The organism is Thermococcus piezophilus (assembly GCF_001647085.1).
In the GTDB taxonomy this organism is placed as follows: domain Archaea; phylum Methanobacteriota_B; class Thermococci; order Thermococcales; family Thermococcaceae; genus Thermococcus; species Thermococcus piezophilus.
The window spans coordinates 826,183-881,982 of sequence record NZ_CP015520.1 but is presented as its reverse complement, the minus strand read 5'-3'; the positions used below and the strand labels follow the sequence as shown (position 1 = coordinate 881,982).

57 protein-coding genes, 2 tRNA genes and 8 pseudogenes (2 of these 67 cut by a window edge) are annotated in these 55,800 nt (G+C 50.6%); 36 read left to right on the top strand and 31 right to left on the bottom strand.

Going from position 1 to position 55,800, the window contains the following annotated elements; translation table 11 throughout:
* Positions 1–223 carry the 5' portion of a hypothetical protein gene (locus A7C91_RS04765; RefSeq protein WP_068665370.1) on the bottom strand. The gene continues 131 nt to the left of window position 1, outside the view, so 223 of the gene's 354 nt are visible here — the first part of the coding sequence; its start codon is at positions 221–223; its stop codon lies beyond the left edge, outside the window.
* Between the two features lie 17 nt (positions 224–240).
* Positions 241–462 carry a hypothetical protein gene (locus A7C91_RS04760; RefSeq protein ID WP_068665368.1) on the bottom strand — a complete coding sequence of 74 codons (222 nt, stop codon included), beginning with the start codon at positions 460–462 and terminating at the stop codon, positions 241–243.
* A 229-nt stretch (positions 463–691) separates the two neighbouring features.
* On the opposite strand from A7C91_RS04760, the gene A7C91_RS04755 reads away from it, so the two are divergent.
* The 8 genes from A7C91_RS04755 (at position 692) to A7C91_RS04720 (ending at position 8,067) form a co-directional block, all read left to right on the top strand.
* On the top strand, positions 692–1,954 hold the full coding sequence (locus tag A7C91_RS04755; RefSeq protein WP_068665366.1) for a phytoene desaturase family protein: 1,263 nt from the start codon (positions 692–694) through the stop codon (positions 1,952–1,954).
* Positions 1,955–2,073: 119 nt separating this feature from the next.
* On the top strand, positions 2,074–3,021 hold the full coding sequence (arcC, locus tag A7C91_RS04750; RefSeq protein ID WP_068665364.1) for a carbamate kinase: 948 nt from the start codon (positions 2,074–2,076) through the stop codon (positions 3,019–3,021).
* Between the two features lie 48 nt (positions 3,022–3,069).
* Complete coding sequence (locus A7C91_RS04745; protein ID WP_068665362.1) at positions 3,070–3,912, top strand: SDH family Clp fold serine proteinase; 843 nt, start codon at positions 3,070–3,072, stop codon at positions 3,910–3,912.
* A gap of 145 nt (positions 3,913–4,057) precedes the next feature.
* The gene (locus A7C91_RS04740) at positions 4,058–4,960 is read left to right on the top strand and encodes a coiled-coil protein (RefSeq protein WP_068665359.1); all 903 of its coding nucleotides are present in this window, start codon (positions 4,058–4,060) and stop codon (positions 4,958–4,960) included.
* A gap of 9 nt (positions 4,961–4,969) precedes the next feature.
* A complete protein-coding gene (arcS, locus tag A7C91_RS04735; protein ID WP_068665358.1) occupies positions 4,970–6,676 on the top strand; it encodes an archaeosine synthase subunit alpha in 1,707 nt (568 codons plus the stop codon).
* Between the two features lie 91 nt (positions 6,677–6,767).
* A complete protein-coding gene (locus tag A7C91_RS04730; RefSeq protein ID WP_199920115.1) occupies positions 6,768–7,322 on the top strand; it encodes a hypothetical protein in 555 nt (184 codons plus the stop codon).
* Between the two features lie 125 nt (positions 7,323–7,447).
* The gene (locus tag A7C91_RS04725) at positions 7,448–7,759 is read left to right on the top strand and encodes a hypothetical protein (RefSeq protein ID WP_068665356.1); all 312 of its coding nucleotides are present in this window, start codon (positions 7,448–7,450) and stop codon (positions 7,757–7,759) included.
* Positions 7,760–7,770: 11 nt separating this feature from the next.
* Complete coding sequence (locus tag A7C91_RS04720) at positions 7,771–8,067, top strand: DUF2103 domain-containing protein (RefSeq protein ID WP_068665355.1); 297 nt, start codon at positions 7,771–7,773, stop codon at positions 8,065–8,067.
* On the opposite strand, the gene A7C91_RS04715 is transcribed toward A7C91_RS04720, so the two are convergent.
* The 8 genes from A7C91_RS04715 to A7C91_RS04685 all read right to left on the bottom strand — a co-directional run bounded on the left by A7C91_RS04715 (position 8,064) and on the right by A7C91_RS04685 (position 13,770).
* On the bottom strand, positions 8,064–8,726 hold the full coding sequence (locus tag A7C91_RS04715; RefSeq protein WP_068665354.1) for an ABC transporter ATP-binding protein: 663 nt from the start codon (positions 8,724–8,726) through the stop codon (positions 8,064–8,066). The two genes, A7C91_RS04720 and A7C91_RS04715, sit on opposite strands and share 4 nt — an antisense overlap.
* Positions 8,723–9,160: a hypothetical protein gene (locus tag A7C91_RS04710; RefSeq protein WP_068665353.1), complete on the bottom strand. Its 438-nt coding sequence runs from the start codon at positions 9,158–9,160 to the stop codon at positions 8,723–8,725. The genes A7C91_RS04715 and A7C91_RS04710 overlap by 4 nt, the downstream gene beginning before the upstream one ends.
* Positions 9,157–9,927 carry a hypothetical protein gene (locus tag A7C91_RS04705; protein ID WP_068665352.1) on the bottom strand — a complete coding sequence of 257 codons (771 nt, stop codon included), beginning with the start codon at positions 9,925–9,927 and terminating at the stop codon, positions 9,157–9,159. Before A7C91_RS04705 ends, A7C91_RS04710 begins: the two co-directional genes overlap by 4 nt.
* A 4-nt stretch (positions 9,928–9,931) precedes the next feature.
* Positions 9,932–11,338, bottom strand: coding sequence for a PEGA domain-containing protein (locus A7C91_RS04700; RefSeq protein WP_234394474.1), 1,407 nt, complete (start codon positions 11,336–11,338; stop codon positions 9,932–9,934).
* A 5-nt stretch (positions 11,339–11,343) separates the two neighbouring features.
* Complete coding sequence (locus tag A7C91_RS11690; RefSeq protein ID WP_234394473.1) at positions 11,344–11,508, bottom strand: cytochrome c family protein; 165 nt, start codon at positions 11,506–11,508, stop codon at positions 11,344–11,346.
* On the bottom strand, positions 11,505–12,548 hold the full coding sequence (locus A7C91_RS04695; protein ID WP_068665351.1) for a hypothetical protein: 1,044 nt from the start codon (positions 12,546–12,548) through the stop codon (positions 11,505–11,507). The genes A7C91_RS11690 and A7C91_RS04695 overlap by 4 nt, the downstream gene beginning before the upstream one ends.
* Before the next feature lie 33 nt (positions 12,549–12,581).
* Entirely contained in the window at positions 12,582–12,770 is a 189-nt protein-coding gene (locus A7C91_RS11685; RefSeq protein ID WP_234394472.1) for a hypothetical protein, read from the bottom strand.
* Between the two features lie 370 nt (positions 12,771–13,140).
* Positions 13,141–13,770 carry a hypothetical protein gene (locus A7C91_RS04685; protein ID WP_068665347.1) on the bottom strand — a complete coding sequence of 210 codons (630 nt, stop codon included), beginning with the start codon at positions 13,768–13,770 and terminating at the stop codon, positions 13,141–13,143.
* A 99-nt stretch (positions 13,771–13,869) separates the two neighbouring features.
* Between A7C91_RS04685 and A7C91_RS04680 the strand changes: the two genes are divergently transcribed.
* Positions 13,870–14,475, top strand: coding sequence for a class I SAM-dependent methyltransferase (locus tag A7C91_RS04680; RefSeq protein WP_068665345.1), 606 nt, complete (start codon positions 13,870–13,872; stop codon positions 14,473–14,475).
* Between the two features lie 40 nt (positions 14,476–14,515).
* Positions 14,516–14,593, top strand: a tRNA-Gly gene (locus A7C91_RS04675).
* Positions 14,594–14,760: 167 nt separating this feature from the next.
* Here A7C91_RS04675 and lrpA read toward each other — a convergent pair.
* The gene (gene lrpA, locus A7C91_RS04670) at positions 14,761–15,186 is read right to left on the bottom strand and encodes an HTH-type transcriptional regulator LrpA (RefSeq protein WP_068665343.1); all 426 of its coding nucleotides are present in this window, start codon (positions 15,184–15,186) and stop codon (positions 14,761–14,763) included.
* Between the two features lie 69 nt (positions 15,187–15,255).
* Positions 15,256–16,509: a 23S rRNA (uracil(1939)-C(5))-methyltransferase RlmD gene (gene rlmD, locus A7C91_RS04665; protein ID WP_068665341.1), complete on the bottom strand. Its 1,254-nt coding sequence runs from the start codon at positions 16,507–16,509 to the stop codon at positions 15,256–15,258.
* Between the two features lie 107 nt (positions 16,510–16,616).
* Here rlmD and A7C91_RS04660 point away from each other — a divergent pair, with 107 nt between their 5' ends.
* A complete protein-coding gene (locus tag A7C91_RS04660) occupies positions 16,617–16,832 on the top strand; it encodes a helix-turn-helix domain-containing protein (protein ID WP_068665339.1) in 216 nt (71 codons plus the stop codon).
* 59 nt (positions 16,833–16,891) lie between these two features.
* Positions 16,892–17,122: a nucleotide-binding protein gene (locus tag A7C91_RS12330; protein WP_324609519.1), complete on the top strand. Its 231-nt coding sequence runs from the start codon at positions 16,892–16,894 to the stop codon at positions 17,120–17,122.
* Between the two features lie 316 nt (positions 17,123–17,438).
* On the opposite strand, the gene A7C91_RS12325 is transcribed toward A7C91_RS12330, so the two are convergent.
* Positions 17,439–17,573 carry a hypothetical protein gene (locus tag A7C91_RS12325; protein WP_324609518.1) on the bottom strand — a complete coding sequence of 45 codons (135 nt, stop codon included), beginning with the start codon at positions 17,571–17,573 and terminating at the stop codon, positions 17,439–17,441.
* Between the two features lie 104 nt (positions 17,574–17,677).
* Positions 17,678–18,235, bottom strand: coding sequence for an orotate phosphoribosyltransferase (gene pyrE / locus A7C91_RS04655; protein ID WP_068665336.1), 558 nt, complete (start codon positions 18,233–18,235; stop codon positions 17,678–17,680).
* Between the two features lie 142 nt (positions 18,236–18,377).
* Here pyrE and A7C91_RS04650 point away from each other — a divergent pair, with 142 nt between their 5' ends.
* Entirely contained in the window at positions 18,378–19,082 is a 705-nt protein-coding gene (locus A7C91_RS04650) for a hypothetical protein (RefSeq protein WP_068665334.1), read from the top strand.
* Here A7C91_RS04650 and A7C91_RS04645 read toward each other — a convergent pair.
* The 5 genes from A7C91_RS04645 to A7C91_RS04625 form a co-directional block, all read right to left on the bottom strand.
* Entirely contained in the window at positions 19,066–20,748 is a 1,683-nt protein-coding gene (locus A7C91_RS04645; protein ID WP_068667398.1) for an ATP-dependent DNA ligase, read from the bottom strand. The genes A7C91_RS04650 and A7C91_RS04645 overlap by 17 nt on opposite strands.
* A 49-nt stretch (positions 20,749–20,797) precedes the next feature.
* The gene (locus tag A7C91_RS04640) at positions 20,798–21,700 is read right to left on the bottom strand and encodes a pantoate kinase (protein WP_068665332.1); all 903 of its coding nucleotides are present in this window, start codon (positions 21,698–21,700) and stop codon (positions 20,798–20,800) included.
* A 74-nt stretch (positions 21,701–21,774) separates the two neighbouring features.
* Positions 21,775–23,433: a Na+/H+ antiporter NhaC family protein gene (locus A7C91_RS04635; RefSeq protein WP_068665330.1), complete on the bottom strand. Its 1,659-nt coding sequence runs from the start codon at positions 23,431–23,433 to the stop codon at positions 21,775–21,777.
* Between the two features lie 309 nt (positions 23,434–23,742).
* Positions 23,743–24,330, bottom strand: a complete 588-nt coding sequence (udg, locus tag A7C91_RS04630) for a type-4 uracil-DNA glycosylase (RefSeq protein WP_068665328.1) — start codon at positions 24,328–24,330, stop codon at positions 23,743–23,745.
* 9 nt (positions 24,331–24,339) lie between these two features.
* Positions 24,340–24,699: a hypothetical protein gene (locus tag A7C91_RS04625; protein WP_068665326.1), complete on the bottom strand. Its 360-nt coding sequence runs from the start codon at positions 24,697–24,699 to the stop codon at positions 24,340–24,342.
* 216 nt (positions 24,700–24,915) lie between these two features.
* Between A7C91_RS04625 and tes the strand changes: the two genes are divergently transcribed.
* Together tes and A7C91_RS04615 are read left to right on the top strand one after the other, a co-directional pair.
* Positions 24,916–26,691: a tetraether lipid synthase Tes gene (gene tes / locus A7C91_RS04620; RefSeq protein ID WP_068665324.1), complete on the top strand. Its 1,776-nt coding sequence runs from the start codon at positions 24,916–24,918 to the stop codon at positions 26,689–26,691.
* A gap of 10 nt (positions 26,692–26,701) precedes the next feature.
* Positions 26,702–27,001, top strand: coding sequence for a DUF3213 domain-containing protein (locus tag A7C91_RS04615; protein WP_068665322.1), 300 nt, complete (start codon positions 26,702–26,704; stop codon positions 26,999–27,001).
* Positions 27,002–27,365: 364 nt separating this feature from the next.
* Here the strand turns inward: A7C91_RS04615 and A7C91_RS04610 are convergent.
* Positions 27,366–28,345 (bottom strand): annotated as a pseudogene (locus A7C91_RS04610) (DUF2139 domain-containing protein).
* Positions 28,346–28,686: 341 nt separating this feature from the next.
* On the opposite strand from A7C91_RS04610, the pseudogene A7C91_RS11110 reads away from it, so the two are divergent.
* Positions 28,687–28,776, top strand: a pseudogene (locus A7C91_RS11110) (IS6 family transposase); the annotation flags it as partial.
* A 45-nt stretch (positions 28,777–28,821) separates the two neighbouring features.
* Here the strand turns inward: A7C91_RS11110 and A7C91_RS11680 are convergent.
* Positions 28,822–28,968: pseudogene (locus A7C91_RS11680) on the bottom strand (EVE domain-containing protein); the annotation flags it as partial.
* Between the two features lie 375 nt (positions 28,969–29,343).
* Here A7C91_RS11680 and A7C91_RS04605 point away from each other — a divergent pair.
* The 3 genes from A7C91_RS04605 to A7C91_RS04595 all read left to right on the top strand — a co-directional run bounded on the left by A7C91_RS04605 (position 29,344) and on the right by A7C91_RS04595 (position 31,495).
* Entirely contained in the window at positions 29,344–29,793 is a 450-nt protein-coding gene (locus A7C91_RS04605) for a plasmid mobilization protein (RefSeq protein WP_068665320.1), read from the top strand.
* A 100-nt stretch (positions 29,794–29,893) separates the two neighbouring features.
* Entirely contained in the window at positions 29,894–30,844 is a 951-nt protein-coding gene (locus A7C91_RS04600; RefSeq protein WP_068665318.1) for a DNA adenine methylase, read from the top strand.
* Positions 30,845–30,871: 27 nt separating this feature from the next.
* A complete protein-coding gene (locus A7C91_RS04595) occupies positions 30,872–31,495 on the top strand; it encodes a hypothetical protein (RefSeq protein ID WP_199920114.1) in 624 nt (207 codons plus the stop codon).
* Here A7C91_RS04595 and A7C91_RS04590 read toward each other — a convergent pair.
* Complete coding sequence (locus A7C91_RS04590) at positions 31,492–32,448, bottom strand: DNA methyltransferase (protein ID WP_068665313.1); 957 nt, start codon at positions 32,446–32,448, stop codon at positions 31,492–31,494. The genes A7C91_RS04595 and A7C91_RS04590 overlap by 4 nt on opposite strands.
* Positions 32,449–32,546: 98 nt before the next feature.
* Here A7C91_RS04590 and cobO point away from each other — a divergent pair, with 98 nt between their 5' ends.
* Together cobO and A7C91_RS04580 are read left to right on the top strand one after the other, a co-directional pair.
* Positions 32,547–33,074 (top strand): cob(I)yrinic acid a,c-diamide adenosyltransferase, encoded by a 528-nt coding sequence (cobO, locus tag A7C91_RS04585; RefSeq protein WP_068665311.1) that lies wholly within the window; start codon positions 32,547–32,549, stop codon positions 33,072–33,074.
* A 107-nt stretch (positions 33,075–33,181) separates the two neighbouring features.
* Positions 33,182–33,433 (top strand): stationary phase-response protein, encoded by a 252-nt coding sequence (locus A7C91_RS04580; protein ID WP_012572490.1) that lies wholly within the window; start codon positions 33,182–33,184, stop codon positions 33,431–33,433.
* Positions 33,434–33,483: 50 nt separating this feature from the next.
* On the opposite strand, the gene A7C91_RS04575 is transcribed toward A7C91_RS04580, so the two are convergent.
* Complete coding sequence (locus A7C91_RS04575; protein ID WP_068665309.1) at positions 33,484–34,044, bottom strand: aldolase; 561 nt, start codon at positions 34,042–34,044, stop codon at positions 33,484–33,486.
* A complete protein-coding gene (locus tag A7C91_RS04570) occupies positions 34,041–34,622 on the bottom strand; it encodes a hypothetical protein (RefSeq protein WP_068665307.1) in 582 nt (193 codons plus the stop codon). Before A7C91_RS04570 ends, A7C91_RS04575 begins: the two co-directional genes overlap by 4 nt.
* Before the next feature lie 70 nt (positions 34,623–34,692).
* Here A7C91_RS04570 and A7C91_RS04565 point away from each other — a divergent pair.
* Positions 34,693–34,770 (top strand) — tRNA-Tyr (locus tag A7C91_RS04565).
* A gap of 132 nt (positions 34,771–34,902) precedes the next feature.
* Positions 34,903–35,346 (top strand): transcriptional factor EnfR, encoded by a 444-nt coding sequence (gene enfR, locus A7C91_RS04560; RefSeq protein ID WP_068665305.1) that lies wholly within the window; start codon positions 34,903–34,905, stop codon positions 35,344–35,346.
* A gap of 33 nt (positions 35,347–35,379) precedes the next feature.
* On the opposite strand, the pseudogene A7C91_RS04555 reads toward enfR, so the two are convergent.
* The 3 genes and pseudogenes from A7C91_RS04555 to A7C91_RS10755 all read right to left on the bottom strand — a co-directional run.
* Positions 35,380–35,981: pseudogene (locus A7C91_RS04555) on the bottom strand (LrgB family protein); the annotation flags it as partial.
* Positions 35,978–36,379 (bottom strand): CidA/LrgA family protein, encoded by a 402-nt coding sequence (locus tag A7C91_RS04550; RefSeq protein WP_068665303.1) that lies wholly within the window; start codon positions 36,377–36,379, stop codon positions 35,978–35,980. The gene A7C91_RS04550 and the pseudogene A7C91_RS04555, both read right to left, overlap by 4 nt.
* Positions 36,376–36,968, bottom strand: a pseudogene (locus A7C91_RS10755) (helix-turn-helix domain-containing protein). Before A7C91_RS10755 ends, A7C91_RS04550 begins: the two are co-directional and overlap by 4 nt.
* Positions 36,969–37,495: 527 nt before the next feature.
* On the opposite strand from A7C91_RS10755, the gene cas2 reads away from it, so the two are divergent.
* A complete protein-coding gene (gene cas2, locus A7C91_RS04545) occupies positions 37,496–37,753 on the top strand; it encodes a CRISPR-associated endonuclease Cas2 (protein ID WP_068665301.1) in 258 nt (85 codons plus the stop codon).
* Positions 37,754–37,782: 29 nt separating this feature from the next.
* Here cas2 and A7C91_RS11675 read toward each other — a convergent pair whose 3' ends face one another.
* The 3 genes and pseudogenes from A7C91_RS11675 to cas1b all read right to left on the bottom strand — a co-directional run bounded on the left by A7C91_RS11675 (position 37,783) and on the right by cas1b (position 39,679).
* Positions 37,783–38,157 (bottom strand): helix-turn-helix domain-containing protein, encoded by a 375-nt coding sequence (locus A7C91_RS11675; protein ID WP_234394471.1) that lies wholly within the window; start codon positions 38,155–38,157, stop codon positions 37,783–37,785.
* A complete protein-coding gene (locus A7C91_RS11670; RefSeq protein WP_234394470.1) occupies positions 38,154–38,471 on the bottom strand; it encodes a hypothetical protein in 318 nt (105 codons plus the stop codon). Before A7C91_RS11670 ends, A7C91_RS11675 begins: the two co-directional genes overlap by 4 nt.
* Before the next feature lie 162 nt (positions 38,472–38,633).
* Positions 38,634–39,679: pseudogene (gene cas1b, locus A7C91_RS04535) on the bottom strand (type I-B CRISPR-associated endonuclease Cas1b).
* A gap of 166 nt (positions 39,680–39,845) precedes the next feature.
* Between cas1b and A7C91_RS11105 the strand changes: the two are divergent.
* The 3 genes from A7C91_RS11105 to A7C91_RS04520 all read left to right on the top strand — a co-directional run bounded on the left by A7C91_RS11105 (position 39,846) and on the right by A7C91_RS04520 (position 42,501).
* Entirely contained in the window at positions 39,846–40,439 is a 594-nt protein-coding gene (locus tag A7C91_RS11105) for a type 2 periplasmic-binding domain-containing protein (protein ID WP_199920113.1), read from the top strand.
* 66 nt (positions 40,440–40,505) lie between these two features.
* Positions 40,506–40,991 carry a hypothetical protein gene (locus A7C91_RS04525; RefSeq protein ID WP_199920112.1) on the top strand — a complete coding sequence of 162 codons (486 nt, stop codon included), beginning with the start codon at positions 40,506–40,508 and terminating at the stop codon, positions 40,989–40,991.
* A gap of 13 nt (positions 40,992–41,004) precedes the next feature.
* Positions 41,005–42,501: a hypothetical protein gene (locus tag A7C91_RS04520; RefSeq protein WP_199920111.1), complete on the top strand. Its 1,497-nt coding sequence runs from the start codon at positions 41,005–41,007 to the stop codon at positions 42,499–42,501.
* Positions 42,502–42,526: 25 nt separating this feature from the next.
* Here A7C91_RS04520 and tgtA read toward each other — a convergent pair.
* Positions 42,527–44,259 (bottom strand): annotated as a pseudogene (gene tgtA / locus A7C91_RS04515) (tRNA guanosine(15) transglycosylase TgtA).
* Positions 44,260–44,743: 484 nt separating this feature from the next.
* On the opposite strand from tgtA, the gene pstS reads away from it, so the two are divergent.
* The 9 genes and pseudogenes from pstS to A7C91_RS04475 all read left to right on the top strand — a co-directional run.
* Positions 44,744–45,874 (top strand): phosphate ABC transporter substrate-binding protein PstS, encoded by a 1,131-nt coding sequence (gene pstS, locus A7C91_RS04510; RefSeq protein ID WP_068665292.1) that lies wholly within the window; start codon positions 44,744–44,746, stop codon positions 45,872–45,874.
* Positions 45,875–45,906: 32 nt separating this feature from the next.
* Positions 45,907–46,827, top strand: coding sequence for a phosphate ABC transporter permease subunit PstC (gene pstC, locus A7C91_RS04505; protein WP_068665290.1), 921 nt, complete (start codon positions 45,907–45,909; stop codon positions 46,825–46,827).
* Entirely contained in the window at positions 46,814–47,644 is an 831-nt protein-coding gene (gene pstA, locus A7C91_RS04500; RefSeq protein ID WP_068665288.1) for a phosphate ABC transporter permease PstA, read from the top strand. Before pstC ends, pstA begins: the two co-directional genes overlap by 14 nt.
* The gene (locus A7C91_RS04495) at positions 47,641–48,405 is read left to right on the top strand and encodes a phosphate ABC transporter ATP-binding protein (RefSeq protein WP_068665286.1); all 765 of its coding nucleotides are present in this window, start codon (positions 47,641–47,643) and stop codon (positions 48,403–48,405) included. The genes pstA and A7C91_RS04495 overlap by 4 nt, the downstream gene beginning before the upstream one ends.
* A 12-nt stretch (positions 48,406–48,417) precedes the next feature.
* A complete protein-coding gene (locus A7C91_RS04490; RefSeq protein ID WP_068667397.1) occupies positions 48,418–49,008 on the top strand; it encodes a phosphate signaling complex PhoU family protein in 591 nt (196 codons plus the stop codon).
* A gap of 40 nt (positions 49,009–49,048) precedes the next feature.
* Positions 49,049–49,147: pseudogene (locus tag A7C91_RS12515) on the top strand (IS6 family transposase); the annotation flags it as partial.
* 67 nt (positions 49,148–49,214) lie between these two features.
* Positions 49,215–52,289 carry a DUF1156 domain-containing protein gene (locus A7C91_RS04485; protein WP_068665284.1) on the top strand — a complete coding sequence of 1,025 codons (3,075 nt, stop codon included), beginning with the start codon at positions 49,215–49,217 and terminating at the stop codon, positions 52,287–52,289.
* Positions 52,286–55,672: an ATP-binding protein gene (locus A7C91_RS04480; RefSeq protein WP_068665282.1), complete on the top strand. Its 3,387-nt coding sequence runs from the start codon at positions 52,286–52,288 to the stop codon at positions 55,670–55,672. Before A7C91_RS04485 ends, A7C91_RS04480 begins: the two co-directional genes overlap by 4 nt.
* Positions 55,666–55,800, top strand: the start of a protein-coding gene (locus A7C91_RS04475; protein WP_234394469.1) for a hypothetical protein. Its footprint extends 402 nt past the window's final position; the window shows 135 of its 537 coding nt (coding positions 1–135); the start codon lies at positions 55,666–55,668; its stop codon lies off the right edge, out of view. Before A7C91_RS04480 ends, A7C91_RS04475 begins: the two co-directional genes overlap by 7 nt.

The window sequence follows — 55,800 nt, the reverse complement described above, 5'->3', positions numbered from 1 at the left end:
TATGGGCATAGTGATACACGCTAAAGTCTACAGTTTCCACTGGATCGTAATAGTCTATTCTAAATCTAGCAGAGAGTGCTGCACCTATCGATAGTTTTATTTTCTTGTTATCGTTTAGTTTAAGAGTTGTAACCCTGTAATTATAGTCAGAGTTAGTTATGACATTTCCATAGTTACTCTCTGTTGTCACGTCATCCCATTTGTTCAAAACGCGCTTTACCATCAGTTGATTGACTTTTTCTAATATATCACCCTACCCACTTCCGAAGTTTGCCCTATAATTATCATTCCGTTGCTCATCTTTCTCAGTGGAACATTCACTCCATCAACCGTAATTTTCTCGTTGGTACTAATCTTTTCTGAAGCCTCTGGCGCCGGATACTGCTCTGCGTATACTGCCCTTCCTAAGGTTCCAACCATCAGCAGTCCAATTAGGACTGCTAGCAATGGCTTCCGTCGCAAGTTGCTCACCTCCTATAAGTTTTTGCATTACTATCTAGACAACTTGTCTTTATAAATTTTTTCTTTTACTATAAGTAATTTATCTTTATTTTTTTGAGTATAAATTTTTTTAGAGTTAAGTTTTACGATTAGAATGAACGAAAAGAAAGCAGAGTAAAGGAGTTGCATAGTCATGCAATAGCTAAACCCTTATATTCTCCCTCTCCCTCAGCTTTTCAGGTGGGATAGAATGAGGGCAGTGGTTGTAGGCTCTGGAATCGGAGGACTGCTAACCGCATCATTCCTGGCTAAAAACGGCTACGAAGTTACTGTTCTCGAAAAAGCACCCTACATCGGGGGAAGATGCACAAACTTAAACTACAAAGGCTTCGGTCTCTCAACCGGAGCGTTCCACATGATACCCCACGGCAAGGATGGGCCTTTGGCTTACCTCCTCAAGCTCCTCGGTGCAGATGTTCAAATCGTGAACTCCAATCCCAAGGGCATGATTTTCTATGAAGGAAAGACCTTTCACTACCGTGAGGGCTGGAAGTATCTGAGCTTCATGGAAAAGGCCCGGGCTTTGAAGCTCATGGCCGACATAAAGCGCGGAAAGCTGCCCCAGGGAGAAGAAGCCGAGATGAGCGGCCGCGAGTGGATACGCGAGAGGATAGGCGACAATGAGTTCGTTGACCCCTTCATCAAAAGCTTCCTCGGCTGGGCCGACAGCGTTCTGGACGTTCCAGCGATAGAGCTTGCCAGGGAGATAAAGGCCGCTTTGAGATGGGACGGGCCTGGTTTAGTCAAGGGCGGCTGTAAGTCAATGCCTGAGGCCCTCTCCGTGATAATCCGCATGAACGGCGGAAGGATACTCACAAAGAAGAAGGCGGTCGAGGTTGACGTTGAAGGAAAGAAGGTAATCACCGCCGACAACGAAGAGCTTACCTACGACGTGCTCATCTCCAACGTCGGGGTAAAGGAGACGGTAAGCCTCATCGGCAGAGATGCCTTCGATAGGGACTACCTCAAGCGTGTCGATGAATTAAAGCCCAGCGAGGGAATAAAGTACAACGTCGCTTTGAAGGGAGAGACCAGGATTGGAAACACTGTCGTCTTTACCCTCGACACAGAGAAGATAAACGGCTACAACGAGCCGAGCTCGATAAGCCCTGAGCTCGCTAAAGAGGGATACACCCTGATAATGCTCCACCACGCTCTGCAGAGCAGAAACGTCAAGGCCGAGCAGAAGAAGGGCATCGAGGACATCTACCGAATCTTCCCCGACCTTGATAATGAGGGGGAGATTCTGCTGATTCAGACCTATCTCGACAGAAACCCCGTGAACAGGGTCGCGAGCGGCCAGCTCGTCGAGGATTTCCCGATAAGAGATGTTTACGTCGTCGGCGACGCCTACAAGCTCTCTGGCGGAATAGAGGTCGAAGGAATAGCCCTTGGTGTCATGAGGACGCTTGAGAAGCTCGGCCTTGGAAGCTTCTCCGAGTGGTATCTGTGAGCTTTCTTTCATTTTGTAAACCTTTTCTGGAAAGTTCCGAAGCTTTTTCTAATGCACAAGGCTGAAGACTAAGGAACGCTTTTATTCCTTGAGACAAAGTTATGAATGGAGGTGAGGGTATGAGGAGAGTTGTAATAGCCCTTGGCGGGAATGCTATCCTTCAGCGCGGCCAGAAGGGTACTTATGAGGAGCAGATGACGAACGTCATGAAGACCGCAAAGCAAATCGTTGATATAATCCTCGATGGCGATTATGAAGTTGTAATCACCCACGGAAACGGCCCCCAGGTTGGAGCGCTCCTCCTTCACATGGACGCCGGTCAAAGCGTTCACGGAATTCCCGCCCAGCCCATGGACGTTGCCGGAGCGATGACCCAGGGACAAATAGGATACATGATCCAGCAGGCGATAAGAAACGAGCTGAAGAGGAGGGGCGTTGAGAGGCCCGTCGCGACTATAGTGACACAGACTCTCGTTGACAAGAACGATCCGGCTTTCCAGAACCCGAGCAAGCCTGTTGGCCCGTTTTATGATGAAGAAACTGCGAAAAGGCTCGCCAAAGAGAAGGGTTGGGTGGTCGTTGAGGACGCCGGCAGGGGCTGGAGGCGCGTTGTGCCGAGTCCGGATCCAATAGGTCACGTCGAGACCCCTGTGATTCAGAATCTAGTGGCGAAGGGATTCATAGTCATAGCCAGCGGCGGCGGTGGCGTTCCCGTTATCGAGGAGGATGGAGTTCTCAAGGGAGTTGAGGCCGTCATAGACAAAGACCTTGCCGGAGAGAAGCTCGCAGAAGAGGTAAACGCCGACATCTTCATGATTCTAACCGACGTGAACGGAGCCGCTATAAACTACGGCAAACCCGACGAGAGGTGGCTTGGAAAAGTTACCGTCGAAGAGCTCAGGCGCTACTATGAGGAGGGCCACTTCAAGAAGGGCAGCATGGGGCCAAAGGTTCTCGCCGCTATACGCTTCGTCGAGTGGGGCGGCGAGAGGGCCATTATAGCCGCGCTGGATAAGGCTGTGGAAGCGCTCGAAGGCAATACCGGAACTCAGGTCATAAAGGGCTGAACCAAAGCCTATAAATATCCTCATTCTCCTTCTTCATTTGGTGAGAACATGAACGACACTACTACTGGGCTCTTCGGTTCACTCCTGTGGTGGCTGTTCTTCCTCTACCTGCTCCTCTGGCCCCAGATGCAATACAGAGGCTTACAGATGGCACGGGCGAGGATACTGCAGAGACTCTCAAAGAAGAGAGGTTCAACGGTTATAACGCTGATACACCGCCAGGAAAGCGTCGGCCTCTTCGGCATACCATTCTACAAGTTCATCAGCATCGAGGACAGCGAGGAAATACTCAGAGCCATAAGGATGGCCCCTAAGGACAAGCCTATAGATCTAATAATCCACACGCCCGGCGGCCTAGTGCTGGCGGCAACCCAGATAGCAAGAGCGCTTAAGGACCACCCTGCCGAGACGAGGGTTATAGTGCCCCACTACGCGATGAGCGGCGGAACACTGATAGCGCTAGCAGCTGACAAGATAATAATGGATCCGCACGCGGTTCTTGGACCGGTTGACCCGCAGCTTGGCCAATACCCAGGACCGAGCATAGTGAGGGCCGTCGAGAAGAAGGGCGTCGACAAGGTCGACGACCAGACATTAATCCTGGCGGACGTCGCCGAGAAGGCCATAAAACAGGTACGAGACCTCGTTTACGATCTTCTGAAGGACAGGTATGGAGAAGAGAAGGCCAGGGAGCTGGCGCAGATACTTACGGAGGGACGCTGGACGCACGACTATCCGATAACCTACGAAACCGCCAAGGAGCTGGGCCTCCACGTCGAGACTAACGTTCCTGAGGAAGTCTATGCTCTTATGGAGCTCTACAAGCAGCCAATGAAACAGAGAGGCACGGTTGAGTTCATGCCATACACCTCAAAGGGAGAAAACCCTTGAAGGCCTAATTTTCGTTTACTTTCATTTATTTCTAAACCAGCTCAAAATTTTCAGCCAAAAAGTTTTTAATTACTCTCGCCGTTCACCTACCAGATGTTTGGAGGAAGCTCACGGGCTATTCTAAAAATAGGGAAGGGGAAGAGAGATGCAAATGAAAGTAGACCCAGAAGAAATTAAGAGGATCAAGAGGGAGATTGAGGCGCTCGAGAAGGAGAGAAATGAGATTCGCGCCAAACTTGATGAGCTCGAAAAGGAGCTTCAAATCTGGATAACAAAGAGGGACGAAAAGAACAATGAGGTAAAACAGCTCCGCCAGAAAGGCAGGGAGTATAAAGCCAAGAGGGATGAAATCAACCAGCAGATTCAGGAGCTAAAGAAGAACCGCGAAGAGATCAACGCCAAGCTCGACCTGCTCTACCAGGAGATACTTGAGTACAGGACGAAGAGGGACGAGTACAACCAGCTCAGAAGGCTCAAGATGCCGCCCGAGAAGATACAGGAGCGCATAGAGAAGCTCGAGTGGGAGCTCCAGACCAACCCAAACATAACGCCCGAGCGCGAGAAACAGATAGTCGACCAGATTCAGGTTCTCGCAACCGAGCTCGAGATAATCCAGCAGGCCGAGAGGTTCCACAACAAGCTCGTCGAGACCAGGAAGAAGGTCGACCAGCTCAAGAAGGCCAGGAGGGCCATCAGCATGGAGATACAGAAGCTCGCCAACCAGAGCCAGCAGTTCCACGAGCAGATGATAAAGTCCTTCAACCAGGCCGACGAGGTCAAGAAGGAGGCCGACGAGTACCACCAGAAGGTCGTCGAGCTCCGCGAGAAGATCCGCGAGGTCAGGAAGCAGCTCCGTGAGATCGAGAGGAAGATAAGGGAGTACGATGAGAAGCACAAGGAGCTGATCGCCTACAGGCTCGTGGCAAGGATGCGCTCCAAGAAAGACGCCAGCTTTGAGAAGGCAGTGGAGGCCCTCGAGAAGTTCAAGCGTGGCGAGAAGCTAACGCTGGACGAGCTGCTGCTCCTCCAGAGGTACAATCTTGTCTGAGGCCTGACCATGGAGGCACTCAGACACGAAGGTCCTGGAAGACTGGGCCTCGTTAGATTGGGAGATTACTCCTTTAGAACCCCCGCTTTGGCTGGGGTAGATTTTACCATCTCCCCCTTCAACTCCTTCTTCCATCCAAGCGAGCCTAGGGAGTACGACTTCAACCTCGCCCCAGCGATACCACTCGGCTTTTACACCCCTTCCGAGGTCATAGAGAAGGCCATCGGAAGGCTCTGGAGCGTGAACTACGAAGGCTTCAACGCCTTCTATCTCCCGGCATTAAGGAGAACCGAGTATCTTCCTGAGTTCTTCAAGATAATCGAGCGGTACAACTTCGAGGCCGTTTATCTGGGCAACTCTAAGATTCTCGTCAAGGAGTACCGCTACTTCGTGAGAATCATGAGGGAGCTCCGCGAGAGGTTTCCGAACATCATGATAATCGCCGATTTGGAGCCCTTCTTCTACCCATTGGCAGTTTACCTCGGCGTTGATGCGTTCGACACCCGCTCGCTGAAGCTCTACGACTTCCACGGTAAGGGATTCACGCAGTACAGCCCCTTCATTTGGAGAGAAGGCGAGAACTCCCTTGACTTCGCCCGTGAGACAATACTTCTCGTCAGAAAGGCCCTAGAAGAAGGCAAGCTTCGCTATCTGGTTGAGAACCTCTTCCACACCCAGTATCACGCGGGCATACTCAGAATAGCCGACCTAGAACACGGCGATTACCTCGAAAAATACACGCCGATCCAGAAGGAGACGGTCTACTTCATAAGCGACGCCTCTATCAGGCGGCCAGAGGTTAAGCGCTGGCATGCTCGCGTTGTGGAGAGGTTCGTTCCGCCCAAGAACACCGAGTTGCTCCTCCTCTTCCCCTGCTCAGCTAAAAAGCCCTACTCCCACTCGCGCTCCCACACGCTCTACCGCAAGGCAATGAAAGAAGCCCTAGGCTCTGGCATAGCAAAGGTCCACGAGCTGATTTTAACCTCCCCCTTCGGAGTCGTCCCAAGGGAGTGGGAGTGGTTAGCAAAGTACGACATAGTCGTCACCGGTCACTGGAGTGAGGAGGAGATCAAGCCAGCGGCAAAGCTGCTCGCGAAGACCCTGGAGAAGTACCCGAAGGACGTCCCGATAATAGCCCACCTCGACGAGGCCTACGTGGAGATAGCCAAGCTAGCCTCGGAGATAAGCGGCAGGGAGATAATCTTCACCCGCGTGGAGAACGGGACCACGAGCAGGGAGAGCCTGAACTCGCTGAGAGAAACGCTGAGCCAGTTCGACCTTGAGGGAACCAAGGAGGACAGGACCTACCGCTACTTTGAGGGCATAAGGAAGGTCTTCGACTTCTACTTCGGCGTTGGCGCTGGAGAGGCCGTTCTCCCAGAGAACTGCCAGGTCAAGGGCTCGAAGATGCTGAGGCTCTTCGTGGACAACCAGCAGACGGGTACCTACAGGGACGGCGTGATAAGCGTAACGCCCTACGGAATGCAGAGGATATACGATGCCATAAAGTCATACTGGGTGAAGGTGGACTTCGAGCTCCGCGGTGATGTCTTCGCAGTGGGCGTTGGCGAGGCCGATGAGAGAATTCGTCCGGACGACATCGTTGGCGTTGTTAGGGACGAGAGGATTATTGGCGTCGGGAAGGCCGTCCTCAGCGGCGAGGAGATGGTGAGGGCTAAGAAGGGCGTTGCCGTGAAGGTCAGGAAAAGGGCATAGCTATGAGGAGGGCCATTGGACTTCTTTTTTAGCCCTGGCAGTTCTCGCACCTCTTCCTCATGCTTCTGCAGGGTACAACGGGGCCGAAAGAATGGAGTTTGATGTGGTCATCATCTCAGGCGATTCAGCTATCCTTTCGGTGACTTACACAACGTACTCCCCCTCCATGAGCGGTTCGCTCGTCCTCACAGTCTGCTGTCTGAGCTTCAACTTCTACGCCAACTCCAGCGGGGCATACTTAATAGACGAATCGTGGGAGAAGCCAGTGGTTTACTGGTACAGGGGTTTATACTACGTCTTCATCACCCCAACAATCGGAAACAACTCACTTGAAGTCTTCCGTCCGGGGGAGGGCTGCTTTGAGAGGATCACCACGATAAGGCCGGAGATTGAGGACTATCAGATGGACTTCGCCGTCGCGATGCCCTACCTCGTGGTCAGGGTTGCGCCGTGGAAGCTCGTGGCGATAAACATCACCAAGAACGTGACGGTCGATACGCTGGATTTGACCAGAGAGGAGAACGGAGCCTACTTCAAGGGCGTGACCGTCGTTAAAGAGGGGAGCAGAACCAGCCTCGTCGGGGATAACCCGGAAAGTCCACCATCTCCCTCAAGCCGGACCTGCGGGACGGAAACCTTATCGTAGCCCTGGGCAGGGGAAGGTTTCCATACCCGTAGAAAGGCTCAGGCCCTACCTCTGGAGCGAGGAGGAGGCGGAACATATCAGCGTTTACCCGTTGGAAAGCGGCATTTTGATGATCCCCCGATGTAATGCACTATTTCGCGCCCGATGCGAACTCCACCGGCGAGCTCCTCATCTTTGGGAACGAGGAAATTCCTGTGCGTTCGATTTCAGCGGTTTACGTCATCCACTACAACGGGACTTTGAAGGCGTTCAAGCTTGGAGAGCCCGCGGGCAGTGGGTTTATTGTGAATGCCGGGAACGTGTCGTTCAGAGACTGTAATCCCACGGAGACGCATGAAGTCGCCTTCTGGACTGCCGTCATTCTCCTGGCCGTCATAGAGTTCATGGGGGTTCTTCGGGGTGAAGAAATGAGAGAAAACGCTAAAAAGCCCACCTAATATTCTCAAACATGCCCAAGCACTTCAAGAAGGGCGTCAAGAGAGAGCACCACTTTCTCAAAGGCCTTGAAAAGCCCCTCGAAGAGATAGCTCAGATTTCCGGAGTTAAGAAAGTGATCCCAGGCAGGATATATGCGAGCGACTCAAGGGGCTTCGAGATAAAGGTCTCGCGGGAAACGATCACCGGGTTGAAGCTGATAGCGAAGAGTGATGGCAGTGTTCAGGAAATCTTCCTGGTTGTTGATAAGGAAGACAGGGAGAGGGTTTGGAGGGAGATTGAGAGGACGGTGGGTGAATGGTGCGGTTAAATCTCCTCAATTTGGGGGATTACCTCCTCAGGAGTTCCTGCCAGCACCACCCTCCCCGCGGCTATCACAAAGATTCTGTCCGCGAACTCAACCAGCGGGCGCCAGATGTGGGAGACCACGACCATGTTGGCCCCCTTTTCCGCCTGCTCGCCTATGACTTCCGTTACTTCTCTGATTCCCTCCAGGTCGAGATTCGCCAGTGGCTCGTCCAGGAGCACCAGTTCCGGTTTTCCGAGGAACGCCTGGGTGAGGCTGATTCTTTTGAGCATGCCGGCGGAGTACTCCCCCATCTTCCTGTCGAGGTATTTCACCGCGGAGAACAGCTCCGCCGCCTTGAGGACTTCGTCTTCATCCAATCTCTTGACCTCCGCCAGGTAGCCGAGCCATTCCCTGGCTGTTCTGTGTTTTGGGAGCGCAGGGGGGTCGAAGGAGACCCCTATTCTTCTCCTCAGTCCATCGTTGCTCCACGGATTTTCTCCCAACACTTTGATTTCTCCCCTGCTCGGCCTGTACAGGCCGGCACAGAGATTGAGGAACGTTGATTTTCCACCGCCGTTGGGACCGAGGATGAGCGTAAATCCCTCATCGATTTCAAGGTTTATCGAATTCAGGGCAACCAGCCTCCCGAACCGCTTGGTGAGGTTCCTCGCGGTTATCATTTCCTTCGCCCCTCCCTCAGCAGGATAACCGCCAGTAGGAAGGCACTCATTGTCCCCAGACCGTATCTTATGTTGAGCACCGCTACCGAGGGGTACCTGTTGATGACCCTCACCGCTATCGTCACGGGCGTCATGGTCCGGATCGAGAAGTAGTAGGGGCCAGAATGCTCCAGCACGATCCTGCCCCTGAAGCTGCCAGTCACGTTCCTCTCAAGGATTGTCCTTCCGCTTTCGGGGTCGAAGACCCTGACGGTGTAGCCCGTTCCATCGTCCGCGCTGGAGCTCAGTATGGCCATTCCCGAAGAGGGCACGATGATCCCCTGCTCCATGAGGATGACCTCAGAAATTGGCTGGATTAGCATGTTCTTCTCTATCGGGAACACGAGGAGGGTCATGATGACCACCGACAGCAGTACCGCCTTCAGGAGCCTCATGAGACGTCCCTCCACTCGCTGAGTATAAGAGCTATCCCCAGCATCACCGCCGGAAGGAGAAGCCCCACGTAGAAGGAACCGTCAAGGAACGCCACTATCCTGTCGGCGGGGTAAAACTGAGTCGTGTAGGCCTTGAAGAACGCATCATCAATTATCGCGGGGGGAAGGTTCCTCAGTTTGAGCACGAGGGGGACGTAAAGGAGCGTGATACTTCCCAAGAGGGAGGCGAAGGTGTTCGGGGAGAGCATCGCAACCAGGGCAGACAGGGACACCCCATAAAGCACCATCATCACCCAGTAGAGGATGTAGCCTGCCAAAAAACCCTCATCGAGGAGAGCTTTCTTCACGAGGTTCGGGATATCTCCGTAAATGTAGAAGAACGCCAGAAAGGCCGGCAGGATTGAGGCGAGGAAGAGCAGCACCATGGCGGAGAGTGCCTTCGAAAGGACCACGGAGTGGTTCCTGACGGGCAGGCTGTAGACGCTTTTGGCAACCCTGGTATCTCTGTCGTACCTGAGCATCAGCGAAACCAGCAACGCTCCAGTGAGGGCAAATATCGTGTACTCCTCAACTCCCAGTCTCGGAAGGGTGAGGCCAATGTTCTTGGCAGATTCGGAAACTATTACGCTGTCCGGTCCGGCTATCATGAACACGGTATCGTTGCTCGTGAGGCCGGAAAAGAAGGTGATGCCGAGCATGATAAAGCCGAACATGAAGACGATGAGGTTGTAGGGATCCTCAAGTTCCCACCTTATCTGGGCCCTCATTGCCTCACCTCCTCAGTCTCAGCACCAGGTAGACTGCACCCACGACCCCTGTAAGGATAACTACCTTGACCCACAGGAAGTAGTAGTGCCTTCCCGGCGGGCCAGAGGGAGGTGCCGGGAGGGTTTGGGTGTCTCCGGGGGTGTCGTTTTCCTTGGTCGGGGTCTTCTTCTCCGAGTTGGTTTCGTCCAATCCTCTTGAAGGCTTTGGAACAACGATTTCCGGGCTTTCCATCGCGGGCTTCTTCTCTAGGTTCACTTCAATCCTCTTCGATTCGTTGGGCGCGAGGATTACCTCCACGCTCTTCATGAGGTAGCCCGGGGCCTTCACGGTGAGGTTGTAGCGTCCGGGGCTGAGGGTGAGGTTTCTTGCCACGACCTCCTTGCCGTTCAAGAGCACCGTCGCGTTGCCTGGATAGGTCACGACCGTGAGGGTTGCGCTGGCCGGGGAGAGCTTCAGGAAGACGCTTGAGCTCTCGACCAGAACCACCGATTCCCGGGCGGAGAGGTTGCCCCTGGAGGCTATGACCGTGTAGTTCCCGGGAGGGAGGAACAGCGTGGCGGGCGTGGTGGCGAAGGCCCTCAGGACCCCATCGGTGACGACGAGCGAGGCATTCCCGGGCTCCGAATCGATCTCAAGGGCAACCGCTTTCACCGTCTTCTCCTCCACCGTCAGGGCAGACTTCACCTTTTTCATGTCCACATTAATGTGGTGAGTCTCATTGGGAACAACCCTGACGACGCTTTCGATGAGGTAGTGGTTCTCCGCTATCCCAACGACGTGGGTGTCGAGCCTGTGAATTATCGGAATCCGTATCGTTCCGTAGTAACCGATGGCGGTGGCGTTGTAGACGTCATGGGGGATTGCGGGAACGTAGAGGCCCATGGGGGTATAGAAGATGTACCTATTGTGGCCCCCGTTGATGTAAAACGTTAGATCCTCGGGAACAGAGGTTATCTCCAGCCGCGCCCACGGGACGAGGTAGGTGGCGTTCCTGACACTTTCTTGTCTTTCGCTTCCCCCGGGATACACTTCAACATAGAAAATACAGGGTTTCCCGTCATCGTCTCCAATATGCATAAAGGTTCCATTGAGGGTTATGTACACCTCGTCCCTTCCCCGCACTGCGAGACCCATTGGGTAAGGGTTTGATATGTTGAGATACCCGGAGTTACTTCCACACCCCCCAGGGAACGCAAACGGATTGAATGGTGGGTTGAGCTTCTCCCGGCTGTAGTTGGCACTCTCGTTGAAGATTGCCCTTATCGACACGATTCCCTCCCCTGAAACCGCCTCTGCAATCTCACTGGGATTCACGCGAACGATGGTGGCGGTTTCGGCCACCACTGAAACCTGGGCAACCACCGTGACGTTTCCGGTTATCCTGACGGTGTAGTTTCCAGGAGGGAGCACCAGACCTACGGGAGTAGCGTAAGAGCTACCCCTACTATCTCAGCCACCAGGCCACTGGGTGCCTCAACGAACAGGTAGCCGGGCTTCTCCATAGCTTCTACAGCTGAATACACAGGAGGGATGAGCAAACCGGCCATCAAAAATACCAGGAAAAGCGCTTTCCACGTCACCTCTTCCGCCTCCTTTCCGTCCACAGGAAGATCACAGCGAGAATGACGAGCGAGAGGGCGAAGAAGTACTTAGCCGGCGTCGAAGGTGAACGCCCGCTCCCGTAGTCAGGGAGCTTGATGTTGGTGTCGTAGAGGTTGAATCCCTGAGCCCACCACTCCCTATCGTCCTTTCCTTCGTCGATGATCTTCTTAAGCTTCCGGGAGTTTACCCTGTCAAGAGCAATCGCTCCTATAACCCCCAAACTTGTCAGTTCTGACGTCATATCTGCGAAAATTGTTGTTATAAGAATACCCGTGTCCGGTTCGTAAATCAGCTCAATTAAAACACTATGGCTCTCACCCGTTGTTAGGTCATCAATAATATATGCACCCTTGCTCTCAACAAACAGATAGGGTGGAATAAAGTCCCTGTAATGTGTGTGGAGGATTTTGTCTTCCATCCAAGTGAAGGAGACGTTCGTTACGACAATATCATTCCCCCTAAGGCCGTATTTCTTCAGAAAAGCTGGAGTGAGAAGATAATCCCCCTTTTTCGGCGGGTGGGTGGGGTTTATGAAGAACATGGGTGGTCCGATTGGAGTGCCGTCTTCTTCGTAGTACATCATGTTGCTCAGGTTTAGGTGGAGAACTTTTGATAAGACCAAGCGGGGAAGGGTTACTCCCGGTCTCACGCTCACGTTGTTCATTTCCAGAGTAACCCTCACGAGAGCGGTCTCATTAGTGACATTAAAAATCTCAAAAGTCAAGTGCGAATCTCCTGTAACGAAGAGCGATATTATGCTACGGTTGTCAATTTTGAAGAGGCCAGCATCCCCTTCATAGACCTCTTTAATCCTGTTGTAAGCGTCCTTCGGAAGGAGTCTTGGCCAGATCATGAAGATGTTTACCTCGTTTTTCTCGGGATTGTAGGGCATTTTCATTGCGTATTTAATGTAGGTTCCTTCTTTGAACCAGTATGGGACAGTCGATGCCTGTAACGGTAGGAGAAATGCCGTTGAGGCTATAAGAAAAACAATAAAAAACGCAAGGGATTTTTTCATATTCTTGCCTCCTGTTATTACATGATTAATTATTCATCCAAAGTAGTTGGGTATATCTGCAAATGCTGTACCACTGTCTCCATTGTATCTCACGTACCTAACGTATGCATACGAGATATCTGGTCTTCTTACAATTCCCCCATACCACTCTTTCATTCCTTTTGCTGTAGCTGTTCCGTAGACTGTGTCTGTGAGGATTCTCTGGAACTTTCCATCGCACACGAGAACTTGCCCATGAATTCCGGCCCAGACCCACTCATCTTGACTCCATTGCCTGACATCGCTGTTGTGGTCCCAGGGGGTCCAGCAGCTTTGGGTTGAACGAGGCTTACAAGCAGTCCTCCAACCAGGAGAACTCCGAGTAATATCCCACGTTTCATATTAACACCCCCATAGAGGGCATTAGTAACAACGTACCGAGCCTTATAAGTTTTACGTTTTGGGATTTTGTTTAGTACACTAGAGTTTATAGGATTAAAACAGCCAATGTATGTCGTATGGTGGCTAATGGTCAGAAGTGTAATACAGTACCTGTTCCCGGAATCCATCAAGAGATTCTGCAACGCAGAAATGGGTTGGGGAGGGATCCGGTTTAGAGCTCTCCCTTCCCCTCAACGAACGCCTCAAGCTCCTCGTCGATTATCTCGTCTTCAGTGTAGCCCAGCTCCATCTTCTGGAGTTCTATCAGCCCGGGCGTTAGGAGGAGCTTTCCGTCCAGCTTCGGAACCGCGTAGTGGAGAGTTATCTCGCTGAATTCGTCGAGCTTTATCGTTGGGTTCTCCTCGTGTTCTATCCCCTCCAAGCGTTTACCCTCTGCAATCAGCTTCGCAACGATAGCCGAGCCGTCTATGGAGAACTGAACGCTCCCGATGTGCCTGGCCCTTGCCCCCTCGATCTTCTCGGTTATGAACTTCTTGGTCTTCCCGGTGAACTCGAAGTCGCCGAGGATTCCGCCGACGACTATTATGCTGTCCTCACTTATATCTTCGGGCCTAAGCTCCTCCTCTGCGAAGGGGTCTAGGATTATGAGCTTCGACCTGTCGAAGGGAAACTCTGTGACACTCTGCGGTATAACCCCGCCGAGCTTCGCCAGCTCTTCCCTTTCGTGCGGCTCCACGTTGGTGAATATCAGTCTCTCCCCCCACCACTCGCTCGCGTGCCGGTACTCGAGGAGAACCCACTCCCTCAGCTCCTCCAGGTGCTCGATTATCAGGTACGGCATGAGCATCACCGGAGGAGCTTTAGGGTCCGGCCTTAAAAGTCTGCCGACTCCCCGTTTCTATCCAGCAAGAGTTTTAACCACTGATTAAAATTCGAGATCATGGGCTTCCGGGAGAAGTACGCGAGGCTTGGGGAGCGCTACAACATCCTAGAAAAACCACTGGACAGATTCTTCTGCCCGCTGAGACAGAAGGCTATAAGCTTTGTTAAGGGAAGAACTCTTGAGATAGGCGTCGGTGTTGGCAAGACCCTTCCCTATTACAATCCCAACGTCAAGCTCCATGCAGTCGATGCTGTGCCTGAGATGGTCAAGATAGCAGAGAAGAAGGCCAGAGAACTCGGTCTGAACGCCCGATTTTATATTATGGACGCTGAAAAACTGGAGTTTCCAAGTGAAAGTTTCGATACCGTGATTTCATCCTTTGTCTTCTGTACTGTGCCGAATCCAGAGAAGGCTATGAAAGAGATTTACCGAGTCTTAAAGCCCGGCGGCAGGGCAATATTCCTGGAACACACGAAGAGCGAGTGTGAGCTCTTAAACTGGCTGTTTTTAAAACCTCTAGACCTCGTTCTTGGCTGGCTCATAGAGGACAATACGCTGAGGGAGACCCACCACCTGGTCAGGGGATATTTTGAGGTGGAGTGCGAGGAGAGCTACTACAAAGGTATAGTTCGGCTGATAGTTGCCAGAAAGGCGGAAGGATAAAGTAAAGCTTTTAAGCCCAGAGTGGCTTAGTATTAAACGCGCGGTGGTAGTCTAGCCTGGTCTAGGACACCGGCCTCCCAAGCCGGTGACCCGGGTTCAAATCCCGGCCACCGCACCACCCCAAACTTTTGCCGGGCAAAAGTTTGAGCGCTGGCGGAATGTTTTGGACAGTTTTAAAGTTGCGGTTATCAGCGTGGACATTCCTCTCCGGACTCTATGAAACATCAAAAGCCTAACTAATCCAGCGCAGAGCATAAAAGAGTTTGGAGAGGCAAAACCTCGGCCTCACTTGAGCTTCTCGAGGATTATGGCCGGACAAACCTTGGTGACGCCGTCAAGTTTACCTATCTTGTTGGAGATTATGTCTGAAAGGTCCTCTCCGTCCTTGGCCCAGATTTCGGCCATTATCATGTGGTCACCGCTCGTGAGATAGACGTTCCTCACGAACTCGAACTCCTTGAGCTTGTTCGCGACCTCGAATATCTTCTCAGGGAGTGTATCAACCCCAGTAAGGCTGACGAGGTTGTAACCGAGCTTTGACGGATCAACCATGATGGTGTACTGCCGTATAACCCCAGCCTCCTCGAGAGCCTTGACCCTTTTCCTGACGGCCGTCTCGCTGATGCCCAATACCTTCGCTATCTCCGTGAACGGAGTGCGGGCATCTCTGGTGAGCATGTCGATTATAATCTTGTCCCTTTCATCGAGCATTTTTAATCACCCCTACCCAACGTTATGCAGACCAAGTATATTAAGTTTTTGAACTTACTGGTTCTAAAGTTAAACCTTGAATTTAAGTTTGACAACCACTTCTACGTGGGGTGTATGGGGAAACATATCCAAGCCAACAGCACTATCTATGGAGTACTTCGAGAGTAATTTATCCAAGTTCAGCTTGAGAGTCCCCGGATTGCAGGATACGTAAACGATGGTTTGCGGTTCATCCTTTAAGATTTTCCTAATCAGCTTTGGATGTAAACCTGCCCTTGGAGGATCAAGTATTACTGTGTCGTAGTTTGCCAAGTCCTCGACGTCCTTGTCTTCACCAACCCTGAAGATAGCATCAACATTGTTCAGTTTGGTATTGCGGTTCGCCATTTCCACAGCGAAGGGGTTTATTTCAATGCCCTCCACTTTAAAGTCTCTCTTTGCAAGGTAAACACCGAACGTCCCAACACCAGAGTAAAGGTCGAGAACGCTCTCACCTTCAACGGCCTTTTCGACTTCTTTCACAAGATTAACCGCCTGGTAGCTGTTCGTCTGGAAGAAGCTGTTGGGATGGATGAGGTAAACGACATCGTCGAGCCTCTCGCGTATGAACTCGTTCTTCCAGAATCTCTCCACCACCCCATAGGAAACATCGCTCGGCGTTCTGTTTACACTCCAGTAGATGGAATCGGCGTAGTCAAAGTAGGCCGGGAAATCCTCGGAAAGGCTCCCCTGGCCAGTTACGAGGTTCACCATTAGCTCGCCCGTAAATTTACCCTCACGGATGACGATGTAGCGCAAGAAGCCCTTGTTCTTGCCTATCTCGTAGAGGCTCAGTTTATGGTCCTCTATGAACTCCCTGAGTGAGCTGAGGACCCTTCTGCTGGCATCTCCAAAGACGGGACACCCCTCGATGTTCACCACGTTCCACCAGGTGCCGCGCCTCCTGAAGCCTATCCCTCTTGTCGAAATGACAACATCAATGCGGTTTCGATGGCCATATATCTCGGAAGATGGTATAACCTCAACTTCCATCCCAAGAATTTCGGAAAGCCTGTCAGATTTAAACTTGACTTGCTCATCATAGGGCAGATGCTGGAGAAGGCACCCCCCGCAGGTTCCAAAATAAGGACAGACGGGCTTCCTTCGGATTTCGGAATGTTCAACAATCTCATACTTGGTAGCTATAAGCGTCCGCTTTTTTCTCCGCCACCGCTTGATCTCAACCACATCCCCCGGGGCAGTGAACGGGACGTGGATTTCCCTATTCCCGAGCTTAACGATGCCGAGTCCTTTCCAGTCCATCCTCTCAACAAGTCCCTGCATAATTGCCCATTTCGGGGAGGCTTTATAAACCTAACCTTGAATGAACGTCAAAACCCCCTTCGGAAGGTTTATTTAGGATGAGCGAGTAATAAATAACGGTGCCGTTGATGTTCGGCAGGCATAAGGATGTGGTTTATAAAATCCTCGCCACCAAAAGGAGGGCTGTGGCCCTCCAGAACCTGAGCGAGGAACTTGAGACCCCAATGCCCACGGTTCTTAAAACAATAAAACAACTCGAATCTGACGGGCTTGTAGAGATATTCTACGGCCGAGAAAAGGCCTCAATAATGGTCAGGGCAAAAACGCTTGAGGACTACATCTGAGGCTTTTCTTCCAATCATTTATTAATAATTTATAATTTAAAAAACAGGAGGATTATCCAATGGTATCCGTAGTTATCACAGGAAGGGGTAGGGCTGGAAAAACCACCATGACCGCAGATCTAAGCACTTACCTCGCCAAGAAGAACTACAAAACACTCGTCATAGACGGCGACCCATATCTCCCAAAACTTGCGTTCCACTTCGGCATAGACAACCCGATCTACAAATCCCCACACCCCGATAAAAACCCCCGAAATGAGAGTTCTCGATGCAGTATACCCAGACGTTAAAACACATGTGGACGTTCTTCCAAGGAGCTCAAAGCTCTACGACATCCTAGACATATACCAGAGAAGGCTGAGAGACATCGTGAGGGAAATACAGACGAGATATCAAGTCACGGTAATAGATTCGCCCGTTGGAATACCGTTCGACACAATCTCGACCTTCAGACTAACTCAGTACCAGCTCATCATAGTTGAGATAGAGCGCTGTCCGATCCACTTTATCCACGGGATGATAGAGAGCGAGGTAGTGAAACTAAAGGCCCTTGGAGAGGGCTACGGTCTAAAGGTCGGGGCCATACTCAACAAGGTCAGGGAATCCTCACCAAATATCGACGATATAGTAGACTTCCTCGAGTACAGCATCGAGATGCCCGTCATTGGGATAGTACCCTACGACCACAATGTCCCCGAAGCCACCAACAAGGGGAGGCCCGTAGTTGAGTACGCACCTCACTCAAAGGCATCCAAAGCCATAACCGAAGCGGGGACATCCTGGAAAGATGGATATTCGGAGAAAAGAAAAAAAAGGAGAAGCTCCCCCACAAGCTGCACGAGGGCCTACTCCCGCTTCTCTATACGGACAAGGCCCCTGCGGGCAAAAAGCTCTGATACAGAGACGAGTGGGAGGAAGGCATACTTCTCTTCTATCTTTTCCTTAGCTCCCTCCTCCCTGTCTACTACAACGCTTATCACAACAACTTCCGCACCCTGCTTTTCAAGTATCTCCGCGGCCCTCAGGACACTCCCGCCGGTCGTCGTGACGTCTTCAACGAGGAGGATTCTATCTCCAGGATTAATCTCACCCTCGATCTGCTTCCCCGTGCCGTGCTCCTTCTTTTTCTTTCTGACGATGATGAGAGGCTTGTCGGTCTCAAGGGCCAGGGCCGTTGCGATGGGAACCGCTCCAAGCTCTGGACCAGCTATTCTATCGAACCCCATGCCCATCTCTTCCACCCTGGACTTCATCAACCGCGCGATGAGCTTCAGAGCCTTCGGGTTCGTTATGAGCTTCTTGACGTTTATGTAGTAGTCGCTCTCTTTGCCGGAGGTAAGAACGAAGTGTCCGAAGATTATTGCCTCCTCCTGGAATATCAGCTCGATGAGCTCGTCCTTCATTTTAAACACCCCCATGTCAATCGTGGCATGAATTCAGCATTAGATATACACAAACCTTAAAAAGCTTGGCTATTCTATCAAGCCTTGTCCTTCAGGGCGGGGAGGAAATCAGGTTAATAAGCGATAAAGGAGAAACTATATCATGCCAGTGGTCGAAAGGGTCATCGAGTACTACTTCGGGGTTGTAGTGGTGGTTGGCGGTTTAAGCGTTCTCCTCGGCGTAAAGTGCACGCTTAGAACCTGGAGGCGCTTCCCAGAAGTGAGATGGCTTGGCAGGGCATTTGGGATGGGACTCTTAGCGTTGATTCTTGCCTCCATTCTTGAGCTTCCGGTTCTCCTTCTCGGAAGTGGGCTGGCTTTGGCGGCAGCCGCTGGTCTCGTCGAGGAGAGTGTTAAGCTTCTTCCCCTAGCCTTCTTCAGGGATGCCCAAAAATGGGAAAAGTGGAAACTGGTAGCAGGAACCGGTTTCTTCCTTGGCTTAATAGAGGGATTGGCTTACACCATGGGGATAATATCTCTCGGGGAGAGTCTATACTTAGCCGGCGTTAGAGTGGTTCTCGTCGGACTCCACACCGTTTGGGCTGTAGTATCGGCCGGTTTTCTCCTGAGTGGAAGAAGATGGAAAAGGTTCCGCGGGCTGGCGTTCTCCATGGCTGCACATGCAGTTTACGATTTGCCCCCACTGGCGGCAATCGAGGGCCTGCCTGTTGAGGTTGTTACCTCTTTAGCAGCCATATCTACGGCATTCATGCTCGTCACTGCGGCGATGGTGGAGAAAGCGGCCAAGCTTGCCACAGGGCTGATCCCAGAGGAAGAAGAGAAAGAGGAGCTCACCTCTTTGCCCTGAACCTCTCCTGGAACTCGTAGAGCTGGGCGATGCGCTCCAGAGTATCGGCCTCTTCTGGACCCTTGTCTTCCCTCAGGGCCAAGTAGCGCGGGAAGCGCAAAGCGAAGCCGCTCTCATACTTCGGGCTCTTCTGTATCTCCTGGTAAGTTACCTCAACGACCACCTTGGGCTCTATCTCGACGTATTTGCCCTCCTCCTTGACTATGAGGGGTTTGAGCATCTTGGTGAACTCGACCAGATCCTCATCCGTGAAGCCGCTACCCACCTTTCCAACGGGAACAAAGCGGCCCTGCTCTGGGTCATAGGCGGCAACTAGGAACGAGCCAAGTACATGGGCGCGCCTTCCCTCACCCCACTCCGCACCTACGATGACGAGGTCTAAGTTCTCCATCGTCGGCTTTATCTTGAGCCACTTCTTGCCCCTGTTTCCAGGCTCGTAGACGGAATCCAAGCGCTTCGCCATGAGCCCCTCGTGACCGAGCTCAAGGGCTCGCTTGTAAAACTCCTCCGCATCCTCCGGGTTCTTCGTGACGAGCTGCTGGGCGAGCTTAACCTTCCCACTTTCCTCGACAATTTCCTCGAGCCTGGCTCTCCTCTCCCGGAATTGAACGTCTATAAGCCCTTCCCCGTCAACGTATAGGGCGTCAAAGAGATTCAGCTCCAGAGGGATTTTCTCTATCATCTCCTCTATGTTGTACTTCCTCCTGAAGCGCCTGAGCACGTACTGGAAGGGCCTTGGACGGCCGCCGTCCCCGACCGCCACCAGTTCGCCCTCGACTATCGCCTTTTCCGCCTTTATATGGGACTTTATCGCCTCAACCATCTCTGGGATTGAACGTGTGACGTTCTCCAGCCTGCGGGAGTAGACTACAACCGTATCGCCGTCCTTGTGGATCTGAACTCGCGCCCCATCGTACTTTATCTCAAACGCCGCTTCACCGCCCATCTCGATTAAGGCCTCTTTGACGTTTGCCGCCAGCTGGGCCAGCATCGGCCTTATCGGCTTACCTATCTGGATCTGAACCTTTGAAAGACCCTCGTTGCCCTCAAGCTTGGATACCTTCGCCACGTAGCCGAAGTCGCTAGTGAGCATGTAGGCGCGCTCAACTAACTCCGCCTTGACCTTGAAGGCCTCGGCTATCGCATCCCTCAGAATTCCCTCGGCGACACCGGTCCTCATTGTTCCAAGGACAGTTCTGGCCAGATATTTTCCTTCCTCAGCCTCGGCGTCCATGAAGAGGTTGGCGAGGTATTTTAGCTTCCTGTCCTGGCTCCCTTCGCCACTCGCCTCGGATATCTTGACAAAGGTCTTGTAGACGCGCTTTATAGTGAGCGGCTGGGAGAAGAAGCTCTTCTGCCTCTTTTTCTTCAATGCCAGAGCCACGCTCTCGCCCAGATCACCCGTGTCTTTGATGGAGTTTTCTATTTCCTTCTCCGGGATGCCAGTAGCCTTAGAAACGGCCTTTATGAGAAGCTTCTCACCGACACCAAGTTCCCGCTCGTCCCAATCCGGAAAGACCTTACCGAGGATAAGGTATGGGACTATCTCAAGGAGCTCCTCATCAAGAACCCTCTTCAGGAAATCGGCCACAAACTTGGTCTTCAGCGTCTTGAGTGTGGTATTCTCGAGCCTGCGGTAAAGGTCAGAAAGTTCCCTGTATTTCATGTCTGCCATACTCACCACCGAGGGGAATAGGGCTGAAGAAGATAAAAGTCTACCCCACCCACCGCCCAACTTCTGGCCTTCCCCTGAAGACCTCCACGATGTCAAAGGGAACCTCAAGGTCGGTGACAACTTCCCTGACTATTTCAATTTCCTTCGGCCTCACAAGGGCGAAGAGACCTTTGCCGAGCATTATCATTGAGCTTGGGCTGGATAGAACATTATCTATCTGCTTCGCCAGCTCGAGGAGTTCCCCGCTCAGGAGGCCGGTTCTTTCGGCGAACTCCCTAGCGAGAACCATCATGCGTTCCGGTCTCGGATCGGCGAGGAGTCTTTCCAAGGCTTTTGAGCCTTCGACCTCTATGGCCCTAATTACGTCGCCGTCGAGCACTTCCTTTGTCGAGAGTCTTCCAAGGGGAACAACGAGCACCCTGCAGTCCTCGAAGAACAGATTGTCCACCACACCGATTCCCGGGCCGCCGGCCTTTACTCTGATCTCTATACCCCCGGCGAGCTGTCCCACAATGTCACCGAGGCCACCTTTGTTGAGAACCTCGTGTTTGTGAGCGATTTGGGCGGCCCTTAGGTAGGTTCCCCCAAAGCGGTATGATAGGGCAAGAGCCGTCCCCAGGGCTCCACCGGCACTGTTGCCAAAGCCGTAGCCGTTGGGAAAGTCGAAGTACTGCCATATCTCAACCCTACCTGTGAAATCCATTGGAACGAGCTCTTCAGCGACGGAGTGGCTTATCACGGCCTCGTCCTTCTTCACAGGCTCGCCGTTGAAGGCCACGTGAATGTGCCTCTCCAGCGTTCCGGTTTCAACACTGAGAAAGACGTTCGTGCCATTGGAGAGGTTCACACCGGCCCCCAGCGAGCCTGCTTTAAGCGGATCATCGTGAAAGCGCGGGACGAAAAAGGCTGTGATGTGGGCGGGAACGAAAGCTCTAATCAGCATCACCATCACCTCTAAGAAGAGTGCTCTCTCATGTTTTTAAAATTGGTGAAGGAAAGGTACGGAAAAAGAGGAAATCACTCTTCAGCCACGTAGATGGGCACCTTACCGTGCGGTATGCCGTACTTCTTGCCGTACCACTCGCTGAGGACGTACCACGCACCGACGAGGAGAGCTATACCCAGCGGCAGGAGTATCACCCAGCTCGTGACTCCCAGGGCGAACAGGAGGTACAGCACGCTGCCAATTGTCGCAACCGTGAAGGCATAGGGTATTTGGGTTGTGACGTGGTCTATGTGGTCAGAACCACTGAACATGGAGCTCATGATGGTGGTATCACTGATGGGTGAGCAGTGGTCGCCGAAGATGCTTCCGGTAAACGTGGCTCCGATGGTGGCGAAGACTATCTCATTAACTTGACCTTTGGTAAAAGCCAAGCTGAGCTGGACTCCAAGCGGAACCATTATAGCAAAAGTTCCCCAGCTAGTTCCCGTGGTAAACGCAACGAACATCGCAGAGAGGAACATTATCAGCGGCATCCATGGTCCGAGGTTTGTTCCAGAGCTGGTCGCAAGACTGATGACGTAGTCACCGGTTCCAACGCTTTCAGCGGCGGTTCCAAGGCTCCATGCAAGGACAAGGATGGTGTTGGCGAAGAGCATCTGCTTCATTCCCTTTATAACGGTGTCTTCCCACTCCTCAACGGTCATCTTCCTCCTGCCAAGAAGCATTATGCTGGCAACGACGACCATGGCGAAGGAGCCCCAGAGGAGTGCTGTTGCAGCGTCGGCCTCACGGAAGGACTCGATGAAGCTGTAGTTGAGGAAGTTGACACCGAACGGGTTCTCCAGATCGGTCCACCAGCCGAGATCCTGACTGTAGGCTTCCAGGTTGGCCGCCCCGGTGTACCAGAGTGCCAGCATCGAGACTCCAACAAGGACGAGTATGGGAATCACAAAGTCCCAGAGGTTTCCGCCCTCCTTGGGCATTCCCAAGTCAACCTCGGTCGTCATGAGCGGCTTCGCACCGTCGCGGAGGACTTTGCCCTTGGTCCTGGCGCGGTATTCAGCCTTCAGCATGGGGCCGTAGTGCCTGTGGGTATATGCAACGATGAAAACGAGTAGTATTGCCAGTATCGAATAGAACCTATAGGGAACACTTGAGAGCCAAGCGTCGTAGGTTCCGTAGACGATGTTGGCGCTGTCGAATCCCTTTCCTATCATGAGCAGCTCGTATCCTATCCAAGTTGAGACGAGTGCCAGTCCAGCTACCGGTGCCGCGGTAGAGTCGTCTATGTAAGCGAGCATCTCCCTGGAAATCCTCATCCTGTCAGTTATGGGCCTCATGGTGTTTCCGACGACTATGGTGTTGGTGTAGTCATCGAAGAACACCAGTACACCAAGGATCCATCCGAGGACTGAGGCTTCCCTGCTGCTTTTGACCCTCCTTGCCAGGGAAGCCGCCAGCGCGTGGACTGCGCCGGACTTGTAGATAAGTCCGACACCCGCGCCGATCAGGAAGTCAAATATGAGTATCCTGGCGTTCCAGTCGCTTGTAACGCTACTAACAATCCACTCCAGCGTCTGGGTGGTTCCGACCACTGGATTGCCGCCGGCGACCATCACTCCACCAATCCAGACGCCCGCTAACAGCGCCAGGATGACCCTCTTTGTCCAGATAGCTAAAATAATGGCAACCAATGGGGGCAGTAGCGCCAACACACCGAAGTCCGACACATTTTCACCTCCTGAAGTGTTTCATGCAAAGGAATACGAGGCAAATATAAAGCTTTCTGTATATCCTTTGTCATACTGTCGTATTCTCGAAAAATTTTTGGGAACGCTTCCACCCATTAAAGACTCAGTTACTGCATTCGAGGTGAATTTCACGGATCTCTGCATTAATTGGGACTTTCAAGTACATTAATGTCTACTAATATCATAAAAACCTTTCCCAGAAAAAGCTTCAGAAAAGCGCAATTAAACCTTAAAAATGCTGAAAGAGAGAAAATCACTCAGAAGAGTAAGTGATGAGTGAAGAAATTTTCACAAAGATTCTCCAATCAGCGTTTTCAACTTATGAAAGTCCTTCATGAGCTCCTCCCTCAAAGTTGGACGGTAAAGGGCGACGGCAGGGTGGTACATCGGCATTATGACAATCTTCCCGAAAAGTGTGTGCGCTTCGAAGGTTTTTCCGTGTATCTTGCTTATCGGCTCAGTATCGAAGCCGAACTTCTCGAGTATGTAACGCATCGAGTGTCTCCCAAGTGGAACGATGACCTTTGGCTTTATGATGTCTATCTGCCTGTCAAGATACGGCGAACAAGCCTTGATTTCATCCTCCGTTGGGTCTCTATTGTCTGGAGGACGGCATTTGATTATGTTGGTGATATAGACGTCCTCTCGTTTAAGGCCAATCTCCGCCAAAAGCTCGTCAAGAACCTTTCCTGCCCTCCCAACGAAAGGAAGCCCTTTCTGGTCCTCCCAGTAGCCCGGAGCTTCCCCGACGAACATCACCTTGGCCTCGTAGCTCCCAGCACCTGGAACTGTGTTCGTCCTGAGCTCGCCGAGGGGACACTTTCGGCAGCTTCTAATTTTCTCCGCTAGCTTTTTCATGAGCTCTTCTTTCCCCATGAGAACACCTCAGAGCTTCTGCGTCAGTGCCTTCTGAGAGAGGTAAGCCTTGAGGAACTCGATCCAGGCTGTGTAGTAGCCCCTCTCGTACTCGTCGCGGAAGTCGTGCTCGAGAATTCCCCCGAAGTGCTTCAGCAGCTTCTCGGCCTTCTCCCTGTCATGCTCCTTTATAAGCTGGACTATCAACGCATCGGGGTCGTTGTCCTTTATGGCGCTCATGAATCCAGTTATCGCCTTGCCGTAGCCGCGCCCCCACTCGTCGCTCCCGACCATCTTCTGGAGCTTTTCGAGATGGGTCTTGGCCTTGCTGAAGTCCCTCCTGAGGAGCGCCCGGAAGAACATCTCCATCCTCATCTCTCTCGCTGGCATTCTACCACCGCCTTAAGTTTGACCCGGAACTTTTAACCGTTTCTTCCCGCCAAGACTTTAGCCCCTACCCAGTGGGATGCTCAAAACTTCACCAGGTAAGCCAGATGAACCCACCCCCATCCCACCTATGAAAGCAAATCTGCATATTTACGCAAAAGTTTTTATACTCAGTGATTGAAGACTCGACTAAAGGCAAAGATGGGAGAGGTGACCCCTATGGCAGAGAGTGTTGGCGAAGTACCCAGCGGGGAAAAGGAGTTCGAGCAGCTCACCCGCAGAGTACGGGACATCATTGAGTTTCCCGAGCTCACGGAGGAAGAGTTTGAGGAGATGATAAAGGCCGCCAGCAGGAATTACGGCGACCCGCTGCCACATAAGACGTATTCCCTGTGTCCCGAGACGAGGAGAGTCGTTCCCGCACTCATCTGGGAGAAGGATGGAAAGGTTTGGATAACCAAGCGCTGTCCCGAAGGCATGATCACCGATGTTTATTATGAGAGCGTTGAGCAGTACTACCGCTTCCAGAAATGGAAGTATGACTGGAGGCTCCTCAGTTTCAACGTCGAGAACTCAGGCGTCAACTGCCCCTTCGACTGTGGATTGTGTGCCAGACACCGCTCTCACACCAACCTGCTCAACATCGTTCTCACCAACCGCTGCAACCTGAGCTGCTGGTACTGCTTCTTCTACGCCAAGGAAGGCCAGCCCATCTACGAGCCGACGCTTGAGCAGATTCGCATGATGCTTCGCAACGCTAAGAAGGAGTACCCAGTTGGAGCCAACGCCGTTCAGCTCACGGGTGGAGAGCCAACAATTAGAGAAGACCTCATAGAAATCATCAAGATAGCGAAGGAAGAGGGCTACGACCACGTCCAGCTAAACACGGATGGAATCAAGCTCGCCTTCGAGCCAGAGCTGGTCACGAAGATTAGGGAGGCAGGGGTGAACACCCTCTATCTGAGCTACGATGGAATGACGCCCCAGACCAACTGGAAGAACCATTGGGAGATTCCGCTCATCTTCGAGAACGTAAGGAAGGCAGGCGGTCCCGGAATAGTGCTCGTTCCAACCACCATAAGGAACGTCAACGACCACGAGCTCGGTGCGATAATCAACTTTGGCCTTAACCACCTCGACATCGTTAGAGGTGTGAACTTCCAGCCGATTTCTCTCGTCGGCAGGGTTCCAAAGAAGGAGCGCCAGAGGTTCAGGATAACAATCCCAGGAGCAATAAAGCGCATAGAGGAGCAGACCGGCGGGGCAATAGCGATGGATGACTGGTACCCAATACCGATAGCCGGCCACATAGCGCGCTTTTTCGAGGCCTTCACCGGCTCTCGCTACTACATGACCAGCCATTACTGCTGCGGTGCTGCCACCTACGTCTTCCTCGACAGGGAAAAGAAGCGCGTCGTTCCGATCTCGCGCTTCCTTGATGTTGAGGGCTTCGTCGAGTACCTTGAGAGCAGGGCTGAGGAAATAGAGAAGTGGAAGCAACTCGGCAGGCTCCAGAAGCTCAAGCTCGGAGCCGAGATATTCCTCAAGTTCAAGAGCTTCTACGACGAAAAGTACGCTCCCAAAGACCTCGACGTCCTCGGCCTCATCAAGAACGCCTTCATGCACGGAAACTACGAGGCCCTTGGAAAGTTCCACATCAACGCGCTCTTCCTCGGAATGATGCACTTCATGGACGAGTACAACTACGACGTCGAGAGGGTTGAGCGCTGCGTCATCCACTACGCCCTGCCCGACGGAAGAATAGTGCCGTTCTGTGCCTTCAACGTGATTCCAGAGCTCTACAGAGACAAGGTCCAGGCCCAGTTCAGCTACACCTGGGAGGAGTGGAAGAAGCTGCACCCAGACTGGGACTACAAGAAGGACAAGTACGTAAGGACAAAAGAGTTCGTCGAGAAGATGAAGAACAGCGAGCTCTACAAAAAGACCTACATCGACATAGAGGACTACTTCGGAACGATAAATACGAAGGCCTGAGGTGGTGGCAATGAACCCCGAGAAAACCCTCACAAAACTCGACTTCAGGTTCGGAAGGATAACCCCCGAGGAAGCCAGAGCAAAGCAGTACGAACTCCTGACGGATACAAGAATATGGCGGGCCTTCATCAACGGCTTCGCCCGGAACGGCTACGTGGTGTTTGATGAGGAAAAGCTGAGCCGGGAGGAGCTCATCGGAAAGCTGAAGGAGCTTGAGCCCGAGGTTACCGGTGAGGAGCACTTAACAGTTGCGGATCTCATCAAGTCCAGTCACAGCTGGAACAACCTCCTCGGCAAGGCGGAGTCCTGAGGAAATAAAAAGGAATCAGCGAAGATCTATTCTGACTTTTCATTTCAGATCTTCCTTTTCGAGTTCGAACGAAGCGATTCCGCTGAAGTAACTTAGATCCAGGACGTTCTTCCCTCACTTCAGCTCAAAGGTCTCGGCCTGAGCCTTAGTGGGAGGAAGCAAGAGGTCGTACTCGTAAACGGTGACCCTGTTGTCAGAACTCAGGTAGAACACAGCCCTCAGCTCGCGGTAGCCGTCGAGTGGAATTCATCCGAACGTCCCCGCCCCAAAGTTTCTGGCCATGCTCGGGAGTGACAGGGGCAGGGAAAAGCTTACAGCTGGAGGTCTTTCTTGGAGGATTTTCTCATCGAGGAGAACGATGTCCCTAACGCCCCGTATCGAAGGGCGTCGCCTCAGTTTCACTTGTGTTGGGTGCGCTGTTCATCACCAGGAGAATCTTCCCCTCGGCCTTCTCTATGCTCGTTATCCTCGCCCCGAAGGCGCCAACTATCTTGACCACCGGCGGCGCGATGTACACCAGAACGCTGGGGCAACTATCGTGTTGGTTATCCTTGCGTTCACTGCCACCTCCTCGTTTCCGGACATGTATACCGCGTTATGGTGCGCGTTGAATGCCGTGAGAATACCTCCCCCGACGTTTACCACGTTCACCCTGAAGGGTGCGTAGAACGTGTAGAAATCGAACAGCCTGAAGAAGGTGAAATCCTCGCCCATGAAAGGGTTTCCAACGAAGAGTCCGCCGCGGACAAATGCAAAAGCACGGTTATAAGAGCTTGCCATTGCTCCCAGCTCTGGCCTTATGTACGGTCCCCCGTTGACGCTTTTCCCGGGTTCAAAGGTCTCCCACTTCCCGGTTATCAAATCAAGCGCTCTGGACTCCCTTATCCCACCCACGAAGTTGTTGCCGACTCCAACGAATATGCTGTCGTGCACGAGGGTTCCCTTCAGGGCCGGTTCGTGCATCAGGGCCTCAGCTTTGCCGGTTCTCCTGTCGAGGGTGTAAACGCCAAGGTTTGCGTGGCCGTCCTCCCTGGCCAGCAGGAGTCTGTCGCCGTATGGATCGTAGATTATATCGCTAACCTCATCCGTCCAGTCGGTCTCGTGGTGGATTGACTCCTTCCAGAGAAGCCTCACAGTGTCGTTTTCTGTGTCGTAGGCGTGCACGTGGGAGTACTTGTTGACGAAGCTTATCGTCCGGTTTTTATAGACCGCGGGCGCGTGAACCCAGCCGCCGAAGTAGATGTACTCATCGACGGCAGTTACCGCGTTGTAGGTGTCCCCACCGGAGGTTGACCCATCGCCGACCAGCGTGAAGTCGTAGGTTTTCTCCTCACCATCCCCAATGAAGTGGGCCTCGGCTTCAAATGCGAGGGTGAAGTGGAGAACGCCGTTGTGGCACCCAAGGCCGAATACCCCGCCACTGCCCTATTCGAGGCCGTAGCGCGGGGAGAAGCGGTAGTTTCTGAGCAGCATCTTATCACCCAACGAAATTAGGGTGACCAGCCTTATTGGCATTTCGGGAGGCTTTTTATACTTCAACACCACAGAGGGGAATATGTACCGGGGGTTCACTCTCGATGAACATCACGAATGGTATAAGCCACAAAGGACCTATTGGTATAATTTTGTTAGGGTTCACTCTCGATACGGTGAGGTCAATTGTGAACTTCTTGAAGTGGAAGAGGTATAATTTTGTTAGGGTTCATTCTCGATTTGATTCTCCGCCTGGTGATGTAACTGAATGGCTTCATGAGGTGAATCCACAGTTATCCTGACAGTATGTTTCAATAGGGAGAAAAGTTTATAAATCCACCACAAAGTCAAAACAGGTTTTCAATCAGCCTATAGTCCTCCTCCAGGATCTCTCGCATAGCCTTGCCCATTAAATGCCCGCTCCAGCGTTTTTTGTTCGTAATAAAGTTGAGCTTTGGAGTCAATGGTTTAAAGTTGAGCTCGCCGAGTTTGATTTAGGGGTAAATGGGCATGAGTTGGCGTAAACTCTTTGGAATTGGGAGGCTTAAGTTTTATTCTAAAGTCAAATTCCTTATACTTACCGCGCCGGTTGCCTTTTTCCAGTTTGATTGTTGTGTTATTAACTTGAAACTCGCTTGGAACTTCGAACGTCCGTTTTATTTTTTGCTCTTATCGACAATTTCCACTTCAAGTCTCTTAATCTCGTTATCGTCCTTTTCTAGAACGGTGATTTTGGCAATGTCCCCGGTTTTTAATATCCTCTCTACAGTCTCTGGCAGGAATATCCCCTATAAATCCCATATCCTTAAATTTTTCAGCGGGTTAACCTTTAAATTCTCTTTATGTTGCACGTTATATTGGTGGAACTCATGTTCGAAAAGATCATAAAACAACTCATAGCGTTAAAGACCCCGGCTACCCGTAAGCTAAAAATTCCCGTTGCTGGAACTAGGGCCTTTGAGGTGATCCTGAAATCTAAAAATGTCCCAAATGAGACTACTGCCGTTGAACTGGCCGTGAATGAGTTTGCTAAATATTCTGGAGGAGATCCTCAAGTAGTTTCTGATTTCAAGAAAATTCTTGCTAGGGAATTTTCAGGGTTAAATGGCACCAAACTGCTTAAGAAAAAAGCTAGGGCCCTCAAAGAAATATGGGAAATTGAAGCTAGAACGGTAGCTGCCAGAAACAAGCGGAATAAGTGGTTGTCAATCCGCGTTACTGGGGAAGAGTATGAGACGATTTCTAAGCAGGCACAGGAGGAGGGATTGGACATATCTAACTATATTAGAAAGAGGTTGGGTCTCGAGTATAAATCATGAACATTATGTTGCACCAAAAGTTTTATATTTATGTTGCACGTAATTTTATCGAATGCCTTATTAGGGCGTGACCTAAATAATGGCTAGGAGGATGTAATCGATGGCAGAACCTATCCTTAAGTGGGCCGGTGGGAAGAGGCAGATACTCCATGAAATCGTTGCGTTAATGCCAAAGGACTTTAGAAATAGAACGTTCCATGAGCCATTTTTTGGCGGCGGTGCGGTTACTTTCTGGATGGAGCCCAAAAGGGGGACTATAAACGACATAAATCCCAAACTCATAAACTTCTATGTCGTTGTTAGAGATCACGTTGACGAACTAATTGAAGATGCAAAGAGGCACAAAAATGAGAAGGAGTACTTCTACAAGGCTCGTGCGGAGTTCAATGAGATAGTTAGAAACGGATTTGAAATTCCAAATATTAGACTCGCGAGCCTGCTTTTGTACTTAAATAAAACTGCCTTCAATGGCTTATACCGCGAGAATAGGAAAGGCGAGTTCAATGTTCCGTTTGGTAGATACAAAAACCCTAAGATAGTAGACGAAGAGCGACTCAGAAAGGCTAGTGAAGTTTTGAAAAAGCTCGATATTTACAACGAAGACTTCACCTATATCTTGAGAGTTGCCAAGCCTGGAGACCTGGTTTATTTTGATCCCCCCTATCACCCTGTTTCAGAAACTGCCAGTTTTACCAGCTATTCAAAGGAAGATTTCAGCAAAGAAGACCAGGAGCGCCTCAGAGACGTCTGCCTTGAACTCCATGAGAAAGGGGTTTACTTTATCCTAAGCAACTCCTATGTAAAGCCAATTCGTGAGCTGTATGAGGGGATAGAGGGATTTAGAATATCCAAGATCTACGCAAAGAGGCCAATAAACTCAAAAGCCGATCGCAGGGGTGAAGTCCCTGAGATGCTCGTTACGAATGTTCCTACGGAATTACAATTGGGCCGGGAAAGAGCAAAGCTCCTTGTCAACAGCGATAAATCGAAGGCTTTGATGACTTCTAAGTCGCTTATTGAGTATTTAACCGTTGCAGAGCGATCTATTTAAAAAGTCCTGCCTTCTTTTTGATATTTGGTGAAGTTCGTGAAAGTGGATGATGTTTTTGAGATAGTTCAAAAGCTAAGACCTGCAGAAATAAAGGAGACTAAAAAGACCCGTAGAGTTATCAAAGAAGGAGGAAGGGCCCTGTTATATTCTGGCTCCAACGGAACCAAGGTCTACATTGTCAGAACAGACAAGATATGTCCGGGAGATTTTAAAGTCGTTCTCCAACCTGAGGGAAGAAAAGAATTTGCCCCAACACATGTTCGGTTGTTCTTTGACTTGTATCTTAAGCGGATAAGTGATGAAAAGCATGCGAGGGCTGTGTTTTTGGCATTTGAACGGATTAATCATGGAGATGACATAAATGAGGTTCTAGACGACGTTCGGGGTATAAATTTCTCAATGGAACTCGATCCCCCTGATGTAACTGTTTTCTATGGCTCATTACTAATGGCCGAGCAGGATTGGAATTATGGTAGCAGGGGATGCAAAGAGAGCAAACTTGATCCTCCCCGAGAGTTTCTTATGCGGTTCATACGATGGATCGCACAGAGCGAATACGGTGATATAGACAAAATAATAACGACTGCCGTTCGAAATAGGCCAGCGCCGAAGAAATATGGTATTTCCCTTTTTGAGCTTTGGAGGAGTTAAACCACTCTACTTTCTCGGAATTTCTCGATTTTCTCCCCTTCTCCCAATTTTCTGAATACGAACAGATGTTCATGTGCAATCAGATAGAAGTCTCTCTTCTTTGTTTTCCAGGGTTCTGTACCCCTCATATGATGCTGAACCTTGATAATGTCCTCCTTTAATATAAATCCAGCTTCCAAAAACACCTTCATGACTCTAAATGCTATTGGAACATAATGCCTGTGCCGTCTGGTATCTCCAATCAAGATTGCTACATATTTTCCCGGTTTTAGAACCCTATAAAATTCCTCGGCAACCTTCTTTATTTCTGAAACGAATTCATCTATGGATCTTACATTGGACAGATCCCCCTTCACAGGGGACTTTGCTTTTTTTGTATACCCAATGATGTTAGCGTAAGGGGGATGAGTTGCTATTAGATCTATGCTCTCGTCTTCGATTTTGTCTAGATTCCTCGCGTCTCCCTGGTAGAGTCGTATCTTAGGTTTAACCCACTCTATCTCTTCTCTTATGCCAAGGTACGAACTTAACGTAGACTGGTTTTCTATTCTGGGATCATATTCGAAATTTAACCTATCCCATGCAACCATTAGAGCCTCATAATTTATGTCAACCCCGATCCCGTGTCTTCCTAGTAGTTTGCACTCTATCAAAGTTGTTCCACTTCCGAGAAATGCATCTAGTACAAGATCTCCCGGCTTTGTATATTGCAGTATCAGGTTTCGCGGAACCTGGGGCGCCCAATTTCCCCTGTATTTTGCATTTGCATGATGAGTTGCCCATTTCCCCCGCTCTGGAAAGCTCCATACGGTCGTTGTTTCAAGCTTGAAGTTCTGAGGCTGAAATGTTTTGATTGGGATAGGTTTTCCAATCTCTATTCTTTGATTCCCTATAATGACGTGATCGTACTTTTTTATGAATTCCAGATATTCCTCAAACGGAACTTCTCTCATATTTGTTCCTCCATTGCTTTAGTTTGCTTAAGTTTCTTATAACTTTCATCCAAACTCCTAAAAACCCTTGGCGATTATATCCACCCAGGTGAATCCACATGCCCTGGAAAGACAAGCTCGGCTTAGTTCACATCTACACGGGCAACGGGAAGGGAAAAACCACAGCAGCCTTTGGCCTCGCGGTGAGAATGCTCGGCTCCGGCGGGAAGGTGATAATCCTCCAGTTCATGAAGGCCGGGAACGTTTACGGAGAGCAGAAGAAGATAGCGGAATGCGGCGCGGTCATAGAGTCCTTTGGGTTACCGAAGTTCGTCCACGGCAAACCCGAGCCCGACGACATAGAGGCCGCCAAAAGGGCATTAGAGCGCGCTAAAGAGGTGGTCTCAAGCGGCGAGTGGGGTCTGGTAATCCTCGACGAGCTCTGCGTCGCCTTGGGCTTCGGCATGCTCGACGTCGAGGAAGTCAGGGAGCTCATCAAGAGCAAAGCACCCCACACCGAGCTCGTCATCACCGGCCGCTACTGCCCAAAGGAGCTCTTCGAGTTAGCTGACTACGTCACCGAGATGAGGGAGATAAAGCACCCCTACCAGAGGGGCATCCTGGCGAGGAAAGGGATCGAGTACTGATTTTCCTTCTTTAGTTTCGACGTTAACCGAAAAGTTTTTTAGTTAGGAAAGCTTAAGATAACCCGAGGAGATTTTAGTAACAATTCTTTAGAAAAGGGGGTGATAGAATGAGCGAGCTGATTCACCAGATTGTGCAGGTTCTCAAGGAGCAAGTCGTCCAGGACACTGTCGTTCCGAGGAACATTAGGAGAGCCGCCGAGCAGGCTATAGAGGTTCTCCTCGACGAGAGCAAGGAGCCGGCCGTCAGAGCCGCCGACGCGATAGCCATCCTTGAGGAGATTAGCGAGGACCCGAACATGCCTATGCACACGAGGACCATAATCTGGGAGGTCCTCGGAGCTCTTGAGCAGGTTAAGTGAGCGCTTTTACTTTTCCCGCTCATTTCCTGCGTTTTGATGATTCGTGTTGCTTATACTTTTCTGCTCAAGTACCATAGCTTTGCGCTCTCCTCAACCAGTTCGGCCTTGTAGAATGCTTCCCTCAGGCTCTTCCCGACGGTGACGATGCCATGCTTTTCCATCAGGACGGCGTCTGACTGACATATAACCCCTGCGACAGCCTCTGCCAGCTCCTTCGTTCCGGCGGGCCTAAAGGGTACAATCGGTATCCTTCTTAGGTACAGCTCCGCCTCTGGAGTTATTATCGGGAGTTCCATCTCGAGCATGGTCGCTGCAATTATTGAATACGGTGGGTGGAGGTGGGCTATAGCCTTGACGTCCGGTCTATCGCGGTAAATCGCCAGGTGGAGCCTGTACTCGGAGGAGGGCCTAATAGCTGACAGCTGTTTTCCGTTCATGTCGATTACCGCCACCTGCTCCTTAGTCATGTCGTCCATGACGGCCCCTGTGGCCTTGATAAAGATCAGATTTCCCTGTCTTATGCTTAAATTACCTCCAAAAGCGGCCGTTAGGCCCCTCTCGTGGGCGAGGCGGGAGTATTGGACAAGCTGGGACTTAACAGCGCGGCTCATTTCCTCACCACCTTAACTCCATAACCGCAGTCCAAGCAGTATGCCTTCTCACCCCTCCAGGCCAGCTCCCCACCGCAGATTGGGCAGGTGGTAACGTCTTCTCCCTCCCTCCAGCGCTCGTAGGTTTCTCCGTCGATGACGAGAAACATTCCCCCGTTGTCCTCCTCGAAGTGGCCCAGCACAGGGCTGCTTTCGGGCTCTAGGCTTTTCTCATCTAGGATTATGGGCTCGATGCCGATGTTGCCCTCGTATTCGAGGTCGTTAGTCGGCAGTATCTCCACCACGAAGGCCTCTATCTTCTTGTCGTGGTATGCTATGACCTCGAGGGCGTCGCTCAGCTCTCCGCTGGAGGAGATTACGTCAATGATGAGGTTCTCGTTCCTCGCGAAGACCAGCGCAATTAAAAAGCGGCTCCTGTAAACGGCAAGCCCCCTGTCTAAACAGCTCTCCTCAAGGCCGAACTCCTTCATTGCCTCTCTAACCTCTTCGCCGCTCGGCAGACGGCCGTTCTCCCTTATGAAGTCCCCGATCCACTTCGCGAGTGGCATGGCGAGGGTAATGGGTTCGTAAAGCTTCATGCTCTCACCGTGGCTAACTCGGGAGAAAAATTTATAAACCTACCCCGTTCACTATGGAACGGGCACAGGTCCCGCGGTAGCCTAGCCTGGGAGCGGCGGCGGACTGTAGATCCGCAGGTCCCCGGTTCAAATCCGGGCCGCGGGACCACCAGAATTCAATGAACTTGACGTCATCGCCTTCTCCACGAGGAAGGGTTCTAATGGGCCTTTTCTCCACAGGAAAGTTTAGTGGGGGAAAAAGTTTTAACCTTTTGATACCTGTTAAACTTAGGTGTTTAAAATGGCAGGGAAAAACTTCCTCACAGAGCAGCAGATTAAAATCCTCCGTCTGCGTGCGAGAGGGCTTAAGCAGAGCGAGATAGCCGAGCTTTTGGGTACGAGCAGGGCCAACATAAGCATACTCGAGAGGAGGGCCATTGAGAAGATCGAGAAGGCCAGAAACACCATCCTCATCTGGGAGCAGATAAACTCCAAGATAAGTGTTGAGGTTAGAAAGGGTGAGGACATATTCGCGGTCCCTGATAAGCTCTTCAAGAAGGCGGACGAGCTTCAAATTAAGGTTCCGTACAGCACGGCCGAGGTCATAGCCTTCCTCGTCGAGCATGCCCCAATCGCAGACAGGATTGCCAAGCGTGACTTCACGCTCTTCCTCGACGCCAAGGACAGGCTCAGGATAAGCGAGTGCCTACTTGAGAAGTTCGACGAGATAGGGAAGCACGAGTGACGTGAAGATTCCGTTTAGGGCCATGGCTAAACCGCTCACCGCTCCGCTCAGCTCGTCGTCCAGGATTATCCGGGCCGTTCCGAGTCCGTGAGACGTGACTCCCATGGCAGACCCTTTGCGATTCTGTTCTTTATCCCGGCCAGGTTCAGCAGTTCCATCCCAACGGCGTTGCCCAGTATTCCAGTTAGGATGACGAGTACTGCCGTCAGAGCTGGGACTCCGCCTATCTTCTCGCTGATGCCAATGGCTATCGCCGTCGTCACGCTCTTCGGCGCTATGCTAAGGAGGATGTTCTCGGGGGCCCCGAGAAGCTTGGCGATGTAGAAAGCAGTTAAAATGGCTGTCGTTCCGCCGAAGATTATCCCGAGGCAGATTTCCTTGGCGTAGACCCTTATAGTTTCCCTCCCCTTGTAGACTGGAACCGCGAGGCTTACCACCGCCGGCCCCAAGAGGAAGCTGAGGATCCTCGCGCTGTCCATGTAGTACTCGTACGTCACGCCCAGTTCCCTGAGCAGAACCACTATGGTGATTATCGAGAGGAGCACGGGGTTGAGGTAAAAGGCCTTTTTCTTCCTGTAGAGCTCTGAGAACGCGTAAAAGACTATTAGCGTGAGCGTTATCCCGAAGGGGTTCATTTGCTCTCCCCTCTGCCGTTTTTCTCTCTAACCAACTCGACGACCTTTGCCGTTGCCACCAGTGTAACGAGGAAGCTGAGGATCAGGGCGGCAAATATCGGGACCGCCTGGCTCTTTATTAGGCTAAGGTAGGTTACTACACCAACTCCTGGAGGGATGAAGAGGATGCTCATGTTCCTCACGAGGAACTCGGCTTCTCTCTCGACCCATTCAATCTTTACCAGACCGCTCAAAAGCGCTAGGATCAGGAGGACCATTCCCACGACGCTTCCTGGAATCGAGAGGTTTAGCCACTCGCCCAGCCACTCGCCGATAAGGAAAAAGCCGAGGATGATTGCCAGCCCTAACAAAATTATACCAATAGGTCCTTTGTGGCTTATACCATTCGTGATGTTCATCGAGAGTGAACCCTAACAAAATTATACCAGAAGGCAAAGGGAAAAACAAACCTCCAATCCTTACTCCTGAAATTATTCCAGAAACTTCTAGCTTTAACAGTCCTGAACCAGCGCTCAACACAGTTCTCAAGCTTAATTACGTGAACAGAACCAGCCCCAAGGACTTAACGGCAGGCTTGTATTAGCGTTTTATCAACCATAAAAAACCTGCTCGCAGGGATTTTAAAACAACCAGAATGAAATCCCAGGCAACCCACCAGTTTGACTACAGTGATCCAGACTTCAAGCCTTACTTTCGACATCAATCGCAGCCCTCTTCTCCCCATTGATTCTTATTACAGTCTCATCCACCGCGATGAATTTCCTCTGCTTCCTTACCGCGAGGAGTTTTGGCCGGTAAACCTTTCAACAATTTTTGGACCGCCAAGCCGTTGTGTGGCTGATTTTAAGTATTCCTGGCAACTTGGCGATAGCTGAGGCCTCGCAGGTATAATTCTACTGCCCTGATTTTCTTTTCTGCTGGAATTTTGTTCCGGCGGAAGGGTTTTAAGGCCGAAACCACCAAGTATATGGATGTTTCGGTTCTCATTTCTCTCCCTTTTCTTGAAGTACTACCAGAAACTTAAACCTAATGCCCCACCGCTTATCCTGACAGTATCGAAGGGTTAATAGCAAAGCCCAAGCAAGCCCCCTATTTAGAAAGTTTCATGATTTCCCTTGGCAAATAAACCTCACCACTGAATCCAATTCTTCACTGCACAATAATATCCAAAAGACTTCCAACATTTCAAAAACCCTTTAATTCCAAAAATCCAACTTCCCTAACTTTTAATTTTAAAACGGTCAAATTTCCACGAGGAAGGAATACCAAAAAAGCCCCCAGAATCCTTAATTCCAACTATGTACATTCAAAACGTTACAATTCTAACAAAAATTATAACTTAAAGTAATTTAATAACAAACAATTACTAAAACCTTCCAACACGTTCTCAAGCCTCCATTTTAAAATCAAACCAGATTAGAACCCCAAAATTTCAAGAACTAGAACGTCAGCGAGGATCGAAAAATCTCCAAAAAGATTAAATGGAATTATGGTCAAACTCACTGTGATGAGCCATGTATGTGGTCATTGTTTATGATGTTAATGTTTCGAGGGTTAATAAGGTTAAAAAGTTCCTTCGTCAGTATTTGCATTGGGTTCAAAACAGCGTTTTTGAGGGAGAAACTACCTTAGCCGAGTTCGAGCGCATAAAAGCCGGTCTGCTCGATCTAATTGATGAAGACGAAGACTCTGTGATCATCTACAAGCTCCGCTCAAAGCCAAAAAGGGAAAGCCTTGGGGTAGAGAAGAATCCGATTGATGATATTATCTAACCCTCTCTCCGGCGTCCCTCAACCATTATTTAGGTCCCAGTTGTTGAATTTAACTTCTGCGACTCCATCAGCATAAGGTAAATCCTACCGGCTCCAGTTACGGAATATCGTGGGATTTTTCCTTCCGAGGCATCAGGACGAACAAGATAATAGCCACTCATTTTCTTCAGCTCGTTGCTTATCGTTGCCGGTGAAACGCCAAGCTCTTCTGCTATGGCCCTGACACTTTTTCCCTCACAAAGACCCTTCAAGATTAACATACATCTCCTGCTCTTGGGAGCGAGGAATGGGGTGAGTTCGAGGGAGATATGGCCGGAGAGATTTTCAAAGTCACTCTCAACTATGATCCTGGTCTCATCTAAGCTTAGAAGGGCCAGCATTGTACTCACGATAAGGGGTCTCATCCCCCCGATAGAACCGCAAGGATGACCCTATCCCGTGTTAAATTCCTTTCGATCTCTCTTTTTATCGTCAGCACAATTTCTTCATCTTTAAGGGGAACCTCTAATCGAACTATATTTTCTGCCCCCACTATTGGAATGACTATGCTCTCTATGGCATTCAGTGCGTTGATTGTCCTTGGCTCTTTTTTATAACCCTCGGGTAAAATTGCCACCAGCTTGTCCCCATTTTTAAGTCCATCTATCTCTTCCCGTTTCCTTATTAGGGCTCGAATTATGAACTTCTCATCAAAGCCTACCGGAAAGACAACCAGCAAGATTCCACCCCCTCACCTTCAGGGTCTCAAGAATTTCCTTTCCGATCATATGCCATTCTGTTACATGCTGCCTTGGATGGGATGTCGAGAACTATGTTACAGATTTAACCGGAAGCGCACAGCTAACTCAAAATGCAGAAATTCTCCATGTTTCCCAATGCATCAGAACCACGCCACCAGTGGCTCATACTCTTGGCTTCCAACGAGATGGTTTATCAGCTTATACGCCTCAAGCCTAATTAATCGCTTTTTTGTCACATTTTTCTTTAGTTTGGGATGTTTGACGCTCTTCTCCATCTCTTGGTTAAAGGCTTTTAGGACGATCCTCTTGCCCTCGTCGTTTAGCAGGACTCCATTTAACTCATCCCTAAAATGCTCCTTCTTTATTACGCCCTGCTTCACCAGGCGGTTCGCTATGCGATCTGCTATTATCGGCTTGAAGATCTCGCTCAAATCCAATGCCAGAGAAAACCTTCTCTCACTTGGCTCGTGCAAATAGCTTATCGTTGGGGTCAACTGGGTGTTGTAGATCTCACTAATGATTGCTGGATACAAACGAGAATTTAGGAAGCTTATCAAGGCGTTCATTTCATTTTGAGGAGGCCTTCTCGTTCTCTTCACAATTTTAAAGCCATCGGGCAGAGTTTCATCCCACAGAGCGTAGTATTCCTGCCTGATTCTTGCCTCAACGTTCATAACATAGGTTATCTTTCTCGCGTTTTCAAGCTCCTCCAAGAGTTCAGACAGCAACTTGGAGAAGTCTTCCCCGACCTTCCAGCGCTTCAGGTTGCGCTCCATGTTCCTGGCACTGCCGATGACGAAGAGCTTCGCCAGCTTAATTCTTTTCTCCTCGTCGAGGTAGTGCTCAGCCTGCTTTATCACCAAATCTCCGGAATGGAGGCTTTCCCTCGGGTAAAACGAGCCATCATAATAGCCGTAGTGGTTGAAGAAATGCAGAGCTATACCCTTCTGTGCCAGATAATGAAGGGCCTGGGAAGTTATGGTTACTTTCCCATAAATTTTGATTTGGGTGAAGGTTCCCTTAATCCCTGCAGGGGGGAAGTTATGGTTACTTTCCCATAAATGTAGATATCGTAAATCCCCTCAATTGCCAGAGGCATTCTTTCCCTAACATTTTCAAAGTAAAGGGTGTTCTCCTTCCGGAAGAGGGTTCCATCTGAAAATAAAGTTAAGGACTTCTTTCTCATAATATCACCAGCTTATAACTAACGTTGCCGTTAAAATTGGAAAAGGCTTTTTCAAAAGTCACAACTCCTTGGGTAGTACTTAGCCGTTCTGGTTACTCGCTACAATTACGTGCCCCAAAAGTAGCGGGTAACCAGAACGGCCCCGACCCGGTGGTGTGGGTGGAGAATGCAAACAGCTACAAGAGCGAAGATGTCAAGAAAATCGCAAAAAATAACCTTGCATCCCAGAGATACAGCGACTACATACTTAACCTATACGTGGGATCTCGTGGTCAGAGCAGGGCAGGAAGCGAGGGCTAAACTACTGGCAGACCGTCTCAGCTCCCCGGGAACGACTGCAGCATACGCAACTGCGTGCACAGTTACATCAGGAATATGCGAGACAATGACCGTTGGGCCGCTAAGCATTGTGGGCTGGATATCAAATGGCATTGGATGTACCGTCGCAGCATTCCTCACGCCGAGATTGTATAGTGCAGAAGTAAGTAGAGGGTATGAAACTGAGAGCCGATTCCTCGAAGCACTACAGTTCGCGGGCACAGGAACAATCGCCACAGCAGGTGGACGGCTGTTTGGTAGGCGGCTTGCAATAAAGAGCGGGTATGAGCTGTACAAACTGCCGTACATCCACAAGTTGGACTACGAAAATCTGGAGAAAGCGCTGGAAGCCATCGCCAAGGCGAAGGGGGACGTAACAGTTGGAGATATTCTAAATCTAGATATCTCAGAAGATGAGCTGGAGCTACTCATAGAGATGTAGATGTCTAAAAAGAATGAAGCTCTTAAATCAGTAAAGAATATTCTAAACGAGAGTGTCGGTGAGATTATGGAGGAGGGTGAGAAGGGCATTAAGGAGCTTGCAAAAAAGCTTATAAATTTTCAAGAAGAAATAGAATCTGCCCGCAAAGCGCTCGAGGAGATATGTAATAAAATAGAAAAGGAGCTCGAAGCCCCCAAAAATAGTGACGGTGCGGTAAAAACACAACTAGAAGGCGAACTAAGGCAGTATAAGAGAATATTGTCAAATGTAGAAGATTTTGAGAATCGCCCCAAGGGTAATATAATTAACGAGCTGCAGAAAATCAAGAAGCAGTACCTAACAAAAACGGGCTGGAAGCAGTTGGGATGCAGCGCGGTGGGCGCCGTGGCAGGAAGCCTGTCGGCGATGAGCGTTGCCGCCGTATCCTCTGAAGTATGGCCAACCCTGGAGGTGCGCTTACCCGCGGAGCTACCCACAGCGGCAGAAATTTCTCCCGAGAGGTCCATACTCGGAGACCACGTACTTAATATAAAACCATCAAGCAGTGGTTAATGAGGGGGAACGCATGGTGAGGCTTTACTCGATAGAAAATTTGGGAAGGCGGCGTATGGTGGTAAAGAAGGGGATGTTCAGGAAAGAGATAATAGAGAAAGACTACCACCTCTTTGAGGATATTCCGGAGACTGCCACGCTTGAAGAAGAAAAGATATACAAGGAACACCTCTTAAATCGGCTGAAAGATCCAGAGAATGATGGAATCAGAATACACAGAGCCACCGCTAACACACACACACACCGTATAAAATACGGGGTTGAACGGGAAGATCTCAAAGATAAGCCTATAATGGCGAGGGACCTTCGAGACGCGATGAGATGGAACATATTCCTCCAGTTGCTGACGCATATCCCTGCACTGTCGGGACCAAAATACCTCGACAGCGTTGGCCTTGCAGAGAACAATGTAAAAGTGCTGGAGAACTTCGTCGAAAAAGTCGTGTTTGCACAGCACAGGGAAGAGGCTATGTACAAATTGAAATCACATCACATTGGCGGGATACTGATCAGCTTCGATGAATTGAAGAGGAATCCGGAGCTCCGCAAGAGGTTTGCAAGGGAGTTCGTGCGGGCACACTACGACCTCTTGACGCTGAAGGCAAAGGAGAAGATGGAAGAAGCCGTTGACAAGGCAATTGCGGCAGCCGAAAAAATAGCGGAGATGAAGGTACCGTATTTCGACGAGTTTGGAAAGAAACAGTTCGAGCCCGTATTCAAGTCGCCAGAGGACATATACAAGATACCCGAGCTCGTCGAGTTCCTAAAAATCGTTGAAGAGGTCGTTCCAAAGAAGATACTAAAAGAACCGCTTTCAGTGCCGCCAGCACAGGAGAAAGAGAAGATAGAACCGGAGAAACCAAAATTCCCCGAAACGAAAAAGGCCGTCGAGGAGGAACTGAGAAAGGCAGGGATGCCGGAAGAAAAGGTGAAGATACTTGCGCCGAGGCTGGCGACGGTCAAGTACTTCGAGGAAGCGCTGAACGCGATAGACCACGAAGTGTACAGGAACCTGGGAGGGGTGCCAGTGGAGCACGTGAAAAAGATAAGGAACATGGCACTGGCGAAAAAGCTGGCGGCAGAGCACATATTCAGCGTCTGGGTCAAGGAAGGGATACGCCCGGTTCTACTATCGGAGGTGCCCGAGCAGCACAGGGAACTGATAGAGAGGTACGCAGGGGACATTTACGAAGACACCGAGCGCTTGGCAAAAGCGCACGTGGATGGAACCATTGCAGGGGAATCCTTGATGAACACGATAATTGCGGAGAGGGATCTGGCGGACAAGATTCATGAAGCTACCTCAAAGCTCCTTTCAGATCCATCGGCACTGAAGGAGATACTGGAGGAGCAGAGGACGGCTCTAAAGGTGCTCACTGGGAATGATCCGGGGAGGTACATGGTGAAGATGGATCGGCTGAAGGAGTACAAGGAAGTTATCAAGATGCACATGGACAAAACCCGGCCGGTGATCGTGAAGCACGTGGAGAAAGATAGTATCCGGGTATAAAGAAGTCCAAAAACGCGGAAATAATCTATTCAACCCCTCTCCTCACCTTCACAGCCAACCCCTGCTGGAATATCTTAAGTTCTTTTCCGTTGAGAAGAGTCTGTCCCGTGGCCAAAAGCTCATCGTTTTTACTGACAATCAGAACCTCGTCATAGGGCCTTATATCCTCGTCAGCATCAATCACAAACTTTGCAAAGACAGTCTTTCCTTTCCTCGCGAAAGGCTCTGCCTCTTCACTGACAACCACCCTAATACGGGGATACGGCAGAATCCGATGAAGCCGCTTCGCCCCCTCAATTCCAAGCGTTAGCAGTCCGTCCTCGGCCCTGAATGTTGCCAGATGCTTGCCTTTGGCTTTAATCTGTCTTGGCATCCCCGTCTTCCTTGACAGCTCGACGAAAGCGTCTTTGAAAGCTTCACCAGCTCCTTCGCCAAATTGGTATTCTGCCACGGCCTGAACGTAGAGCCTTGCCCGGTTTTTCTTTGGCTTCTCAATTGTGAAGTCCTCTTCTCCCTCACTCTGGGCAAAGGGATAGCTTAAACTCAAATACTTTGGAATTTCACCAAAGAGTGGATGGCTTATGATTTCGGGGAACTTCTGCCTAACCCTCTCAGCCCTCTGCTTGGCTCTCCAAACCGTAGGTGTTCCCATTATTTCTTCGCTCACCTTAAAGAAAGCCGAACGTTTTGTTATCGGCTCATTTTCTTCAAGGTAATCTCTGTATTCGAGCAGCCCCTTGTATGCAGAGAAAAGCTTTGGATGAGACCTTGAGCACTCATCAACTAATCTCCAGAGTTCCCCTTCCTTTATTGCTTGCTTTACCCTGTTTAACTCTTCTCCAATCACCCAGAGATTGTGAAATGCAAGCAGCTTGGCTCTTTCCTCCTTTGGCATTTCTTTAAGCTCCCGGGGAGTGTAACGGGAACAGACGGGGCATGAGCACGGGAAGTATTCGAGCTCACTCAAATGCTTAGTCCCTTCTGGGGTCAGGTAGCGGTCATCTTTTGCATATAGGGCGTAGCTTGCCGAATCAAACAGGTCAATTCCCATGGCAACGGCCAAAGCAAATATCATCGGATGACCTGCACCGAAGAGATGGACGGGCCTGTCAGGTCTTAAGCCGAGCTTTGAGGCAATGACAACGTCAACCAATTCCCTGTAACGGTAAGACTCCATCAAAGGAACAACAGCCCCGATTGGGTGAATCTCAAATTCCATTTCGCTGAGCTTTTTGGCAGCATAAGTCCTTAAGTCGAGATATGTTGAACCTTGAACCGTTGCATTCATCGCTATCTCCTTTATCTCCTCGGCCTCTTTCGCGCGCTCGAGGGTTATCCTTAAGTCTTCTTCAGCTTTTTCCCTTGGAGCGTCCGGAACCGTGGGATGTCAAGAAAAGTTCCAATATCCACGCCGATTTTATGCTGGAACTCAATGATTTCCCTGTTTGTGATTTCAATCCCCCCATAGCGTATGAGCTGGAAGGATCCAGAATCGACCTCGATTATTCCATCATAGTCCAGAAGCCTGTGAATTCCCATTTCAAGAGCTTTTTGCCTCAATTCTTTATCCCTGTAAATGATGTATGAGTTTGTGATTATTATGTTGAATCCCATCTCCTTCAGTTCTTTTGGGGTTACTATGAGTTGCTTTGGATTGACGACGGGCATTATGGCTGGAGTTTCAATTTTCTTTCCACTGACCTCAAGCTTTCCAATTCTGCCAGCGGCATCCCTCTCCTTTATCTCAAATCTGAACATTTTTCAGCACCAAAAAAGGAGATAGAAGGGAGGGTTTAAAAGGTATTCCACAGCCTCCTCTTAGGTGTCCTTTCCCTTAGGGCTCTTCCTCAATGGTCGCTCGACCCTTTGGGTTTAAAAAGTTAACGGTGAAACCCCAAAAAATTTGATAAATAGCAAAGTTAATAAACAAGAAACTAAAGGCGCAAAAACTTGACCTCGGATTTTTACCTCCTTATGCATTGGTGTTTTACGGTGTTCAAGGAGAAAAGGAACTTTCTCAAAATTACTCCCTTCGGATCGGGGCATGATCAAGATACGTTCCAGATTGACCACGACAGACCACTGGATTGGACACATCAACCATGCTGGATATGATTACAGCCAGCTCAACCATTAGCCTACAACAATTATATATAGTTATATATAGTATATACATATATCCATATTCTATTTCGGCAATGTTTATATATTTGGCATTGCCATGATACACCGGTGACCCCCTGTGAAGCGTAGAACCAACATTTTGGCTGCAACCCTGCTGCTGTTTCTGGTTGTTGTTAGCGGATGCGTTGGGAAAAGTGAAACAGGTGTGGGTAAAAGCACCTCCACTCCAGCTGAAACCGTGATAACCATCAGAACAACCGGAGCGACTTTTCCACAGTATCAGGTTCAGAAGTGGATTGAGACATATATGCAACTTCATCCAGATGTCAAAATTGAATACGAGGGTGGTGGGAGCGGTCACGGACAGGAGGCCTTCCTGAAGGGCCTGACTGATATAGGCAGAACGGATCCACCGGTTAAAGAGTCAACGTGGAAGATGTTCCTTGAAACCGGTGATCAGCCCTTCCAGTTTCCGGAGATTGTTGGTGCAGTTGTTGTGGTCTTCAACGTTCCCGGTGTTGAGGAGCTAAAGCTTGACGGGGATACCCTCGCCAAGATATTCATGGGTGAGATTGAGTACTGGGACGATGAGGCGATAAAGAAGCTCAACCCCAACGTTAACTTGCCCCACGAGAAGATTACGGTTATCCACAGAAGTGACTCAAGCGGAACGACAGCCATATTCACAACATACCTAACCCTTGTGAGTAAGGAGTTTGCGGAAAAGGTCGGGGCTGGAAAGCTTGTTGACTGGCCTGTGGATAAGATGGGGAGGGGCATCGGTGCAAAGGGTAATCCTGGCGTTGTCCAGGCATTGAAGGGCACAAAGTACAGCATAGCCTACACCGAGCTTTCCTTCGCCATAGAACAGAACCTCCACGTTGTTGCCCTCAAAAACAGCGCTGGAAAGTTTGTGAAGCCAACTTCCGAAACCATAAGGGCTGCCGTTGCTGCCGTTAAGACATACATCCCGGAGCCAACTGAGGGATACAAGGAGAACTTGAAACAGTTGCTCAATGCTCCAGGTGAGAATTCATACCCGATAGTGGCCTTTACACATCTTCTCGTCTGGCAGAACAAAGACGGCAAGCACTACAGTCCTGAGAAGGCTAAGGCAATAAAAGACTTCCTGAGATGGGTTCTAACGGAGGGACAGAAACCCGAAAATCTGGCCCCGGGTTACGTTGGGCTACCAAAAGAAGTTGCCGAGATCGGTCTCAAGGCCGTTGAGATGATACAGGAAGGCTGAACTTTTTTTCTTTTAAATGGTGGTGAGATGACATGGGAAGGGTCGACACCTTCAAGCTCATAACTTATCCCGTCGTGGCTTTCATCTTTTTGCTCTTCTTCGGAATGGTTTTCGTGTACTTCGTGAATTCCATCCCCGCGCTGGAGAGATACGGTGTGGATTTATATTTAAGAAACATCTGGAAAGCCGCGGAGGAACCCTCGAAAGAGGTTTACGGCATAGCCGCGGCAATATGGGGAAGTGTTTACACCTCATTAATAGCGATTTTAATAGCGTTCCCTTTGGCACTTGCATACTCGATATTTGTCGTTGACTACGTCCCCAGAAAGCTCAAGAGCGTTTTGATAATACTATCCGATATAATGGCCGGTCTACCGACAATAATCTATGGAATATGGGGAGCTTTCTTCCTCGTTCCATTTCTCAGGAACTGGATTATGGAACCTCTGTATGAGCATTTTTCGTTCATCCCGCTCTTCTCATATCCTCCCGTGGGAGGTTACAGTTACCTTTCGGCCGGAGTGCTGCTTGGAATCATGGTAACCCCATTTGCCACCTCGATAATACGTGAGGCCTACTCCATGATACCCTTCACCTACAGGGAAGCCGTATACAGCCTTGGAGCGACGAGATATGAGGCAACGAAGATCCTCGTGGGATACATAAAGCCCGCCATAATCTCGGGTCTTATCCTTGCTTTCGGCAGGGCCATAGGCGAAACGGTCGCGGTCAGTCTGGTGATAGGGAACACTTTCAATCTCTCCCCGAAGCTCTTCGCTCCCGGATATACCATCTCGTCCCTCGTAGCCAATCAATTCGGCAATGCTTTCATCTACAGGTATATGACCTCCGTTCTCTTTGCAGCTGGTCTGGCCCTCTTCATCATCGGTATAGTTGTCGACATGCTCGGTAAGAGGAGTCTGAAGAGGTGGGAGAAAAATGTTAGGATTTAGCAGAAAAACGAAGGATAGAGCATTCATACTCCTCATCGGATTGCTCACGTTCCTCATGGTGTTTCCGCTCTTTCACATCATTTTCACTGTTTTTATAAAAGGCTCCTCCGTCCTGATGGAGCGGGGTGTGAAATTCCTGATTGAGACGAGGTCTGAAGGGGGAATCGGACCTGCAATAGCGGGTACTCTTCTGCTCGTGGCACTGTCCAGCATAATCGGTATTCCTCTTGCATTCCTCGTGGGGATATTTATCAGCGAATATCCCGAGAGCAAAATAGGACAGTGGACCAAGACCCTCCTTCAGACGATGATGGAGTTTCCAACAATACTCATCGGTGTCTTCGTGATGCAGATCCTCGTGGTTCCCATGGGACACTACTCCGCCATAGCCGGTGCAATGGCACTGGTAATTGTAATGGCGCCCTATATAGCCGTCTACACAGCCGAGGCTTTAAGGGAAATCCCGTTCACCTACAAGGAAGCGGCGTACTCCATCGGATTGACGAGGTTTAGTGTGTGCTTTCGGGTTCTCGTTCCGATGGCGAAAAAAGGTATCCTAACGGGAGTTCTCATCTCAATAGCGAGAATCGCAGGTGAGACTGCTCCGTTATTGTTCACGATAGGTGGGCTTTATGAAAGCTATCCCTCCTCGGTCTCCCAGCCAGTGGGGGCTATTTCTCCCCTTATCTACCAGCTCATCCAGAGTCCAAGTCCACAGGATCATGCGATGGCTTGGGGAGCTTCGCTCATTCTTCTGCTAATATTCCTCATGATTTTCATCCCCGTAAGGTTAAGCATTAAGGAGGTGAGACTGTGAGGGATGTTGCAATCGAGACCAGAAATCTTCACGTCCATTATGGTAACAACCACGTGATAAAGGGAATAAACCTTAAGATACCGCCCAAGGTGGTGTTTGCCCTAATGGGGCCGAGCGGATGCGGAAAGAGCACGCTGTTAAGAACGTTCAACAGACTTATTGAGTTAAATCCCAATGCAAGGGTTGAAGGGAGCGTTAAGATTCTTGGAAAAGAAGTTTATTCCCCGGAAACCGATCCCGTAGAGCTGAGAAAAGAGATAGGGATGGTTTTTCAGTATCCAAATCCCTTTCCCCACCTCACGATCTTCGAGAACGTGGCCAGTGGGGTTAAGCTCAACAAGCTCGTCTCCTCGAAGGACGAGCTGAAGGAGAGGGTTGAATGGGCCCTAAAAAAAGCCGCCCTCTGGGACGAGGTTAAAGATAGGTTAAAGGATTATCCGGGAGGGATTTCAGGAGGACAGAGGCAGAGGCTTGTAATAGCAAGGGCCCTTGCCATGAGGCCCAAGATACTTCTCATGGACGAGCCCACGGCAAACATAGATCCTGTCGGTGTTCAAAAAATTGAAGAACTGCTCTTTGAGCTGAAAGGGGAATACACGATAGTTCTGGTGACCCATTCGCCGGCTCAGGCTGCGCGTGTAAGCGATTACGTGGCCTTTCTTTACCTTGGGGAGATTGTGGAGGTTGGCCCCACGAGGAAGGTTTTTGAGAATCCGGAGCATGAGCTGACCGAGAAATATGTAACCGGAGCTTTTGGCTGAGGGGGTGTAATGATGAGAAAGCTTCTTGATATTGGAATTGAGCAGATGAAGAAGATGATTGGTGAGATGGCCGATGGTTCGCTTGAAGCACTGGGGTCCGCGAGGAAGAGCCTTGAGGGGGAGTTCAACTCAACTGGGGAGATAGCGAGCAAGCTGCACATACTCCGGCTGGGGATACTTGATCTTGTGACCGAGCTCCTTATCCGATACTCGCCCGTGGCAGGAGACTTGCGCTATATTCAGAGTGCCATAGACGTTTCATACGATCTCTACAGAATATCACGCTATGCGATGGAGATTGAGAGGACGGTAAAGATAGTTATGGCACCTGTAGAGATATCCCTTGAGGCGTTTCCTTTAACAGAGGAGGCTGTGAAGATTTCGGTTGAAGCGTTCAGCGAGCTAGACGAAACACTAGTGGGAAGGCTCATTGAGATAGATAGGCAGATTGACAGGTATTACCTTGACTCCCTGATGGCCCTTCGGGACAATCCCAAGAAAGCCGTTGATGCCCTTATAATGCGTCACCTTGAGAGGATATGCGACCATGCAAATGAGATTGGTGCAAGGGTTGTTTACATTAGGGAAGGAAAGAGGTGGTGAATTTTTAACTTTTCAGAGAGGGGTTAAGGAAATTAGCCTTGCCTTCTGGCATAATTTTGTTAGGGTTCATTCCCGGTTTGGTTGTTCGCCTGATGATGTGGCTGAATGGTTTCAGGAGGTGATTCCACAGTTATCCTGACAGTATGTCGCCTGCAATCAAAAGGTATTTATTATGGGCCGTATTAAATTACCCGGGTGTGAATAACATGGAGAGAAGATTTATCGAGAGCCCGGAGTTTCCAATCTGGGAGATCAATAAGAAAAGTGCCAAAGAGAAGGGCCCTGCAAGGCCGCCGTACTGGGAGATGGTATTTTACTGGACGAGAAAGCCCCTCATCGGGGCGAGGGCAGTTATCGCCGGAGCGCTTCTTCCTGAGAACATCGACCCCGAAAGGTTCAAAACGCTCATCGGCCTGAACGAAAACACCCCGCACCGCTCCAATCCGAAGGTTCCGGTAGAGTGGGAGCGCTACTTTAGGGGCAAAAAGCTCCTCGACCCCTTCGCTGGTTTTGGCTCAATACCGCTCGAAGGCCTCCGTCTCGGGCTTGACGTTACCGCTGTGGAGCTTCTCCCAACCACTTACGTCTTCCTCAAGGCAGTTCTCGATTACCCAAAGAAGTTTGGGAAGGTTCTTGTTAAAGACGTCGAGCGCTGGGGCAACTGGATTACCGAGCAGCTCAAGAGCGATCCAGAAATCAGGGAGCTTTACGATGAGGACGTTGCCGTTTACATCGGAACTTGGGAGGTGAAATGCCCCCACTGCGGGAGGTGGACTCCGGCCATCGGGAACTACTGGCTTGCCCGCGTAAAGGATAACAAGGGGTACAAGAGATTGGCCTACATGGTGCCAGAGCGGGACGGCGATGAAGTGAGGATAAGGGTGATTGACCTCAACGAGGTCTTTGGGGATGTTTCAAAGGCGAGCGTTGATACAAAGAGTGGAGAGATAACCTTCGAGGGCGAGGCTTACGTGAGGAAGGTGGAGAAGGCGGTGAAGGAGGGGAAGCTGAAGGAGAGGGACTTCAGGATTGATGAGAGGAGGGTCATCTTCAGGGTTCCGAGGGCCAACATCGAGGCAAGGAAGAGCCAGCTCACCTGTCTGGCGTGCGGCAACATCATAAAGTACGCCGATGAAGGGGGCAGGCACTACACCGAGAGGGTCAGGGGCAACAACGAGTTCTACGTGAAGTTCGCTTTAAGGAGATACCACGAGGGCGACGAGCGCTTTGCAAGGCAGAGGTTGCTTGTTAAGGTTAAGGTTGATAAAGAGCTTGTTTTCGAGCCGTGCAGCGATGAGGATAATTTAAAGCTTGAGAGGGCTAAGGAGAAGGTTAAGGAGCTGATTGAGGAAGGGGATGCTGATGTTCCAAGTGAGGAGTTGCCACCATATGGCAATATGGGTGGTGGTGGGCATTTCCTTCCCCTAAATTATGGTATGAACAAATGGTACAAGCTATTCAACCCCCGCCAGCTCCTCACCCTCGTCAAGCTGGTTAAGCTGATAAGAGAGGTCGGAAAGAGGGTTGAGAAAGAGAAGTTAGCTGAAGGCTGGGAAAAAGAGAAGGCCTTCGAGTATGCTGAGGCTGTTGTCACCTATCTGGCGATTGCTTTAGTAAGATATGTGGATTATAATACTTTATGCACAGTGTGGAACTACGGTGGGCAGCTTCCTGCTCAAGTAGCACATACGATTTCGATGCGTGGAATTGCTATGATGTGGAATTGGGGAGACGTGTCACCTTATGCATATATGAGTGGTACTGGTTCTTGGAGGCGGGGAATTGAACATACCCTGCCCAAAGCTCTTGAATACCTCACCTCCGCCCTTGCTCCCTCAAACCAAAAAACGCTCACCAAAGAGCGGTCAAACACCGTGAGGGTCCTTCAGGCTGATGCCACCTCTTTGAACCTGCCTGAAAAGTTCGACGTCATCGTTACCGACCCGCCCTACGCTGATGACGTCCCCTACACAGAGCTTTCCGACTTCTACTACGTCTGGCTGAAAAGGGCCTTAAGCGACTCCGACGGGAGAAAACTTGTTCCAAGGTTCCACAGAAATGCCTTCTTCAAGAAGATTGGGCCAAAGTGGGTCGAGGTAAAGACCCAGTGGCAAGAGTTTGCGAAGAAGGAGGTCTCGGAAAAAGCCGGGAGATTCTATGACAGGGATAACCCATATAATGAAGCCCAACAGCACTTCGAGAACCTCTTTGCCCAGGCCTTCGTTGCCATGCGCGAACACCTAAAGGACGATGGAATAATCGTGACTTACTACGCCCACACCGACCCGGAGAGCTGGGCGAACCTCATCGAGGCAGGCTGGAGGAGGGCCAAGCTCCAGATAACGAGGGCGATTCCCCTAAACACGGAGTCCTCTCAGAGCATCGTGTCCCGCGGAAAAATGAGCCTCGACACCTCAATCGTTGCAGTCTGGAGGAAGCCCGCTGGAGATAGAAGGCCCGTCCAGATCTCTGCACTTAGAGAGAAGCTGGAGGAGAAGGCGAGGAAATCCGCTAGGGAGTTTATTAGGCATGGCTACAGGAGCCTCGACCTGCTCTATGCGGTTATGGCTTCTGTGCTTGAGGAAGTTACTGGCTACGGTGAGGTGCTCTCCCCAAAGGGTAGCCTCTCCACGAAGGAAGTCCTCGAAGAGGTTTACAGGGCAACGATAAAGGGCATCATCGAGGCCATAGCAGAGGTGGAGGAAGGAAAGGCGGTAACTTCTGGCGAGGCCCTCTTCTACACTGCCTACAAGGTGCTCTTCGGGAACGGGACGCTGAAGCCGAACGACATAATACTCCTCAACCTAGCGACCCTGACCGAGCCAGGCAGTCTGGTAAAGGCAGGTGTTCTCAAAGCGATGGAAAGGAAGAAGGAGTTCACCCTTTACACGCCAGACCTTCTCGGTAAAAAGGCCCTCGATGCCAGGGAGCTCCAGAAGTTCCTTTACGGGAAGGGTCTCAATCCCCTCGACCCGGAGCCGAGGAACGCGGTTGATGTTCTCCAGCTCCTTGAGTATTACACTTTACTTGGAAAATCCCGCCTTGAAGAGGTCATCGAAAGGCTCAGGAGGAAGTGGAGCGCTGAAGTTGAGGAGGCCCTCACGATTGCAAGGCTCGTGAGCGAGTATTACACCGCCGTTTACGGCCAGTTGCTGGCCCCGCTTGGAGGGAAGATAAGGGCCGATGAGCGCGCTATTGAGAAGGAACTCGAAAAGGACGGCCACTTTGAGGTTCTCCTCATGAGGAGGCTCGTCAGATACGTTAGGGGTGAGGGACTGTGAGGCTCGGTTCCTTTGATGTCTGGGACGATGTTATGGACGAAGCCCTCGACAAGCAGGTCGCACCGGAGCTCGGAGACGTCGTGAGCGGCAACGCTCCCGAGATATACACCGACTCGAGGGAGTTCTTCAGGAGGACTTACTTCACAGACTCGATGCTCGAAATCATCGGCAGGCTCGTCGAGACCCTTGAAGGCGGAGAAAGACACAATATCTTCCTCATTTACTCCCTTTTCGGCGGTGGTAAGACGCACACCCTCCTCACCCTTTACCATGCGTTCAGGAATCCCGATGCGATGCTCGATCCCGAGGTTCTTGCCGGCCATGACCCGGAGAAAAGGGAAAAAATCAAAAGCCTGGCGGAGAGGATAAAGGCCCTTGGCGGTGTTAAGATCATCCCGGTTTACGGCAAGGGCAGGCTCGGCCAGCCGAGCAAGCCCCTTGAGGTCGGTCCTTACAGGGTGAGGACGGTCTGGGGTTACATAGCCCACGCCCTCGGAAGGTACTACATCGTCGAGAGGGACGACGAGAACGCCACTGTGCCTGAAATTGACACTCTGAGGGAGCTCTTCAGGGGAGAGAGGGTAATCCTCCTCGTTGATGAGATCGTGGATTACTTTGACAACCTTTACAACTCTGGCAGTAAGGACGACCGGCGGTATGCCAAAAACGTGGACAACTTCTTTGACAGGCTTTCCACGGCCCTGCTCGGCTCTGGAAGCGCGATGGTCATGACGCTCCCGATGGAAAAGAAGGAGGGCATGTTTGAGGTCGAGAAGGAGTACAACAGGGAGGTTGTCATGGCCATCTGGGGCGCCGTCAGCAGGGTCGGCGGTTCCGAGCTTTACTCCCCGCTGAGGACTTCCGGAGCGGGCAACGAGCTCGTTGAAGTCCTCAAGAAGAGGATTTTCAAAGGGATTGACGACGGGGAGAGGGTCAAGACACTGACCAGGATGCGCTCTGAGCTGGGCAACACCGACGTCTTCGGCCATGCTCACAACCTTGAGGACGAGCTCCGCAGGACTTACCCGTTCCACCCGGAGTACGTTGAGGTTTTGAGGACGATAATCGAGAGGACCGGACTGCAGAGAACGAGGGACATGCTCAGGATTACGAGGATTGTTGTGAGGGAGCTGGTTCGGAAATACGACGAGACGGGCTTTGCCCCATCGATGATAATGCCCCACCACATTGACCTCAAACACGAGAAGCTGAGGGGTATGCTCTTTGGCAAGAGCGAGACCTTTATGGATTACGCCACCATCGTTGATACCGACATTGAGGGGGACAAGTTCAGGGACTTCACCAAGCCGGGGCTTGCGGAGATAATTCTCAAGTACGTCTTCCTGAAGACGTATCCCTTTGACTCGCCCGTTCCCCTGCCGGGTTTCCCAACCGCTGAATCAATCGCGAGGGGCATTTACGAACCGAATGAGTTTGACGCCAACGGGTGGCTCCCAACGGATATTAGAGATGCCGTTGAGGAGATAACGGCGAGCGTCCGCTTTGTGTATCTCAACAAGAAGGACAAAGTTCTCTGGTTCTGGCGCGTGGCCAACGTGGCCCAGATGGTGGACAGCAAGGCCAAGGAACTTCTCGAAATGAGGCCCGGCGAGGTGTGGAACGAGCTCGTCAAGTACGTGAACAAGATGGTTAAGGAGAGGAAGAGCCTCACCTCAACGAGGGGACGGGGGGTGAAGATTGAGGATCATGTGACGTTCTTTAGGGAGCGGTACATTATCGTGGCTAAGGATCCCCAGGAGTTCCATGACACGCCGGATTACAAGCTTCAGGTGCTTGTGAGGGAGGACGTTGATGAGAGAACTTTGAGGAAGCTGATTTATGCTTATGGAACCGGCACGAGGACTTACAGGAACACGGTCATTGTCTGTTATCCGGTCGAAGGAAGTTTCAAGCACCTGCTTGAGACGACGGCGAGGATAATGGCGTGCGATGAAGTGATCAGGGACATTGAGGTTAGATACGGCAGGTTCGGTGAGGAAGTCGTCAGGATTCAGATGAACATGGTGAAGGACATTAGGGTTAAGGCCCTCGAAGACCTTGAGACGCAGATCGTGAACTCTTTTAGACAGGTGGCTTACCCGAAGGACGACGAGGTTCGCATTATCAATGCCTCGGCCAGCTCAAAGTCGGTCGTTGAGAACGTTTACTCTACCCTGCTAAGCGAGGGCAAAATTGTGGATGAGTTTGACTTTGACTGGCTCGTGAAGACTCTTAGGGACATCGGTGTGGAAATCCTGAGGCCCGAGGGGTACAGGATCTCGGAGCTCATCGCCGTAATAAGGATGAACACGCGCCTGCCGATGATTGAGGATAAGCACATCAGCGAGGCCATAAAGAACGCCGTTCTCGACTTAAAGATTGGCCTTGAGCGCGATGGAGAAGTGTTCTTCAAGAAAGTTTACAAAGAGGTTCCAAGCTCCGAGGAGGAGGGTAACCCGCCCAGTGCCGTTAAGCCAAGGGACCTAATCCTGCCGAGGGAAGAGGCTTTGCACAGACAGGTCTGCGGTCTGCTGAAGAAGGAGAAGGATTTAATCGTGCCCAAGGAGGACGGGAATTACAGGGTGAAGACGTGGTACGAGGTCTATTCACCATCATCGGAGGTTGGAATTCCCCTGAGGAGCCTTGTGACTGGAGAAGAGGAGTGCAGGGTGAAGGAAGACTACATTGACCTGGTTCTCTGGGGCCACATTGTTGAGATGCGTGAAGAAACCCCAATAACGGAGGGCGAGTTCGAGATTGAAATCGAAATGCCCCAGGTGAAGGAGAAGCCAGGGAAACCTGTTGAGCTGAAGGTAACGGTCACACCGCTTGGAAGAGACTCCTTCATGGTGGAGCTCTCGGTGAACCATGGAGAGCTCGACTCTTACGAGGTTAAGCTTGAAGATGGAAAGCCAGTGGAGGTTACATGGACCATAATCATGCCAGAGACGAAGACAACCGCAACGATTGAAGGACGGAGCCCCAAGAGAACGCGTTACAGGGACGTAATTTTAATCCCTGACCTGGGCAGGGAAATCGTTGAAACTGATACCCTTAAAGAGGAGCACAAGGGTATGTTCCTGACTTCAATCCTCAACATTGAGGACGTTGAGACCCTCGACCTTATCCCTGAGAATATCAATGGCATTGTAAGCGGGAGCCTGAGGATTGACAGCCCCTTGTGGGAGAGCCGATTTGAGGGCGTGAAGAGGGAGGTGCTGGCATATCTTGTGAGGGAGATGGAAGAACTCCTTGAAGACAGGGCCGATCTTGACGTAAACCTCACTCTCTCGAAGGAAGTGGTGATTGATGACCTTCTCTTTGAGAAGCTCAGGCCCCTCAACGGAAAGGTTCGGTTCAGGCTCAGGAAGGAGGAATGCTAATGGAGGGCAGCGTCGAGTATCAAGTGAGCCTCAGGTACATTAGGAAGGCCTTCCTCCCCGTAACGCGGGATCAGAAGCTTGCCGAGTTTATGCCGGTCTTTAACGTCATGGGTACAGGGGAGCAGAAA

Bases quoted from the DNA above. Each gene is read 5' to 3' on its own strand.
- A7C91_RS04755 (WP_068665366.1), top strand. From the start codon at position 692: ATGAGGGCAGTGGTTGTAGGCTCTGGAATCGGAGGACTGCTAACCGCA.
- arcC (WP_068665364.1), top strand. From the start codon at position 2,074: ATGAGGAGAGTTGTAATAGCCCTTGGCGGGAATGCTATCCTTCAGCGC.
- A7C91_RS04745 (WP_068665362.1), top strand. From the start codon at position 3,070: ATGAACGACACTACTACTGGGCTCTTCGGTTCACTCCTGTGGTGGCTG.
- A7C91_RS04740 (WP_068665359.1), top strand. From the start codon at position 4,058: ATGCAAATGAAAGTAGACCCAGAAGAAATTAAGAGGATCAAGAGGGAG.
- arcS (WP_068665358.1), top strand. From the start codon at position 4,970: ATGGAGGCACTCAGACACGAAGGTCCTGGAAGACTGGGCCTCGTTAGA.
- A7C91_RS04730 (WP_199920115.1), top strand. From the start codon at position 6,768: ATGGAGTTTGATGTGGTCATCATCTCAGGCGATTCAGCTATCCTTTCG.
- A7C91_RS04725 (WP_068665356.1), top strand. From the start codon at position 7,448: ATGCACTATTTCGCGCCCGATGCGAACTCCACCGGCGAGCTCCTCATC.
- A7C91_RS04720 (WP_068665355.1), top strand. From the start codon at position 7,771: ATGCCCAAGCACTTCAAGAAGGGCGTCAAGAGAGAGCACCACTTTCTC.
- A7C91_RS04715 (WP_068665354.1), bottom strand. From the start codon at position 8,726: ATGATAACCGCGAGGAACCTCACCAAGCGGTTCGGGAGGCTGGTTGCC.
- A7C91_RS04710 (WP_068665353.1), bottom strand. From the start codon at position 9,160: ATGAGGCTCCTGAAGGCGGTACTGCTGTCGGTGGTCATCATGACCCTC.
- A7C91_RS04705 (WP_068665352.1), bottom strand. From the start codon at position 9,927: ATGAGGGCCCAGATAAGGTGGGAACTTGAGGATCCCTACAACCTCATC.
- A7C91_RS04695 (WP_068665351.1), bottom strand. From the start codon at position 12,548: ATGAAAAAATCCCTTGCGTTTTTTATTGTTTTTCTTATAGCCTCAACG.
- A7C91_RS04685 (WP_068665347.1), bottom strand. From the start codon at position 13,770: ATGCCGTACCTGATAATCGAGCACCTGGAGGAGCTGAGGGAGTGGGTT.
- A7C91_RS04680 (WP_068665345.1), top strand. From the start codon at position 13,870: ATGGGCTTCCGGGAGAAGTACGCGAGGCTTGGGGAGCGCTACAACATC.
- lrpA (WP_068665343.1), bottom strand. From the start codon at position 15,186: ATGCTCGATGAAAGGGACAAGATTATAATCGACATGCTCACCAGAGAT.
- rlmD (WP_068665341.1), bottom strand. From the start codon at position 16,509: ATGCAGGGACTTGTTGAGAGGATGGACTGGAAAGGACTCGGCATCGTT.
- A7C91_RS04660 (WP_068665339.1), top strand. From the start codon at position 16,617: ATGTTCGGCAGGCATAAGGATGTGGTTTATAAAATCCTCGCCACCAAA.
- A7C91_RS12330 (WP_324609519.1), top strand. From the start codon at position 16,892: ATGGTATCCGTAGTTATCACAGGAAGGGGTAGGGCTGGAAAAACCACC.
- pyrE (WP_068665336.1), bottom strand. From the start codon at position 18,235: ATGAAGGACGAGCTCATCGAGCTGATATTCCAGGAGGAGGCAATAATC.
- A7C91_RS04650 (WP_068665334.1), top strand. From the start codon at position 18,378: ATGCCAGTGGTCGAAAGGGTCATCGAGTACTACTTCGGGGTTGTAGTG.
- A7C91_RS04645 (WP_068667398.1), bottom strand. From the start codon at position 20,748: ATGAAATACAGGGAACTTTCTGACCTTTACCGCAGGCTCGAGAATACC.
- A7C91_RS04640 (WP_068665332.1), bottom strand. From the start codon at position 21,700: ATGCTGATTAGAGCTTTCGTTCCCGCCCACATCACAGCCTTTTTCGTC.
- udg (WP_068665328.1), bottom strand. From the start codon at position 24,330: ATGGGGAAAGAAGAGCTCATGAAAAAGCTAGCGGAGAAAATTAGAAGC.
- A7C91_RS04625 (WP_068665326.1), bottom strand. From the start codon at position 24,699: ATGCCAGCGAGAGAGATGAGGATGGAGATGTTCTTCCGGGCGCTCCTC.
- tes (WP_068665324.1), top strand. From the start codon at position 24,916: ATGGCAGAGAGTGTTGGCGAAGTACCCAGCGGGGAAAAGGAGTTCGAG.
- A7C91_RS04615 (WP_068665322.1), top strand. From the start codon at position 26,702: ATGAACCCCGAGAAAACCCTCACAAAACTCGACTTCAGGTTCGGAAGG.
- A7C91_RS04605 (WP_068665320.1), top strand. From the start codon at position 29,344: ATGTTCGAAAAGATCATAAAACAACTCATAGCGTTAAAGACCCCGGCT.
- A7C91_RS04600 (WP_068665318.1), top strand. From the start codon at position 29,894: ATGGCAGAACCTATCCTTAAGTGGGCCGGTGGGAAGAGGCAGATACTC.
- A7C91_RS04590 (WP_068665313.1), bottom strand. From the start codon at position 32,448: ATGAGAGAAGTTCCGTTTGAGGAATATCTGGAATTCATAAAAAAGTAC.
- cobO (WP_068665311.1), top strand. From the start codon at position 32,547: ATGCCCTGGAAAGACAAGCTCGGCTTAGTTCACATCTACACGGGCAAC.
- A7C91_RS04580 (WP_012572490.1), top strand. From the start codon at position 33,182: ATGAGCGAGCTGATTCACCAGATTGTGCAGGTTCTCAAGGAGCAAGTC.
- A7C91_RS04575 (WP_068665309.1), bottom strand. From the start codon at position 34,044: ATGAGCCGCGCTGTTAAGTCCCAGCTTGTCCAATACTCCCGCCTCGCC.
- A7C91_RS04570 (WP_068665307.1), bottom strand. From the start codon at position 34,622: ATGAAGCTTTACGAACCCATTACCCTCGCCATGCCACTCGCGAAGTGG.
- enfR (WP_068665305.1), top strand. From the start codon at position 34,903: ATGGCAGGGAAAAACTTCCTCACAGAGCAGCAGATTAAAATCCTCCGT.
- A7C91_RS04550 (WP_068665303.1), bottom strand. From the start codon at position 36,379: ATGAACATCACGAATGGTATAAGCCACAAAGGACCTATTGGTATAATT.
- cas2 (WP_068665301.1), top strand. From the start codon at position 37,496: ATGTATGTGGTCATTGTTTATGATGTTAATGTTTCGAGGGTTAATAAG.
- A7C91_RS11675 (WP_234394471.1), bottom strand. From the start codon at position 38,157: ATGAGACCCCTTATCGTGAGTACAATGCTGGCCCTTCTAAGCTTAGAT.
- A7C91_RS11105 (WP_199920113.1), top strand. From the start codon at position 39,846: ATGCAAACAGCTACAAGAGCGAAGATGTCAAGAAAATCGCAAAAAATA.
- A7C91_RS04525 (WP_199920112.1), top strand. From the start codon at position 40,506: ATGGAGGAGGGTGAGAAGGGCATTAAGGAGCTTGCAAAAAAGCTTATA.
- A7C91_RS04520 (WP_199920111.1), top strand. From the start codon at position 41,005: ATGGTGAGGCTTTACTCGATAGAAAATTTGGGAAGGCGGCGTATGGTG.
- pstC (WP_068665290.1), top strand. From the start codon at position 45,907: ATGGGAAGGGTCGACACCTTCAAGCTCATAACTTATCCCGTCGTGGCT.
- pstA (WP_068665288.1), top strand. From the start codon at position 46,814: ATGTTAGGATTTAGCAGAAAAACGAAGGATAGAGCATTCATACTCCTC.
- A7C91_RS04490 (WP_068667397.1), top strand. From the start codon at position 48,418: ATGAGAAAGCTTCTTGATATTGGAATTGAGCAGATGAAGAAGATGATT.
- A7C91_RS04485 (WP_068665284.1), top strand. From the start codon at position 49,215: ATGGAGAGAAGATTTATCGAGAGCCCGGAGTTTCCAATCTGGGAGATC.